Below are 41,074 nucleotides of genomic sequence, written 5' to 3'. Positions count from 1 at the left end.
CCATCACATCTGGCAATTAGAAATAACCTTTTCCGAGTGGTAGGCGCGCCAAAGTCACAGGCCCGAAGTTCTTTCCAGGCGATTTCATATCCGTGTTTCCTAAACTGTTTCACGAATGACTTGAATGTGTATCCTTTTCGATCTGGATCTGGCTTACCATCTTTAAGTGGTCCCCACGTTTTAAACTCTTCTACGTTTTCCAAAATGATGACTCTTGGCTTGACGGTGGCCGCCCACCTGAGCGCCACCCAAGCAAGCCCTCTGATTGTCTTATCAACAGGCTTTCCGCCCTTCGCTTTAGAAAAGTGTTTGCAGTCAGGAGAGAGCCAGCACAAGCCGACCTTCCTACCCTTCACCACCTCAACTGGATCAACGTCCCATACTGACTCACAATAATGTTCGGTATGCGGGTGATTAGCCTTGTGCATGGCAATGGCGGTCGGATCGTGATTAATTGCTACATCGACATTTAACCCGGTAGCCATCTCAATCCCCGTACTGGCACCGCCACCTCCTGCAAAGTTGTCTACTATGATCTCTCTGAATAAATCCAACTGCATGTTTCAGGCTCCTCTCTACGACGTGGAATTTTTTCGAGATCTGACTTAAATAGAATCTTTTATGGCATCAATTTCAGCCTCTGCATCATCATCTGAATAATCTTTTATTTGTTCCAGTGAGTAACCTGCCGCTAATAAATCATGGTGGTATGAGGAAAAGGTTTCGGGTACTGGTGAAACGTTTTGAATTTCAAATTCAGTGGTTTCATGTTCCCAATGCTCATGATTCATATTGTCTGCAGCGAGTTTTGCTAATTTATCAATAGCAGGGTCTTTTTTATCTTCGAATTCTCCATCGACAACAACCTGTACCGTATGCGTTTGAGTAATAGATAGTTCAACAACCATTTTAGCCATTTTCATTCTCCTTTTGATGCATATTATTTTTGGAGTGCTGCATTAATCTGGTAATCGACCTGTTTCAGCAAATGTTTGTAAGATTGGTAACAAATCTTTAACTTGGTCTTGTGTTAAGTGCATTCTTGTAGTAAGTAATACTTCTTTTGGAATGTCGTGAGTTACCCAGCCAGTTCCACCTTCTTTGGTTTTAGACGCCAATATTTTAGGATCCGCGTCATTTACACCAAACCAAATTGCATCCTCTGTCGCTAAAGAAGATTTTTGAATGCTACAGCTCACACTATTTATATCTCTAAATTCAATATCTTGAAATCCTCTATTTGTGTATCCTTTTTTAATGTCCAATATTTCCCCTCCTTTGGTTCACATCTTGTTCGGTATGTGCATTTAAACGAATTATTTGTTGTTTAGAATTGAAAATCTTCGAACTTGGGATACTAGAGATAAAAGAGAAGGAGGCCACATCATGTTAACCAATGTTTTAATCGGCCTAGTACTTCCTGGAATCTTAACGCTGTATTTATTTAAACAAAATCCGAAAATCATCATTCTCATGTATCCTTTAGGTATAGCAATTGCTTTCACAAGTAACGATTGGGGCTCCGGACTTTATTGGACAGTTTCCCCGGTGTATGAGAAAAATGGTTCCTTGTCAGCATTCCCCTACAATGTTGGATATTTTCCTTTTATAGCATCACTATTTGGATATCTAAATATAAAAAATTTAATCAATTCACATTGGCTAATTTTATTATTCAGTATCACGTTTACCTCACTAGAATTGATGGCTGTATTTTTAGATAAGATCAGTTACCATAACGGTTGGAACATCTTTTTTACATTTTTCGTTTATTTAGTCGGGTATACTGGAGCCCATTTATACATGATAATTCTTAAAAAATACAAAGTTCTATAGTCGAGACGCCTCGTGTAATATTTAACCTTTGTGATCTTTAACTAGACCCCATTTCAAACAAAGTTATTTGCCGCATTTGATTAGCAGCTGCAGGATTAATCCAAAGACTTTCTTTTTTTCGCACTCCTGCCTCTGCAGATACCATCCTTTCTTCTGTATGCCAATCTGATAAATACTGCCGATATAGCTCACTGTCGTAGCCTGACAGAATGACCGGTCCCTGATGGTCTCTTAACACTTCAAGTAAATCCATATGACCTTGAAGATCCATTTCATGAGCATAATGCCTGTTGGTTCGAGTGGACCTTACATAAGGAGGATCAGCATATATTAAAACGTTCTCGCGGTTATAGCGTTGAATCAGTTGCAGTGCATCTTGATTTTCTATCTGAGCGTTTTTTAATCGACTGGCCACTTCTGTAATAACCGAAGGAATGGTATCCCACTGTTTAGTGTTATTCGGGCTGTTAGCTGATATGGAAGCTCTCCACCCTGTAATGTCAGATGTCTTTGCACCAATCGCCTGCCAGCACCGGATTAAGAATCGTCGAGCATCTTCCAAGGGATCCGGATGGGCCTCGTAACTGTTCTTGTACTCTTCTCTTGATAATGGGGTAAAGGCTACCAATCTTGAAAGTTCTTCAGGATTGTCCCGTATTACTCTGAAAAGATTGACTATACGGCTATCAAGATCGTTTATTGTTTCGATCTTCACCGGTGCTTTATTGAAAAAGACTGCCCCAGATCCGAAGAATGGTTCCAGATAAACTTCGTGTTGCGGCATGTGATCAATAATCCAACTGGCCATACTCCACTTACTACCTGGATAATTTAAGATCCTTTTCATGTAAGCCCTCCTTTCTGCGACGCATCGTGTGTCAGATATGTCATTTCATCGTGTCCTCATGTACCAGGACATATTTCTTGCCCTCAACTCTGATAACAGTGGGTACCTGCTTTTTCGTTTTTTCAACCGTGACAAGGGCGTGAAACTTATCGCCCTTAGTAGCCATTATCCTGCCGGGCAAAGTTAACTTCGTTTTTCTGAATATAAGCTTCTTCGATTTCTTCCCATTTGAATCCGAGCATTTCGCCAAGTCCAATGAACTCACTTAGCAAAAGACCGAATTCTCCAGGAAAAGCTATTAACTCATAGATCGTTCCTTGAATCTCAATGAATTGAGTCAATAGGTTCTCATGTTTCTTAGAGTAGAATGTAACATTCATATTTTCTAAGGAGTTTCCAATACTAAGAATAAAATGCAGGCAGTCAACGTATTCTTCGAGTAGAGGGTTTTTATAAACGTCAATGAATTTGCCATTCTCAATGCCTGTCGAACGTATCCATTCGCCTTTAGACCTCGGCTCCTGATCATTACTCCAAAACTTAAAACCTCTCCACTCATTCGCAAGTTCCCCCAACTCAACCTGCAAGGCTAATATTTTCTTAGCCATACGATCCTCACCTGGCTGCGGCGGATGTTCACGTCCGATCCTCTCATCAAGTTTCCTTTGCATATCGAATAGTTTTGATAGATTCATCACCTGTCCCCGCTCTCCACTTAAAATTTGTTAACGTCCCATCACTGTCTAAAATCGTTGATCCAGTTGCCTGACAGAGAGTGCATTTGTATTGATAAAAGCAATAGTATTTCAGTTCAATTTGATTCATCTGTGTCATTTCTTGATGACAGCTTACACACTGCATGAATGCTATTCCTCCGTTACTGCCGGCAACCAATCGATGGTTAAACCGCTCCCTGACTTAATCTCAATCCCCTGCTCTTTAAACACTGTGAGCGGGATGTTCTTCACTCCACCGTCTACCGCCGCCTGCCAGCGCTCTCTTAGCACTTCATGGGGTAGCAGGTACGTTTCGTTTAATGCTGTAAAACAGACGATCAAGAATGCCTTGCCACCCTGCGCGGACCACCGGTTAAAGTATTGCACCTGATGATCGTGGATGTTTTTCAGTTCATAGTTCGTTTTGCTTGCTGTTTGTTTGGCATCAAAACAAACTGGCAGGCTGCCGATCAGTCCGATATAATCAGGCGCACCTTTTGATTTGAAAAACCCGCTCCGAATCCGGGCACCATCGGTCATTGTGGCTTTTACTTCCGGATACTGCTTAATGATCTCTGCGCGGCCGCTCTGGCGGTACTTGATGTTAGCCATGTCGATATAGGTTTCAAGCACCTTGCCACGGTTACTGTGACTTCTTGACTTCACTTTTTTCACCATCCTTTTTAAACAGATCGTATAGCGGCCATTCCGGATCATGCTGCTTTTGCTGTTTATACTCATTCAGCAGTTTGTTCATCCGGACCTGATGCTTCGGTAGCATATATCTGTTCAAGTTTCCGACATGATCCTTAAAGCTGAGTGTCTTTTTCTCATTGACCACATAATCAATCATCAGGGCGAGCGCCTTCATCTTTCCTCGGACTGCCGATTCATACAACAGCTTGATCTGCATGGTCCAACCTTCTTTCCAGGTTCACGAATTTATTCATTTCTTTCATAAATGCCAGCTGTACGGTGCCGACCGGGCCATTACGCTGCTTGGCAACGATAAACTCAAGGATGTTTTGATTTTCGCTTTCCTTGTCGTAATAATCGTCGCGGTACAGGAAGGCAATGACATCCGCATTTTGCTCCACCTCTCCTGAGTCACGTAGATCGCTCATCATCGGGCGTTTATCCTGACGGGACTCTACACCTCTGGATAGCTGGGAGAGCAACATGACGTGTACATCAAGGTCTTTGGCAATCATTTTCAGATCTCGTGTAATGGCTCCGACTTCAAGGTTACGGTTCGGTTCCCGGCGATCAGAGCTCATAAGCTGCAGGTGATCAATGATGGCAACAAAGTTACGATCGGGAAACTGTTTCTTCAGTTGCTTCAAGTCACTCCGTATGTAACCTGGTGTGCACCGGGAGAGATCGTGGTAAAACATTTCTTTATTGCTTAACTCACCCATCGCGTATGTGATCCTTCTCCATTCAGCTTCTGCGATATGGCCTGTTCTGACTCTCTGCGCGTCCAAATTACCGGTTGCGACTAACTGACGCTCAACCAGCTTCTCACTCGTTGTTTCTAACGAGTAGATCACTGGGATAGCTCTGCTTGATTTCGTTATGCCTGTGCCAAAGTTAAGAGCAAGGGCTGTTTTACCGATAGACGGTCGGGCGGCAACGATGGACAACTCTGTTTCATGTAAACCATTCAGGATCCGGTCTACATCGGAGAATCCGGTTTTAATGCCAGTCACGTCTTGCAGTTGGCTGGAGCGGGACTCAATGTTGTCGTACACCTTTACCAGCACGTCCTTGATGGATTCACGCTTATTCTGCTCAAATGAGTCAATGTTCGTGAGCTTGTCCGCCACAAGGGCAACCTCAGATAGATCACGCTGCTCCCGGGCGATATCCTGCAGCTCCTTAGAGAGGTCTAGCAAACTACGATACTGATGATTCTCTTTTATGATCTTTTCTTTGTATCTCAGATTCTCGATAGTTGTGGTAAAGGCCATATTCATAAACTCAAGCAGCCCTGTCACATTGCCGGCAGTTTTTAAATGCCCCTCCCGCTTCAGTCGATCCGCCAGCGTTGAGATATCTATTGGTATCTGTTCATCTCTCATGCTGATCATTGTTTTCAGCAAATATCGGTGCTTATGCTGGAAAAAGTGGAGTGGTTTAACTGATAAATCATCAATCAGTTCTGGCTTGATCATGATCGAGCTAATCACATCATCCTCTGATTCCTTGCTGTAAAGCTGTATGTCCATTTTAGTCACGGATCCCCAACCCCTTTCGTATGGTTTCCAGTGCTTTCAGCCGCTCCGGGTGATTTCCGGTAGCTGACTGTGACCCTTCGGCCAGTTTGGTATTGATGTATTGCTTAGTTTCCTGCAGGTCCGGTACGTTGAGTTGTAAGCCTGCTGATTTAACCCTCAGATCAGCGATAGTCGGCGGGAATCGGTTATCTTGCATGTAAGCATCAAGCACCCGCTCCGTTGCTTCGTAATCCTGATCCTTAATCATTCGGTGCCAGACATCGATCTTGCCCTGGTCCCAATCAAATGACGGATACACATGAGCGATTGTCTTAAAGAGTTGTAGCAGCTCTCTTTTAGTCATCGAGGTTCAGATCCTCCTCGCCCGGCCTCTTTCGTTTCGCCTGTTTATTCCCTGCCACTGCGGAGCGGCTGTTTTTAAATTCGATATCCAGGGCCTGTATGTCTTCAATCGTTCGAACGTTTTTATGCACCCATTCCATCAAGATACTTTTGATATAACCCCATGACCGCTTATTCGCTTCAAGTGATCGCTTCATGGCTTCAATGATCAGCGTGTCAGAGTATTCATCAGCCCACTGTAAGATCTCGTTCATCAGGTAAGGGGATGCCGGGCCGATGTTGCGCTCATAAAATCGAATCGGGTTTTGATCTTCGTCTTTCGCTTTTGGTTTTTCAGACTCAGGCTCAGCCTGGTCATTATTATTATTAAAATCTAATGATGTAGTCTTATGGTTATTGGTAGTGACAATCTGTCCCTCTGGACGTGCCATTTTGTCACCATCGACGGGACAATTTGTCACTATGGACGGACCAAAAGCGTCTATCGTGATTTCTTCCAGTTTGTCGTAATCAATGGAGTACCATTTTGTCTTATCAATACTCATTTCGTTGTACTCTGAGGTACTGATCACAAGCTCCATTTTTTCCAGACTGGCAAACACTCGTTTAACCGTTCTCTCTGTCCAGAAGGGAAATTCAAGTTGCCACTCTCGATAAGTCTTAAACACCCATTTGCGACCATCACGAAAATTCTTGGAGTGATTCAGCCAGTAATGCATCTGTTGCAGGATAACCGCTTCATTTAGCCCAATCTTCACGGCAAGTCCGGGGAGGACCTGCAGCGGTGATTCATTGATTAACAGTTTTGACATAGTAGATCCCCCTGTGTTTATTTGATTCTTTTAAGACTCGGCGCCTTCTTGCCAAACAGCTTTTCTTCTGGTATTGCTTTATCAACAATGATTCGATATCTCGGTAAGTCTGGCATAAATTCTTCTACCTTTTCACTCATCATTTTTCTCAGCATTGGTGAGTTGTTAAGCCTTTTCCGAAATGCAGCATGTACCGAATCGATTAATGCTTCATCACCAACCGAACAAATGAAAGGGACACATATTAAGCTTTTATCAATAAATTTTGAAGCATCCCGATATTCCTGCTCCGTTACCGAGAACATAGTCTTGATTTCACTTTTCGAAAATACGATGTTCAGGCTCTCGCACATATGCGACATTTCAAAGATGTTCTCTCCAGCATTAGTAAGATACTTTTTGTAAATTTCTTTCAAACGATTAAAATTTTCAATGACGCGCGTTTTAGAAAAACGATCTAAATTAATATCAGCTAGGATCGCTTGGCGTCCATAAACCTCCGATAACTCTACAAAAGAACGGCACTCCATCTTGTGTAAGATGAGCATGTTAAAGACAAAAGATTTATAGTGTTCTCGATCAAGTGATCGTTCTTCGGTCTGCAATTCATGCAGCTCATGTAAAAAGGATTCGTTTATCTTTCCTTTGATTTCGTTGATTCTTAAAACACGATCAGAATGGCGATCAATGTGCGCCTGAAATCGTTCAAGCGCACTCCCGGTCTTTGATTTAAACACTGGCATGCTCCCCACTCCCCTCATATCATCGGTCTCCAGTTCTTGATCCACGCCACAGCATCATCGAAGTCAATGCGTCTGATATCCCGGTAAGAAGGTACGCGAAATGAGTCTCTTAGATTCCGATGGAGTTGCGGATAAATTTTCTTTTTATCCAACTGATCTGGGTTTAAATTTTCATCACGGTGTACTCTGGCGACGCGGCTGCCGATCTGCTTCTGGATCACGGTTTGTTGAAATGAATCAATGCGGGTATCTTTTTCAAGCTTCTCCAGACGGCTATCCACCTGAACAAACTTTTCCTCATGCTCCAAGGTGGTCTGCAGATGAAGAATTCTTTGCTGGCGATCTGAGAGAGGTTTTGAAACCGCACCCTCTGTTCGAATGGACTCTTCCATCCTGTCAAATTGATCAATGTACTTTTCTTTAAATTTCATGGCTTCGGGACCGGTATATCCCATTGCTAAAAGAGTGAAGCCTTTTTTCGTCATTACAAAGCAAGGCATTTCCTTGTTCTGATTATTCATGTATGAGGACTCCACGAAATTGTGGAGTCTGAATTCATCACTGCAACCTAAAGTTCGGATGTCCTGCAGCACTCGATCATGACGTTTGTTAAATGCCTGAGAAATTATCAATGAATCTGTAGCTGCTTGACCTTGGTTTTCAAATACCAGGTCTAATTGATTTGTCATGTGATACCCTCCCGCAAAAATAGTTGTCAATCATGCGGGTTATCTGCTACCATGAACTTGACAGTTTTGATATGCAGATAACCCTGAGCCTTCCAGTTGCCGCTGGTGGGCTCATTTTTTGTCGTCGAATGTGAACGTGTATGCGAAACGTTTAATTCCGTTATATTCGCACCGGACGGATGCTTCTGCCAGTTCAATTGCAGCCGACATATGATCGCTTTCAGTTACCACATAAATCGGTGGGGTATCTTTGTTTTCCGGAGTGACCTCCCAAATCGTCATAGGTTTCATTTGATTCTCACCCCCTTAAAATGTTTCAGATAGATGATCCGCTCCTGAACGCTCATGCGGTTCCAAACCCTCTCATTAACCACTCTCTTTAATTTATTGATCATCTTGGCTGGCCTCCTTATCCGTATAATAGATCCAAACTAGCAAGCCAAAACTGTAAAGTGAAAAGATGATAAAGGCGATCCCCAATACACTCATTGATCAGCCGCTCCTTTCTTAACCCTGAATCCACTGGCGGTTTGAAGCAGATAAATATTGTGAAAGATCGGGATGATCGTCACCCATTTTCCGTTTTGCATAAACTGGACCTCTTTTCCCTCTGCCACGGCTGCCCCTGCTTCACTATTAGAGATATAGTCATAATCCTCTTTTGGTTGTGGACCTCCAACACCTATTGGCATGGTGCATCCTCCTATCCTTTGTAACGCTCATTAAGAGCAGCCTTATAATTCGTCAACCTGAACATCCGGCGGTAATAGCGTGGTGATCTTTTTACTTCCAATAAGTCAGTTCGCTTTTGATTCAGGAAAACAAAATGTTTCCGCGGTTTTGATAGTTCAAGCGTTCTTATTTTCTCAGAGCAGTTAGTAACGGTACGGATCATTGAAATTCACCTCAGTTCATCGGGATTTCTTTGGTTTGATTAGTAAAGCGGTGGATCAGCAGCATAACTCCTTGTGCTTTTTTAGATACAAGCCAGTTATTTGGATTGCAACCATGGTCAAGCATGTGCTGCCGCTCCGATCTGGTTGGACGTTTACCTGATTTCACTTACTCACCTCCCGTTTAAAGTCCACAACGTTCTGAAGATCAGAAAAGTCTTTACCGTTGTTTCTTTTAAGAAAATCTTCAATTTCATAGGAGGTAACTTTTAACCGCCCTAATTTAAGAGCGGTCAAGTGACCGGAATCGATGAGGCTGTAAATCATGTTCTTGTTAGTTTTGAAAATCTTGGCAACCTCCGAGATGTCATAAAGCTGAGGAATCAATTTACTCCCTCCTTATTAAGGTTACTCACGTCACCATTTTGGTGACTTCGAGGTAAAAAAATTTGGTCAATCTTTTTATCAAAAAAAGTTGCCAAAGTAAACATTTCGTCTTGAGTAAATTCATACTCTCCACGTTCTTTTAAGGTATAAGTCTTAAGCGTTATGCCTAATACCTTAGCCATATGACTTTTGCTAAACCCAGACTTCTCTCTTAAAATCATGAGGTTCTCTTGCATTCTATCACCTCGCTTTTTTCATAGATTATCACCAATTTGGTGACATGTAAAGCGAAATTTGTTTATTTTAAATAAAAAAGTTCCCAAAACGGTGATTTTCGTTATATACTAGTGGAAACAAATTATCGGAGGATTAATCATGGAACTAAAAGAGTATGTTGGTAAACAAATTAAAAAATGGAGAGAAATAAGGGGCTACAGTCAAGAGGAACTTGCAGCCATGATTAATACAACGAAGCAAACTATTTCTCGTTACGAAACGGGAGCTCGTCATGCCAACCAAGATGTACTATTTGATATTGCGAAATCGCTTAAGGTATCCATTAATGTATTTTTTCCAGAGGATCAGGAAGCTAAAGATAGTAAACTCGAGACAATTGCAGCTCATATTGATGAAGATGTAACAGAGGAAGAGTTGGAAGATATTAAGCGTTATATCCAATTTATTAAATCACAGCGAAAGTGAGTAGATTTTATGAGGTTTGAATCTTTAATGCTTGAATATCCGGAATTAACAATTAAGGAGACCAGAAAGCTACCAAAGGGTTTGCCAGGAATTAATAAAGGCCATATGGTACTTATTGATCGTAAACAATCACTTTACAGAAAGCATTTCATACTTGCGGAAGAGATCGGTCATTATGAAACTACTGCTGGCGACATCACAGAATTAGATACAATACCAAAAATTAAAGCTGAGATCGTTGCACGACGATGGGGATACGAAAAAATTATATCGCTTGATGACTTGGTATCATGTTTTGAAAAGAAACATTTAACAGCCGAGGATGTGGCAATAGATTTTGAAATCGAGTTGGATGACCTCAAAGTAATTCTCGACCATTACTTTAATAAGTACGGGCCCTCTGTTCAGCATAAGGGATACATAATCAATTTTGATCCATTCATTGCAATTAACATAAACGACATTGAAAGGGGGTGAATAATTGTGAAAGGCGGAGTAAGAAAAAGAGGCGGGACCTGGTACTATTATTTTGATTTGGGAATGGTTGATGGTAAGCGTAAAAAGATTGAGCGAACTGCTGAAGGTGCTCAGACGAAGGGCGAGGCCGAAAGAGTTTTGCGGAGAAAGATTCTTGAATATGAGAATGCCGGAACTGTATATAAGCCATCTGATATGACGTTGCATGACTTTTTAATGTTTTGGCAGAAAGAATATGTCGAACTGAAGTTAAAGCCTAACACGCAATACAATTATGAAGGCTTGATCAGAATACACGTGCTACCTCACTTGGGGAAATACAAATTGAAATCTTTAACCCCACATGTGATGCAACAATTTGTAAATCTTAAAGTAAGAGAAGGCTTGGCAAGAAAAACAATTGAGATCATCATCGGTGTTTTAAACAAGTCATTAAAACAGGCTGTTTATCCCTACAAGTACATCAACGAGAACCCAATGCAATATGTCGAACTGTTGATTGAAACGCCAAGAAAGGCAACCAGAGAGGATTTGAAGATACAATCCAGAGAAAACCTAAAATTGTTGAGTGAAAACATAACCGAAGGCCATCCTTTTTACATTCCATATGTCATCGGTTTAAATGCAGCTCTACGTGTCGGTGAAACTTGTGGCCTCGAATGGAGACACATTGACTTTGAAGAGGGTGTTATAAACATCGAACAGCAGCTTGTTGGCCGGAAACAAAAAGTGGATGGGAAAGATAAAATATCTTGGGAGATCGGATCCCCAAAGAGCAAAGCCGGGTACCGCTCCATACCAGTAGGAAACAATCTCTTATCGGTACTAAAAAAAGAAAAGCGTAGGCAGCTTGAAAACCGTTTGAAATATGGTGAACACTATGTCACTTACGGCGAACATGATTATGTATGCAGGAAAGAAAACGGTGAGCGTTACACTCCGGCAGTCGTTAAATATCAGACTAGAAAATATGTTAAAGAAAAATTGAACATTGATTTTAATTACCACTCACTTAGACACACACACGCAACGATGCTCATTGAAGCCGGACAGCCGACAAAGACTGTTCAGCGACGCCTGGGTCACAGCCGGGCATCGATCACAGAAGATCGTTACGTGCATTTGACTAAGAAAATGGCGCGAGATGCCGCCGATATTTTCGATACGATCACCAGTCAATTATAAGATGGTGGCATATCGGTGGCAAACTCCACCATATCATTTATTTAAAAAACCCTTACCCCTTGATAATTCTTACTTCTCCCCTTCGTCCATCTGAAGGACAGCCATAAATGCTTCCTGTGGCACTTCAACAGAGCCGACCATTTTCATTCGTTTCTTACCGGCCTTCTGCTTTTCGAGGAGCTTACGTTTACGGGAAATATCTCCCCCGTAACATTTCGCCAGTACATTTTTACGAATGGCTTTAATTGTGGAGCGGGCCACAACTTTATTGCCAACCGCAGCCTGAACCGGAACCTCAAACTGCTGTCTTGGAATCAATTCCTTCAGCTTATCAACAATCAGTTTCCCGCGCTCATAAGCGAAGTCCTTGTGCACGATAAAGCTGAGTGCATCGACTTTTTCACTGTTCAAGAGAATATCCATTTTCACAAGCTTGGATTCGCGGTAGCCAATCAGCTCATAATCGAAAGATGCATATCCTTTCGTACCTGATTTCAGCTGATCGAAAAAGTCATAGACGATTTCAGCAAGCGGAATTTCATAGACGACGTTCACGCGTGAATCGTCCATATACTGCATATCGATGAAGTTACCACGCTTTGCCTGTGACAGCTCCATAACAGCACCGACATAATCATTCGGCACCATAATTGTTGCTTTTACATATGGCTCTTCCACGTGGTGGACAGATTGTGCGTCAGGCATCATGGATGGGTTGTCCACCCGGATTTGAGTGCCATCTTCCTGATACACATCATAAATTACACTTGGTGCCGTTGTGATCAGGTCAATGTTAAATTCACGTTCAATCCGCTCCTGAATAATTTCCATGTGAAGAAGTCCAAGGAAACCACAGCGGAAACCGAATCCAAGCGCCTGTGATGTCTCTGCTTCAAACTGCAAAGCGGAATCATTCAGCTCAAGCTTTTCCAGTGCTTCACGTAAATCAACGTATTTAGCTGTGTCAATTGGATAAAGTCCGCAATATACCATCGGATTAAGTCTTCTGTAACCTGGAAGCGGCGCATCTGTCGGTTTAACAGCACTTGTGATCGTATCACCCACACGGGTATCACTTACGTTTTTGATCGCTGCTGTTAAAAAGCCTACGTCTCCAACCGTTAATTCTTCTCTAGGCGTTGATTTTGGCGTAAACACACCAATTTCATTGACTTCAAACTCTTTCCCTGTTGCCATCATACGGATCTTGTCACCCGGTTTAACGGTACCTTCCATGATACGGATGTAGGCAACGACCCCTCTGTACGGATCATACAAGGAATCAAAGATCAGCGCTTTAAGCGGTGCTTCAGGATCTCCCTGAGGCGCCGGGACTTTCTCTACGATCTGCTCAAGAATGTCCTCTATCCCGATCCCTGCTTTTGCTGAAGCAAGAACGGCTTCTGATGCATCAAGTCCGATGACATCCTCAACCTCCTGCTTAACACGCTCAGGATCCGCGGCCGGAAGATCGATTTTATTAATAACCGGAAGAATCTCAAGGTCGTTATCCAGCGCAAGATAAACGTTGGCAAGCGTCTGAGCTTCAATCCCCTGCGCTGCATCAACAACCAGGATCGCTCCTTCGCAGGCAGCAAGACTTCGTGAAACCTCATAGGTGAAATCCACGTGTCCCGGTGTATCAATCAGGTGAAATGTATAAACTTCACCATCTTTAGCTGTATAGTTAAGCTGAACGGCATTTAACTTAATCGTAATGCCACGCTCTCTCTCAAGATCCATGGAATCAAGCAGCTGCGCTTTCATCTCACGTGAAGTCAGCGCTTTGGTCTGCTCCAGAATACGGTCAGCAAGCGTTGATTTCCCATGATCAATATGGGCTATAATTGAAAAGTTTCGTATGTTTTTCTGTCTCTTTAATCGTTCTTCTCGGTTCATTCAATGTCCACTCCTGTTTTTTCGACACAATACTCTAGCGTAAAGTATAACAGGTTAACAGGCGTGTTTCAATCAGGCATTCTACGGAGTACTGACCGGTTCGGCCTGAAGGATCATTTCACTCAATACTTCTGCAAATATTTCCGCTGAGCGGTTAAGCTCCTCAAACGTATTATCTACACCGCCAAGTTCAAGTAAAACAGACCTTGAAGACAGATCCTGATTGAACTTACCGTTTGTGCCTTCACCCTTTTTCACATAGACTCCCCGTGAAATACCGGGAACCCGCTCATTCATACGCCTGTGAATTTCTTCTGAAAACGCCTGATTCTCTTTACTTCCAGCATGTTCACCGCCTACTACAAAAGCGGTCTTCGCATAGATCGTTCCCTCATGCTCGAGCACGGTCGCCTCTCGTCTCAGTGCATCCCGGTGGACATCAACGAGGTAAGTCAGCTGACCGTTATCACCCATCGCAGCCTCTACCACGTGTCTTGATTCATCATAAGAATTCCAGTAGTCAAGCCCTTTATCTCTCAACGACTGAACAATGTCCGTTTTATTTACGACCGCACCGACCCCTCTTTTTTCCAGCGCCTGCTCAATCACCGGTCCGGTTTGCATAATATTCACCTTTGAGTGATGGGCTTTATTTGGATCCTTCGTTTCAGGAAGATAAGGTAAAAATGATTCCCGCGAATGGGTGAAATAGATCAGAACACGCTCAGGTAGACCTGCAGTCTCCGCAACAGATGTCTCAGCGATCTCTTCAGGTTCAACGGCGTCATCTTCTATACCGGTCAAAAACCATTCTTCAGGCGGTATTGACTCAGATGGTTCGGGAAATGAATCTTCAGAAGACAGCGCAGAGGCAGTGGTAAATGACAGTCCCTCCATCGTCAGCCAGTGTATCGGGTCAGATACGGTTCCTCTCAGATACGACCCGAATTGTTCAGCAATATCTTCATTTGAAAAATGGAAAAACTCCATCTGAAGTAAAAAAGTCATCCACCGATCAGGCAGCTGATCAGGAACAGACCACTTAATGTCAGGTACTCCCGATTTGATAACGGGCAGATAGACAGCTGTCAGCATTACAGAGAGCAGCAGTAAAAAGGTTTTTAAGAACAGGTAGACTGATTCGTGTGATAATGCTTTCCTCATTATGTACCTCCCGCAAAATAGGCTGATCCTAGTGTATGCGGAAGCATGAAGTTCAGAACTGCTCAGTGGGTGAAGCTCTCGCCCGCTCCTCCTGTAAGCGCAGAATGGAGCGCAGAATTCAGGGCAGACGCAACCATATTGGCGGCCTGTTCAATGAAGAGATCCGTTTCCTTTGGCGTGACAATCAGATTCTGTCCGAGAGGAGAGAGTATATCTGAAAACAGCTGCCTTTTTTCATCCTCATCGAGCGTCCCCAGCACACCTAAAAATACTTCTTTTTCTTTATCAGGAACCTCAAGTGTTTGAAGCTCATCTTTCGGAATGGACCCGGTCAGCGCATTTGACGGTCTCATACTCTTCATTCGTTTGCTGCTTAGCGTTTTCTCCGTATAGTCCAACGTATCAAGGGTAATGGATGCTGCATCCACAACCGTTGGAATTCCGATCGAAATAACCGGAACACCTAGCGTTTCAATGCTGATTTCTTTTCTTTTATTGCCAACGCCTGCACCCGGCTGTATACCTGCAGATGAAATTTGAACGGTTGAATGTATTCGCAGCGCAGATTTAGCGGCGAGAGCGTCTACAACGACAACAGCTCCCGGAGAAAACTCCTTGACGACACCACTCAATATGGACCCCGTTTCCATACCTGTTAACCCCATCACCCCTGGCGCAATCGCCGTCACCCTTCTGTAACCGTCCTCTACAGCTTCCGGTTCATAGTCAAATAAATGATTGGTGACATAGATTCTGTGGCAAACCTGTGGCCCGAGTGAATCCGGTGTAATCTGCCAGTTACCAAGACCTGCAATCAAAACCGGCGCATCCCCAGGAATCTTCATTTCATCAAAGAAAAGTCTGATCACTTTCTCCAATCCGCCCGTTGCTTTTTTCACCCAGATTTCATTTTGCGTCCTTAATTGGGGTACCTCAAACGTCCAGTATTCCCCCTCCTTTTTCCCGATTTTCATCCCGGTCTCCTGAGTAATATGAACTTTTTTCAACACAAATGAATCGATTTCTTCTTCTATTAATTCCACCGTCTCCATCTCCTGAAGTTGTTCAGCTGCCTCAAGCGCTTCCAGTGCAAGATCCGTTCGTCCGGACATGATTGTGTCCCCTTTCTCATTTCACAATGTTTGTTAAGTAGGATGAGCGAAATTCCATTTTCCATTCACGATGCCACCAGGAGGATGATCGCCATCACGATTTCAAAAAGTCCTGAACCATTTTCAACAGGAGTATTGCATTCCTTGTCCCCGTTTGATAAAATATCCCTTGTTCTTATGTAAATGAATCTTACCGGTTTAAGTAAACCGGCTGCCGCAATTGTCGGCTGATCTTTTAATCGGGTTTTAACAAAATACCTCGATTCAGTTCGGGAGGTGACATACATGCCAAATATCAAATCTGCTATTAAACGTACTAAAACAAACGCAGTTCGCAACGAAGCAAACGTTCAACAGAAATCTGCTATGCGTACTGCAGTGAAGCGTTTTGAAACAGCTGTTCAAAACAACGCTGAAAACAAAAACGAACTTCTATCTACTGCTGTTAAGCAACTTGATAAAGCTGCTCAAAAGGGTCTTATCCACAAGAACAACGCAGCCCGTCAAAAGTCTCGTCTAATGAGAAAGCTTAACGCATAATAATGAACCCCTATTCCCGAAACGGAATAGGGGTTTTTTAGTGGGCTTAACTCCCGGTATTTGATTTATTTTTCATAATGTCCGGCAGCCTGGTCAGGAATAGCTCAAGCACCATTTCTTTTCTGCCTGAGGATGTTTTAAGCGCAAGATCACTTTGCGCAAGCAGCTGAATGATCTGTGCAAGCTGATCATAAGTAAAGAACCTCGCGTGATTCTGCGCCAGCTTCACGCGGTATGGATGCACCTTTAATCTCGATGCAACCTGTTGCTGACTGAATCCTTTTTCTGTCATACTCTTCACCTGATAAATTAACCGGAACTGCCCTGCGAGTAAAGCGAGTATTTTTAATGGTTCCTCTTTTTGTTTTAACAAGTCATGATACAAATCCAGCGCCTGATCAATTTTTCCTCCAACCGCATATTCAATCAGATCAAAAACATTCTGTTCCACCGACTTCGGTGTTAATGTCAGAACTGTTTTTAACGAAATGACGCCTTCATCCCTTGAAAACAAAGCAAGCTTTTCAATTTCAGCCGACAGCATAAACAGGTTGGCTCCTGTGAGCGAAACAAGCTTCTCTAATGCATCGTCCTCGATTTTCACATGACTCGCAGACGCCCTGCTTTGAATCCAGCCTTTCAGGTCATGTTCAGACAGATTTTTTGCTTCGATGACAACACCTGATTTTTTTAACGCCTTCGTGATCTTCTTTCTTTCATCCAGTTTTGCCACAGGGATATATAACACAAGCACTGTGTAAGGTGCAGGTGATGAAATATATTTTTCAAGCGCCGCTGTTGATTCCTGCCCGTCCTTCTTTTTTTCAGCCGTTAGAAAAACTGGGTGATCGATAAAAACGAGTCTTCTTTCGCCCATAAAAGGAAACGATTCCGCATCCTCTACCGCCGCCTCCAGACTCGCACCATCGCTTAAATCGTGTACGGAAAAATTGAAATCCAGTTCATCTTCATTCACCACATGCTTAATAAGCAGCTGACGTGTTTCCTGCAGGAGATAGTCTTCTTCACCGTAAAGCAGATAAACAGGGGCAAACTGCTTGTTTTTGATTTGATTCCATTCCTTCACTATCAATGTTAACGCCTCAATTCAATGTATTTCCAAGCTTTCAGGATTCGTTTTATGTATATAAGCTGCTTCTCACCAGCGGTCTGATTTGCACCTGCCACTGGAAAAAGCTATTCTTTAACTGAAGATATTCTTATTCTAATGAAATCACGTGCTGATGACAACACAGGAAGCCGCACCGGATAACCGGCGCGGGTATTTAAACTCTGCCAAGAGAAGCCTAGGATATTCTCTAAGCAGTGGTTTACACGGTTAGTATTTTCAACAAATCGTGAAATATTTGTGATAACCGATGGGATAGCAGGAAAAATAATTTGTAAGTATAGATTTTTTTTCTGGCATCCTCTATACTGAAAAAGTATATATAGGAGGGGTAAAAATGAACGAGTTTGAAAAAAATGTTCAGTCGAAGCGTAACGACTTAATTGACTCCGGTGTAGCATTCGTTGTTTCATTCGTATTTTTTGCACTATTATTTACTGTAGGAACCGTTATATCGGTAGTTGGATCTTAAGGATCCTGATGAAGAGCCTGATCGGGCTCTTTTTTATTTTGTATTTCACTTACTCCCATAGCGTATGGAAGCATCCAGTGAAAGGTTCCATTGTTTTTACGATAGCGGAATTCAATCGCGCCGTGTGAATAAGTGCCAAGCACTGCTGTACCCTGATCCTCAAGCCTTTTCAGCACATCAGGATGCGGGTGACCATAACGATTGTTTCTTCCTGCCGAGATGACGGCAATCTCCGGATTAACAGCATTTAGAAATTCGTCTGTCGTGGATGTGTTGCTGCCATGATGGGCTACTTTCAAAACATTAGAACGGATGGGCAGCTTACTTAAACTGCGTTCAGCCTCTGTTTCGATATCTCCGGTAAACAACCAACTCATTCCTCCGATGAGTGCGTGAAGAACTAGAGAGTTATTATTCCCTTCCAGATGATCATCCGGATGAATCAGCTTAAATTCCGCATCTCCAATCTCCCATGTAAATGTTTCATTCTGCTCAAAAACCGGTATCTTCTGTTCGTAAAAGTAGTCAAGAAGCTCCTTCATCTCCTTTTTATCAGGTGATCCTTCACTTGTCCAAACCTCTTTAATATGAATTTCCTCTGCGATATCTTCAGCACCTCCAATGTGATCCCAGTCATGATGAGTCAGTATAAGAAGATCAAGCGATGTGATTCCCCTGCTTTTAAGGAAGGGTACAATGATTTCCTTCCCAACTCTAAACGGCTCATCCTCATCTGAAAAAGCCATTGCTCCTCCTGCGTCAATCAGATACGTCCCCTGATTATAAGGAAGATCAATCAATATGCTGTCACCCTGCCCTACATCAATAAATGTAACTGTACCATTAGGGTTAATCTGATCCCGAGAAAATCCGAAGATACAAAAAAGCATGATCAAACTAAAAACGACACCGTATTTTCTTTTCTCAAGAAAGTAAAAAATGACAATCTGTGATATCACAATCATAAAAAGCATGAATACAGCAGGCTTTCCAGTCACCAGAACGGCATAGGGAAATTCAGAAAAAAATAAAGCAGCATGATCAAATAACCTGACAGCCTGATCCGGAATCACTAGTAGAATTGAGACAGCAGAAGGAAAAACAAAGCTGGCCCCATAAAACAGTAGCAGAACCGGTAATAAAAACAATGTATAAAAAGGAATGTAGATTAAATTAGCAAAAAACGAAGCAATAGAGACCTCGTAAAAGTGCCAAAGCAAAAACGGAAGAGCACCGAGCTGGGCAACACCCGTTACCTTTAAAACGGCGATGATGGAGGATGATTGTTGCAGGATGCGTTTTGAAGAAAGAATGATGGACAGACTTACTGCATAACTCAACTGAAAGCCTGGGGACATCACAGCCGCGGGTATAAGGAAAAGATGAAAACAGATTACAACAGAGAACGCTTCTATCAGGGACATCCTTCCCTTCATGAACCTTACAGCCAATATCGTTAACACAATGCCTGAAGCACGCAGAACCGGTGGAGAAGCACCCGTCATGACAGCATACAGCGGCAGTAGGATAAACAATATTAACGTAATCGATTCACGCGTCAACTGCAGCCGGAGCAGTACTTTCCAGATCAGAACAGAGACCAGCCCGACGTGCATACCGGAAATCGCCAGCAAATGAATGATCCCTAGCTTCTGGTAAGCAATAAGATGCTCTTCCTTCATCAAAGACCGGTCTCCAAACAAAAGAGCATAACTGATACCATGCAGTGATTCCGGAAAACGGGCTTTCATATGGGAGATGCCCCGCTCTCTTATTAAAAGGAGCTTCTCCATAAACGAAGGAGGCAATTGCTCACATTCTGAAAAATCTTCTGCATGAAAAATCCAATGGATATTCTGAAGAGAGAGGTATTGCTGATAATCAAAGCCGTTAAAGTTGACTGCTTCAGATGGTTCATGCCATTCACCTGTCCAGACACACTCTGCCGGGAACAGATCAGCAGCTCCTGTGTAGTTTTTTGAAAGACGAATAATCACTTTTTCTTTTTCAGACGTTTGAGCTTCTGCGGTTAAATAATCACCGGAGTTTTTAAATGGAGAGGTTAATTTAAGCAAAGCGGGTGTTTCTGAAGGATCAAGCGTAGAGGATAATGTGGAATAATAAAAATCCGACCTTATATAAAAAGAGATCATTACTACTGCAACGAGTATGAAGGTTAGCCATCTCATTTTTTTAATAAGCATAAGAATAACCAGAGGAATGACCAGATACAGCCATAAATGAAAGTGCCCCGCCAGAACACCGATCAGCGCGGCGGGGACAGCCGGTAGGAACGGCTTCATTTTATATGCTCATTTTGATCTGAAGATCTGATTAAAGCTTCAATTGAGCTCGGGTCGAACGGAACGTGTTCGATATGTACACCCGCCTGCTCAAATAATTCTTCAGCGTAAGGATGGTTTTTATAATCCGTTGCGTAATAAATCTTCTGAATCCCCGCCTGAATAATCGCTTTTGAACACTGCAGACAAGGGAAATGAGTAACGTACAAATGCGCTCCTTCAGTCGCTGCACCAAACTTTGCACATTGCAGCAAAGCATTGATTTCCGCGTGAATCGTGCGCACACAATGATTATCAATAACATAACACCCCTCATCGATACAATGTGTCCCGCCTTTTATCGAGCCGTTATATCCTCCGGCAATAATCCGGTTTTCCCTGACGATGGTTGCACCAACTGCCAGTCTTGTACAAGTACTCCTTAAAGCAAGCAGATGACTCTGAGCCATAAAATACTGATCCCATGAAATTCTTTCCATTATGAGTACCTCCTGTTACCAGCCGCTGCTGATGATTATTTTACGGTAATTGACTCTTTCAGTTTATCAAAAGTTTTCTCTCCAATGCCTGAAATGTTCATAATTTCTTCGATTTCTTTAAATGCACCATTCGACTCCCTGAACTCAATAATCGCTAAAGCTTTGGCTGGTCCTACTCCGGGAATGGTCTCAAGCTCTGCCTGATCCGCTGTATTCAGATTTACTTTCCCCTGTTCTTTTTCAACAGTATCCGGAATATTGAACTCCTGCTCACCCGGGACCGGGATGTAAATGACCATTTCATCAGAAAGTTTTTGTGCAAGATTCACTGTTATCATATCTGCAGAAGCTGTTTCACCACCTGCCGCAGCGATCAGATCAATGACCCTGTCCCCCTCTTTCATTCGATAAACACCGGGATGTTTGATCTGGCCTTTAACATCAACATGAATTTCATTTGTAACGCTCTCAGTGGCAGTGTCCGTTTCAACCTGTTCAGTTACAGGGTCAGGCTTTTGCTCCATTGTTTGTGTAGTAAGTGGTGAGGGAACGGGTTCCTGATCGGATGGATTGATAAACAAAATAAAAAGGATGATGAGGATAAAAGGAGAAGTATAAAGAAGCTGTTTGCGGTAAGTTAAAATCCAATTTTTCACGATCCATTCCTCCTGAAGCAGCGGCCGATTCAGAAGATTACCTTATGATACCATTTTTAAAAAGGAAACACGAATTTTTAATTATAGTAAGACCGGACCTGCCTCACCTGTCGCTTCACTGCCGCAGGAGTCTCCGGGTGTGGCAGGTCCTCTGATCGATAAAAAGTCCATTTCATACACGCCTGACATTCTTACAATAAAAAAGAACAGCTCCTCAAAAAGGCGCTGTTCGTATTGTTGTTATGGTTTGGTACATACAAAGAAGATGCGTTCGCTTGTTTCTTCCGGTGCATCCATCGTGAAGTCGGCTGAAATGGATTTCACCTGAAAACCGGCTTCTTCAAGCCATTGTTGATACTGCTCAGCAGTAAATGTACGCTGTTTGTGAAGCTCATCATATCGTCTGTACAGACCTGATTCTTCCTCAATGAAAAAGCTCAGTTCATGCTCCACGCTGTTTTCATATTCCCCTTCAAAAGAATCCCAGATGTAAGCTGCTTCACCTGTGTCATCATGATAGGACTGACCGATGAACAAGTGGTTCATTTTATAAATCGAATGGACATCGAACAGTAAATAACCTCCGCTCTTTAACAGAACAGCCATATTGGCAAAAGTTTTTTGAACCTCTTCTTCTGTCTCAAGATAATTGAGTGAATCGCAAAAGATCGTAATGCGGTCAAAAGGTTCAAAACCCTGCACGTCTGTCATATTCATTTCGAAAAAATCAACCTTCAGCCCTGCTTCTTCCGCTTTTTCACGCGCAATGGTGAGCATGGATGAAGATAGATCGATGCCGGTTACGTCATAGCCATATTCTGAAGCCTTTAACGTCCACTCACCTGTTCCACAACCAACATCAAGAAGTCTTTTCGCAGAATGGCCCTGATCCCCTGTTGCTTCAACTAAGAAAGCCATCCAGGAATCGTAAGGTACATCCGCCATCAGCTGGTCATAGACAAGGGCAAATGATTCATAAGACATCAGTTCAGGCTGCTCGTCATATCTTCAATCGGAGCATCTCCCCAAAGTTTCTCGAGCTTGTAGTAATCGCGCTCATCACGATGGAACACGTGTACAACAACGTAGCCAAGATCCACAAGCACCCAGCGCGCTTCGTCATAGCCTTCCATGCGCTTCACTGAAAAACCGGCTTCTTCTGCACGATCCTTTACTTCACGCGCAATCGCCTGTACCTGCTTGTCTGAGTTACCGTGACAGATCATAAAGTAATCTGCAATCAGGGAAATCCCCTGCATGTTTAATGTAATAATATCTTCTGCCCGCTTGTCATCAACCGCGTTGTAGGCAAGGGCTAACAGTTCAGTTTCTTTCATATTTTAACTTCTCCTTTTGCAGCATTAAGTCGTTATAACAATCAAGCGAATCAGGAAAGACACGCTGTTTTTTCTCAATCAGGAATAATATAGATTGTTTTACCGCTTTTCGCATCGCTTTATCAAAATCTGTATAAGCTATCTCTCTTACTTTTTCAACGCCGGGAAACTTTCTCCCGGGTTCTATATAATCTGCCAAATAAACGATTTGTTCAAGCTTCGTCATATTTGCTCTGCCGGTCGTATGGTAACGGATCGCAAGCAGCACTTCTTCTGATTCAATGCCTAGTTCCGTTTTTGCCAGGTGTGCCGCTACCGGACCGTGCCATAGCTCATGATGAAAATCAAGCAGGCGCATGTCCAGTTTCTGATCGACAATGATCCTTTTCAATTCATCCCTGCTCTGATATTTCGCCATATCATGCAGCGCAGCAGCAAGTTCTGCCTTTTCAGCATCCTCCCCGATTGATTCCGCCAGCGCTTTTGCCGTTTCAACTACGCCCAGCGTGTGAATATACCTCTTAGCAGGAAGTATTTCACGGACATAAGAAAGTGCTTCCTCACGATTCATACAACCCCTCCTTACTGATATACGCCTCTACAGAAGACGGAAGAAGAAATTTGCAGTTTTGACCGGATTTAATCCGGTCACGTATAAAGGTTGATGATAAATGAATGGAGGGTCCTTCTATGACCCTGACATCAGTATCATCAGCAGGAGTGATGCCCGGACGATGAAACCCGATAAACTGAACGTGTTTTTTTAAATCGTTTATTCTGTACCAAGATGCTAATGTATCCATCATATCTCCACCAATGATAAAAAACCATTCATGACCAGGTTCGTTTTCTTTTATTTCCATTATTGTATCATACGTGTACGCTTTATTCTTACGATGGACCTCTGCATATTCCATTTTAAAATACGGGATATTCGCAATTGCGAGTTCCACCATTTCGACCCTTTGCATAATTGTTGCCTGTCCGGACAATGACTTATGTGGTGGCGCACCGTTTGGCATAAATCTCACTTCATCGAGTCCAAGAGATTGATAAGCTTCATTCGCCATGATCAAATGGCCAATATGAACAGGATCAAATGAGCCCCCTAGCAGGCCAATCCTCTTTTTTTGCATCAGCCTTTTTTCGGAAGCTCAATCTTCTTATTTTCTCTTGACTCTTTATACACAACAATCGTATTTCCGATAATTTGAACGAGTTCGGCGCGTGCTCCCTTCACAATAACAGCTGCAGCCTCATCCTTATCCTGTTCACAGTTCTGGAGCACACTGATTTTAATAAGTTCTCTTGCTTCTAATGCTTCACCAATCTGTTTTACCATATTATCGTTCACGCCACCTTTCCCAATTTGGAAAATAGGTGATAGGTGATGTGCTTCACCACGTAAAAATCTTTTTTGTTTACCTGTAAGCATTATGATCCTCCTATTGTTTCTGAAATCCTTTTTATCATTTTTTCAGCATCCGGTTTTTTCCCCGTCCACTCTTCAAAAGCGGTTGCGCCTTGATACACAAACATTCCCACTCCGTTCAGCGTATCAGCACCAGCTTCTGATGCCTGTTTTAAAAACGCTGTTTGAAGTGGGTTATAAATAATATCTGCCGCCAGACTTTTTCTTCTGACTCTTGTCATATCGATCGGGGTTTGATCTGTATCCGGGACCATACCGACCGACGTTGTATTGATTACAATATCAAATTTATCTAATTGCACTTCCGCTTCATCTATTGTTAAAGCGTACTTTTCACCATTGATGACCAGACTGTTTAGAAGCCGTTCACCTTTTGAGGGTGTTCTGTTTGCAATTGAGAAAGATTTGGGCTGATAAGGGACAAGCGCTCCTGCAATCCCTTTGGCAGCACCGCCTGCGCCGATCATTAACACCCTGGAACGGGCAATGTCTTCAGCAGTTCTCTTTAATAAAAGAGATTTCATGAAGCCTGTCCCATCAGTGTTTTTACCAATCAGTCTGCCATCCTTTACAATAACAGTGTTAACGGCACCAAGCGCAGATGCTTGTTCATCAACCTCATCCAGTAACGGTATGATGGCTTCTTTATGCGGAATGGTCACGTTCCAGCCGTCATATCCACCCTTCAAAAGCGCTTCAACCTCCCCGGCAAGTGATTCCGGCAGAATGTCCTTCGCTTCATAGCTCCCGGAAATGCCGAGCTCTTCAAGCCAGATCTTATGCATAAAGGGTGATTTTGACTGTTTAATAGGATGTCCGATAACGGCCAGCTTCATGATCATTCAACTCCTGTCAGATTAATGACTTACGCACGATCGCACTTACACCTTCCGGGACATAAGCAGCTACCTTTGCTCCTGCTTCATTAACTGTTATCCAGCCAAGACCTGAGAACACGATATCTGTTTTCGCTTCCTTAATCATAAACTCGTGTCTTTTCAGCTTCGGAAATGCTGCAAGATCCTCACTGCGCGGAGGGGATAACATGTCTCCCACATGCTTTTCGTAAAGATTGTCCGCATTTTCAAGCTTCGTGCGGTGGATATCCAGTTCATTTGAAAAATAGCATGTAAATGAATTTTTCTCTCCACTGATAAAATCAAATCTTGCCAGACCTGCAACAAAAAGTGTCTGCTCTTCTTTTAACTGAAACACTTTAGGTTTTAATTCTTTTCTTGGCATGACAATTTTCAAGTCCTGCTTGTTAATTACATGCGCCATCTGGTCGCGGTTGATAATTCCCGGTGTATCAATAATTGCCTGACCATCGTCAAGAGGAATTTCAATCATATCAAGTGTCGTTCCAGGGAATTGAGAGGTCGTAATCACATCATTTTCCCCCGTCACCTCTTTGATGATCCGGTTAATCAGCGTGGATTTCCCTACATTGGTACAGCCGACAATATATACGTCACGGCCTTTCCGCTCGCGATCAATCGCTTCCAACACTTCCTGAATACGGTGTCCCTTATCGGCACTGCATAAGAGCACGTCCACCGGCTTCAGCCCGAGCTGCTTCGCTTCGTACTTCATCCAGTTAATCAGCTTATTCGGCTTTAGTGACTTAGGAAGAATATCGGATTTGTTTCCAATTAATAATACAGGGTTCTTTCCAACAAAACGGTGCAGGCCTTTCAGGAAACTGCCGTTAAAGTCTACAATATCTACAACTTTAACAATCAGCGCGTCCACTTCACCGAGTCCATTCAGAATCTTAAGGAAATCATCATCTGTTAATGAAACATCCTGCACTTCATTATAGTGCTTTAATTTGAAGCAGCGCTGACAGATGATCTGCTCCCTTTTCAAACTGGATGGTGGTGCATAGCCAATCGCCTCTTTATCCTCTGTCTGGATCTCAACACCACACCCAATACACGTCACGTGTAAATCGCTCACTTTTTATCCTCCCACTGTATCATTTTTTTACGCTTAAAAAAGTTCAAAAGGCGTCTTTCAATCAGACGGTTAATTCTTGTAAAGAATCCGTCTGTTTTGGCAACCGGTACAACAAGAATCGTATACAGCTTATTCAGATTCCCGCCGAGAACATCTGTCAGAAGCTGATCACCAATGACAACCGTTTCTGATTTCTTTACATTCATATCACGCAGCGCACGTCTGAAGGCGCGTCCCATCGGTTTTCTGGCATGATAAATAAACGGTACACCAATCGGATCTGAGAACGCTGCCACTCTCAATTGATTATTATTAGACACAATGGTCACGAGAATATCATGCTTTTGCATATTTTCAAGCCACTCAATCAGTTTTGGAGTAGCGTTCTTACGATCCCATTCAACAAGCGTATTATCAAGATCAGTAATAATTGCTTTAATTCCCTGTTTTTTCAGTTTTTCCGGTGTTATTTCAAATACGCTGTCTACGTATTCATTCGGTAAAAATAGTTTTATCATCATCGTTCACCTCTTCACTTCAAGTCTTTATCATACATGATCTCATGCGTAAGTTCAAAAGCATTCTTCAATTTGAAAATTATCTCAAAATTCGTTCGACAAATAATGCACATCTTTGTTTTGTGGATAACTTTATCAACGGTCATTTACTGATAAACTCTTTATATCAGGATAGTTATCTACACGTTTTACACAGGTTATCCACTTGGAGTTGTGGATAACAGAACGCTTGTTCTTTCAAAAAAATTTTGCTACTATCATTTTAGCGAAAAAACTGAGAGGAGATATTTTTATGAACAACCTTCCACTTCCCCTTCTGATCAAAGCACTTGAAGAAGCAATTCGACTGAACCTCGCTTCTGACTTCATCCAGATGATTGAGCGTGAAATCAGTAAGCGACAGGCAAGCTGAATCTAAAAAACTATCATTATTATACTACCTTACTTTATCCATACCTGCACTTTCAGAATGAAGTAGTGGCAATTTTTCACGGGATCCTATACGATAGAATAAAGAATTCTGAATATTCGGACAGGAGGATCCTTATGAAGGTTGTTAACATTTGTTCTGAATGTCGGGGTAAGGGTTTAATCAGAAGAGCTGGATTTCTCAGCAGAAAATGTCAGACGTGTAAGGGTACCGGCAAAATGACCAGGTCACTGAGAGAATATAAATTGAATGAGTAGGACGGGCAAGTTTCCAGCTTTTTTTCATATCGTAGCAGTAGGGCGAATGGAAAAAGGAGGGATAGCTTGTCTATTTTTTTGATGATGCTTGCTACTGTATGCGATTTGCCTGCACTGACCGGATACTTCAAACAGAATGCTTTCCCCAAGCCGCTTGGTAAAGAGGAAGAAAAAGAGGCCATTGAAAAAGTGTTAGAAGGTGATCAGGAGGCACGAAAGCTTTTGATTGAACACAACCTAAGACTTGTGGCACATATTGTGAAAAAGTTTGAAAATACAGGGGAGTCTCCTGAAGATCTGATCTCGATCGGTACAATCGGACTCATTAAAGCAATTGAAAGTTACTCTTTCGAAAAAGGAACCAAACTGGCCACCTATGCTGCAAGATGTATTGAAAATGAACTTCTTATGTTTTTGCGCTCATTGAAAAAGACGAAAAAGGATGTTTCATTAAATGACCCGATCGGAGAAGATAAAGATGGTAATGCGATCAGTCTGATAGACATTTTGCGGGGTGAAGATGAGGCACTTGATGATCAGCTCGAACAGAAAATGAATGAAGAGAAGGTCCGCGGACTATTACAAACACTTGAAGACAGGGAAATTGAAGTGATCAGTGCACGCTTCGGGCTCAGTGGACAGGATGAAAAGACCCAGCGCGAAATCGCCAAAGAGCTCGGGATCTCCAGAAGCTATGTTTCCCGGATCGAAAAAAGAGCATTAATGAAGCTCTTCCATGCATTCTCACAGGAAGAGCTTCATTAAGATCACTTTATTCTTTTAACGATTCCTAGAATCAGATTGGCTGAATTGACAGCTGCTTTTTTCAAATACTGTTCAAAAGACAGATCTGACTCTTTCCCAGCAATATCAGACAGGGAACGGATAATGACAAAAGGTGTTCCGTACTGATGTGCGACCTGGGCAATCGCCGCTGCCTCCATTTCAAGTGCCTGGAGACCTTCAAATTTATCTTCAAGTGCTTTTACTCTTGCAGGGTCATTCATAAATGAATCTCCTGTCGCGATAAGCCCGTCAACCGTATTAACAGTCCCGATTTCTTCAGCGCTCTCACGTGCAGCCTGTCTGAGTTGATCTTCAGCCTTAAAAGCAACAGGCATACCCGGAACCTGTCCGTACTCATAATTAAAGGCGGTTACATCAACATCATGGTGTCTCACTTCGGTGGAAATCACAACATCACCAACCTCAAGAGTTGGATCAAAACCGCCGGCAGACCCTGTATTTAATATGTAGTCAGGCTGATATCGTTCCTGCAGAATCGTGGTTGTCATTGCCGCATTAACTTTTCCAATCCCGCTTTTTACAAGTACAACTTCTTTACCATCGATCCATCCGGATGTAAATTCACTGTTCGCAATGGTTTCGGTTTTTGCCTGTTCAATATTTGATCTCAGAAGTTCAACTTCCTCTTCCATCGCACCAATAATTCCGATTTTCATACTATCCCTGCTTTCTGAGCAAATGATTCAAAACTTCTTTGAACTTACCATAGCCAGTCGTAAAGTTCAATCACCTCATGTTATACTAATTCCATGCTTTTTCTCAAGCACTATACGTTGTCAGGGGAGATTATCATGAGTTTTCAACTGGACATGATTAAAGATAAAATAGAGTTTTTTGAGGCTTCGAGTCTTAAGGAGCTGGAACGCGCCATTCAGCAGCAGGTTGAAAACAACCAGGCGATTCTGCTCCGGGTTCATTCCGTTGAACATGAAGTAACCAAAATGGGTGATGGACGATTACTCTATACAGCCTGCGTTCATTTCAAGGCCGAATAACACTAAACAATTTCAATATTCAGTTGTATGAATTGCTTTTTTTGGTTTTAGATGGACGGATTATTCATTCAATTGGCAGCATACTTTTCAAAAAGTGCCGGGCCATTCCGTAGACTCCTGCGGCATAGAAGCGACAGGTGAGACAGCGTAGTGCGGAGCACTAGCTGGCTCATCGCGCGGCCTTAGAAAAGCGGAGGTGACTCGTCCAGCCCCGACAAACATAAGGCGAAGATGAAAAGAGGGCTGTCTTTTGCCCTCGTTCAGCTTTGACTTATGACCTCGAGGGGCTAGTCGCCGCAGCTAGACAAAGGAAAGCGAAGAAATGCCCGGCACGGTTATTATATGTCCATAAAACAAATCCCCGTTCACTAATGAACGGGGATTTGTTTTATAGTTCGTCAACTTTAACCGGCTTCCAACCTTCACCATCAATCCACTCAAGGTGGACGCGGTATTCTTCTGAAGAGGCATCAGGACCTGATACGTCAGCATATGAAAGGTTTGGTCCTCCATTGTTACCCATCCACCATACTGTCATGGTAGAAGCGTCTAGACCGGTTGCATAAGCAGCTGCTTTTACCTTCTCATTCCAGTCTACAGTGCCTTCTTCATAGGAAGATACATGTTCGCCTGTCTGCTCAGTACCGATTGGCTTAAATTCACCTTCTTCAGGCTTTTCATCTTTTTTCTTTTTCTTTTCTTCTTTTTCTTTCTTTTCCTTTTCTTCAACCGCTGCAGCCTGCTCTTCAGTCTGCTCATCTTCAGAAGCGTTGTCCTCCTGCTCCTGTGATTCAGCAGCGGTTAATGATGCTGATTCTGATTCTTCCTGCTGCTCTTCATTGTCATTTGAATCCTGTTCATCAGCTACTCCGTTGTTTTCCTGAACCTGTTCAGCGATGGTTTTTTCCTCGTCTTCAGATGCAGCCTGATTCTCGTTGCCCCCAAAGAATATAATGGAACCTACAATCAGAATAAGTCCGAATACAATCGCAATCGAGGTATTATATATGATATTTGTTTTCCTCTTTTTACTTTGAATCGTTGATCTGGAATTTTTGTTCATGATTTCTTCACTCCTCACTCACACTTTTTTCCCTGCTTAAAAGAATCTAAACTACTATAACACGGATTCTTATCATTCCGGCAAGTGACAAGAAGACCGTTTTTAGCGTCAGTGATTCAATACCTACACAGATAAGACGTTTGATCATAAATTTGGTTACAGCATAAGCAGGTTTTTATATGAATGACCGGTAAGAAAAAAGCACCAGAACTGTTGGTCCCGGTGCTTTCATTACCATTTTAGCTGATTGATGTAATACGGACATCCATGTCTCCGCCTGGTGTCTGCACTTTCACTTCATCGCCGACCACTTTACCAATCAGGCTTTTAGCAATCGGTGAGTCATTTGAAATGCGTCCCTCAAACGGATCTGCTTCCGCACTTCCGACGATTGTGTACGACTCTTCGTCACCATCCGGAAGTTCAATAAAAGTCACTGTTTTCCCTAGGGAAACAACGCCATCAAGTGCTCCATCATCTTCAATGATTTTCGCATTGCGGATCATGGATTCAAGTGTGGAAATACGGCCTTCTACAAAAGCCTGTTCTTCTTTAGCTGAGTCATACTCAGAGTTCTCCGAAAGGTCTCCGAAGCTGCGAGCGATTTTAATACGTTCTACAACTTCTTTTCTTTTGACTGATTTTAAATGCTCAAGCTCCTGTTCAAGCTTTTGCTTTCCTTCCTGAGTCATTGGATAAACTTTTTCATTTGGCAAAGCCCTTCACTCCTTTAACATACATGTCAACTATTTTTCTATTCCATGCTATGAATTCATACCCTCAATTATGAAGTATGTTAAAAAGAGGATTTTTTAACCCTCTTTTACATTCTTTGCTATCATATTACACAATTGACTTTTGTTCAAGAATCGTTTGAATTTTCGTTACCATTAAATCAATGGCAACATGGTTCTGTCCGCCTTCCGGAATAATAATATCCGCATAGCGCTTAGTCGGCTCAATAAACTGATTATGCATCGGACGGACCACGTTAATATACTGGTCCACGACAGAATCAATCGTGCGGCCCCGCTCGTTGATATCACGAAGCATACGTCTGATAATGCGCAGATCTGAATCTGTATCCACATATAATTTGATATCCATCAGATCGCGAAGTCTTTCATCTTCAAGCACGAGGATGCCTTCCACGATGATCACATCTTTCGGCTCTACCGGGATCGTTCTTTCAGATCGTGTATGAACCGTATAATCGTAAACCGGCTTCTCTACAGCTTCTCTTTTAAGCAGCTGACTGATGTGTTCGATTAATAAATCGTTATCAAAAGCAAGCGGATGATCATAGTTTGTTTTTAATCGTTCTTCGTAAGGAATATTACTTTGATCCTTATAATAATAATCCTGTTCAATGATTGCAATCGACTGATCTTTAAAATAGTCATAGATCGCTTTTGTAACAGACGTTTTTCCTGATCCGGAACCGCCTGTTACACCTATAATTACGGGTTTATTTTCCATCATTTAGCCGAGAGCTCCTTTCGCATCATGTTGAGCGGACGTAAAGGCTGATCCACCTTAAAACGGACAATTTGCAGCGGATGTCTCGCTGCGTCCAGCTCATTTCCTCTTTCATCCCAGATCTTTTCGACAACCTGTGTGAAGTTATCCATATCTGGGCCAAAGAATTCAATTTCCTGCCCCGGCTTAAAATAGTTTCTTTGTTGTAAGGTAACCATTTTAGATTCTTCGTTATAATCCAGCACCAGACCTGCAAAATCGAACTTTGTATTTTTTCCGTGTTCACCAAACATCTGCTCTTCATAACCCGGAACGCCTTCGAAAAAGGCTGTTGCCGTATCACGATTCGCACATTTATCAAGCTCTTCCAGCCATTCTTTTTTAATCTTGAAGTTCTCAGGATCTGCACAGTAAGCGTCAATGACTTTCCGGTACACACTGACAACCGTTGCCACGTAGTGAATGGATTTCATCCGGCCTTCTATTTTTAAGCTGTCAATGCCAAGCTCGATCATTCTCGGAATGGATTCGATCAGCTTCAGATCCTTCGGACTCATGGCAAACGGAGCATCATCTTCTCCATAAAGTGCCTTTTCCTGACCATCTTCAACTGCATATAAGTCATAATCCCAGCGGCACGACTGACAGCAGCCGCCACGGTTTGAATCCCGTGCTGTCATATGGTTACTCAGGACGCAGCGACCGCTGTAGGCAATACACATCGCTCCGTGAATAAAGGTTTCAATTTCAATATCGACCTTTTCTTTCATTTCCTGAATTTCATCGCCGCTTGTTTCACGGGCGAGTACAACACGGTGCAGTCCTTCCTCTTTCCAGAATTGAACTGCTTTCCAGTTTGAAAGGGACTGCTGGGTACTCAGATGCACCTCAACCTCCGGCGCAACACGCTTACACGTTTCGATAATAAGCGGATCTGCCACGATGATTCCTGCCACTCCGGCTGAAGCGATACCACGCAAATAGTCTTCAAGGCCATCAATGTTTTCATTGTGAGCAAAAATATTCGTTGTTACATAGATTTTAGCGCCATATTTTTTGGCAAATTCGACGCCTTCTTTCATTTCCTCAATCGTGAAATTTCCGGCATTAGACCGTAATCCGTATTCCTGACCGCCGATAAAGACAGCGTCAGCCCCATAATGCACTGCTACCTTCAGCTTTTCAAGGTTTCCTGCAGGCGCAAGTAACTCAGGTTTCTTCACAATTACTCGTTTGCCATCTTTGATTGTGGAAATCTTATCAATCACCTTGGTCATTCCCTTGTCCCCTCCTGCTTAGTAAACCGTTTCTTTAAAGAAGAATCCAGTATCAAGTGGCCGGTGAGGCTGCTGCATGTTTTCAATCTGCTCAAGCCACTCATCTTTTTGTGCCTCATACGCTTCCGGCTGATCGGCTGCAAGGTCAATCGCTTTGCGGTATAAAGCTGTGACGGCAGTGACATAGTCCGGCTCCTGCAGAATTCCATCAATTTTAAAGGAATCCACACCTGCTTCCATCATCTCACTCAACTCATCAATGATACACATATCATTAGGACTCATAATATGCGTGCCATTTTCATCTTCAAAAATAGGATATTTATTGTTTCGCTCATCGTCATGTAAAAGCATGTTTTTATTCTGCTTCCTGTTTTCAATCTCCATCGCTTTGCCCTGATAAAGAAAATAATTACCAAGCAGTGAACGCTTTGACTGGAACATGCAGGTCATGCCGTGGACCTGCACTTCAATTTCCACGTTGGCATTTTCCTTAATTTCAACAATTGCATCCATTGATAGTTCTCTTGCAAGGACTGACCTTTTGGCTCCTTTTTCACCCCAGTAGTTGCAGGTAAAATAATTGGTCGCGGTTGTCTCGGTATTCCAGTGAAGAGGCATCTCCGGCGCGGATTCTCTTGCCGCCATCAATACGGCAGGGTCTCCGAAAATAACACCATCTGCCTGTATTTCCTGACAGAATGAAAGGTAATCATTCAATTCTTCCACTTTATCATTATGAAAAATCCCGTTCATGGCTACGTACACTTTTTTCTGATGCTGATGGGCCAGACTGACAGCTTTTGCTACATCCTCTCTGGAAAATTCAGCAGCAAGTCTTAAGCCGTAGCGCTGTTCGCCGACCACAAAAGCATCAGCGCCAGCTTCAATCAGCTGTTCCATATGCAAAACAGACATCGGGGTCACTAATAATTCCGGTTTGTGCATTTCGTTCACCTCTTCTTACTGATTGCCAGACCATCACCAACCGGGATAATGACGGTGTGGTAATCATCCCTGGACATGATCCATTCGTTAAACCGGTTAATTTTACGAAGCATCTGTCTGACATTTCTACTTTCATCACCTGTCTGATGTGCAACAAGTCCTTTAAATAAGACGTTATCTGTATAAACGACCGGATTTTCTGCAAATAATGGTTCATAACTTGCAAAGAAACGGTCAGACTGACTTTTGGCTGCATCAATAAAGACTGCATCAAAAGGACCGTAAGCCGCCACCTCATAAATTAGATCAAATGCGTCTCCATACAATAGCGTGATACGGTCGCCTACACCGGATTGCTGAACAAATTGCTGTGCCTTTTCATAGCGCTCCTGATCCCGTTCAATAGAGACGATTTTCACCTGACTGATCTCGGTCGCCATCCTGAGTGCGGAATAGCCGATTGCAGTACCGATCTCAAGCAATTTTTTCGGCTGTTGAAGGCGTAAAAACTGCAGAAGGGTTTCCATTCCGGCCAGTTCCATAATCGGTACACCATTTTCTTTCGCATAGTTCTCCATATTCATGAAAAAGTCAGAACGGTCAGCTGTTAAATTTTCAATGTATTGATGGACTTTTTCATCCATTTCGATCACGCCTTTACAAGTCTGCTTCCATAAAAAAGAGCGCTCACAAAACAGTCTCCGGACATGAAAAGAAGAAAGCAAGATGCTTTCTGCCATCGGACTTTGTGATAGACGCCTGAAAATACTTTATCTATTCTACCATAAAAACAGGAGGAAAGTGAATCATCTTTATGAAAGCTGAAAAACTGTCACGTTTTAATCAGCTGCAGATGATCACACATTCCTCCATTCGATTTAAGAGCCTTCCTCTTCAGAAGCCTGCTCTTCATTTACACTGTAAATGTATTGTTCAGCTTTCCGCTCATGCTCTTCAAGTGTTTCAGAATAATACATAGCCCCATCTTCAGCAGAAGTCAGGAAATACAGGTAATCACTTGCTTCCGGATTCAGTGCAGCTTCAATGGATGCAAGACCTGGTGCTGCAATCGGTCCGGGAGGAAGCCCCTGATTCTGATACGTATTGTAAGGGTCCTGAATTTCCAGATCCTCAAACAATACTCTATCGTTCCATTCTCCTTTTGCATAGAGAACAGTAGGATCGGTCTGAAGCGGCATGCCCTCTTCAAGGCGGTTATAAAAAATACCCGCAATCATGCTGCGGTCTGTAGAAGCAGTTGCTTCTCTCTCAAGCAAAGAAGCCATTGTAAGAACGTCGTGAACGTCCATGACTTTCTCTCCCTCGCCACTTTCAGTTGCTCCGGTATAATCACCTGCTGTAAACTCAGGCAGTGTGGCAAGATATGGAGACACATTGTTATACATCGCATCCACCATTTGAGTAATGATACTCTCAAGTGAAGGATTTTCTTCGTAAAACGGATAAGTAGCAGGAAATAAGTATCCTTCCAGTGTCACCTTAATATTTTCATTATCCAAATCTGACGTAATCAGTTCAGGATATTGGCTTTTTAATGATTCGATAAAGACCGGATCAGTTACTTTTTCCATAAACCCTTCTTGAGTGTAATCAGTATTTTCCTCAATCACACCTGCGATCTGTTCAAGGGTAAGTCCTTCCGGAATCGTTACATTAAAAATAGGTTCATGATAAATCTTTCCGGTTTTTAAACTTTCTGTAATTTCATCAAGCGTCATGGCCTGTGTAAATTCATAGGTTCCCGCCTGAAATTCCGATTCATTATTAAATTTAAGATAATACTTGTACACCTGTGCATCCCTGATAACTCCGCTCTCCTCGAGTGTAGACGTGATGCTGTCAACAGACGATCCAATCGGAATTTCTACCGGGATGGCTTCTTCACTTTCCGGATTAACCGGCTCGAGTGCTGCACTCACGTACGAATATCCCCCAAGAACTAAACCGGCTGTTAAAAACAGCAGAATGACAGACAGAATAAAAACGATTTTCCTTACTTTTTTTGCTTCCTTTTTTCGTTCCTGCAAGTTCAGTTTCCACTGATCGATTAAAGATTTTTTATCGCTCAATCAATTTCCCTCCAAAAAGCACGCTCTTTTTTTCAATTACCCCCATTATACCTTAAAAATATGTCCGGGCAACCTTGAGCATTTTACAGTATTCATCCTTTTTAAAAGGATAAAGGTCTGAACGATTAATGTTTTTAGAGTCGAGCTGTCCTTTACTCATAAAAAAACAAAAGGATGGAACGACTCATTTTCAGAGTCTTCCCATCCTTCATTAGTGCTATTATTCCTCTTCTTCCTCATCCAGGAATGTGTTGAGCATTTCTTCGATCATATCCCATTCTGCTTCTGTTTCGATTGGCTTCAGTTCACCTTCAGCATTTTCATCGTCAGGCTCGAAAGAAGAAGCGTGAATCTCGATCTCTTCCTCGTCTGTATCTCCTACCGGGTAGTACAATACATATGATTTTTTGAATTCATCAGAGTCAAATGTAAAAAGGACTTCACATAGAACCTCGTTACCCTGCTCATCAATGACTGTAATATTTTTTTCACCATGCTCCATTATGGTCACCTCATTTTGACGCGCTGTCAAGATATCCCTGAAGGATCATGACAGCCGCCATTTTATCAATTACTTTTTTTCTTTTACTGCGACTGACATCCGCTTCCAGCAGTACACGTTCAGCTGCCATCGTGCTTAACCGTTCATCCCAGAAAATGATGTCCACATCCAGACGGCTTTTCAGCATATCACCATACTTTTGGCTGGCTTCTGCTCTAGGACCAAGCGTATTGTTCATGTTTTTCGGTAAGCCGATGACAATTTTGGAGATTTCATGCTCCTGAACGAGCTCTTTTATGCGCTTCAGGCCGAAATGCCCTGCGGCTTCATCAATCTTAATGGTCTCGATGCCCTGGGCCGTCCAGCCAAGAGCATCACTAACCGCTACTCCAACGGTTTTAGAGCCTACGTCCAGACCCATCGTACGCATGATATCATCCTTCTTTATGCTGCTGAAGATAAAACTTCACCAGTTCTTCAATAATCTCATCCCGTTCCAGTTTACGGATGATATTCCTCGCATCCTGGTGGCGTGGAATATAGGCGGGGTCACCCGATAAAAGATACCCTACTATCTGGTTAATCGGATTGTATCCTTTCTCTTCAAGAGCTTTGAATACCTGTACCAGGACTCGTTGTACCTCCCTGTCAGCCGATTCATCCCCAAAATCGAACCGCATCGTTTTATCAAATGAGCTCATCTTCTACACCTCACTACGGAATCAACCTGCATTCCTATTATCCAACTACTGTTCATTGTACACCAGAATGGATCAGAATCAAACGGATTTCACCCATTCAGGAACAAATAGAAGGGCCTCTTCCACTTTCGATGGATCCTTACCGCCTGCTTGTGCCATATCAGGACGGCCACCGCCGCCTCCGCCACAGATGCCGGCTACTTCTTTAATCAGTTTTCCAGCATGATAGCCTTTTTCGATTAAATCTTTTGTGACGCCTGCAATGATCTGAACCTTGTCTCCCTGTACAGAAATCAACACGAGTACGCCGGATCCAAGCTTGTTTTTCACGTCATCTGCCATCGTTCTCAATGCGTTCATATCTGCAGCTTGAACCTTTTGTGCCAATACGGATACACCGTCAACATCTTCGATTTTATCGAGAATGCTTTTCGCTTCGATATTTGACAGCTTGGCATTTAAAGATTCATTTTCACGCTGCAGGACCTTTACATCAGACTGGAGACCTTCAAGACGTGTTTCCAGATCACGCGGGTTGGCTTTCAGCTTTTTCGCAGAACGATTCAGAATGTTGATCTGATCGTTCATATGACGGTAAGCAGCTTCTCCTGTTACCGCCTCAATACGACGGGTACCTGCACCGATTCCACCTTCAGATACAATACGGAATAAGCCGATTTCAGCTGTGTTGCCAACATGGCAGCCTCCGCAAAGCTCAAGACTGTAATCGCCGATCGATACGACGCGGACTTCAGAGCCGTACTTTTCACCGAATAATGCCATCGCACCCATCGCTTTTGCTTCATCCAATGATTTAATGGCTGTGTCTACCTCATAGCTTGTCCAAATTTTTGCGTTTACAATCTCTTCGATTTGTTCAAGCTCTTCCTGTGTCACCTGGCCAAAGTGAGAGAAGTCAAAACGCAGACGATCCGGCTCAACAAGAGATCCCGCCTGATTGACATGATCGCCTAATACATCCTTCAATGCCTGGTGCAGCAGGTGTGTTGCCGTATGATTTTTTGTAATGCGGTTACGGGAATCTGTTTTCACTTCCGCCGTCACAGCATCACCTTTAGTCACTGTTCCTGCTGTGACAATACCTGTGTGAAGGTTCTGCCCATTCGGCGCTTTCTTAACGTCCTTCACCTCAATGGTCACCAGATCGTTAGAAACAATCCCTTTATCACCAATCTGACCTCCACTTTCAGCATAGAATGGAGTCTCAGCGAGAATGAACTGAACTTCCTGGCCTTCTGATGCTTCAGAGGCAAATTCCTGATTGATGACAAGCTCTTCAATGACGGAATCATGCTTCAGTCTGCTATAGCCGACAAATTCACTATTCACTTTAATATCGCCCAGAACGCCACCCTGAACCTGCATCGAGCCGCTTTCCTGACGTGCAGCGCGGGCACGGGAGCGCTGTGCTTCCATTTCTGCTCGGAAACCGTCCTGATCAATTTGAAGACCATTTTCCTCTGCATACTCTTCTGTCAGTTCAACAGGGAAACCGAATGTATCATAAAGACGGAATACGTCCTTACCCTGAATCAGATTTGAGCCATTTTCTTTTGCTGCTTTCATCAGCTCATTTAAAATAGCAAGGCCTTCATTCAGCGTTTCATGGAAGCGTTCCTCTTCGTTTTTAATAACTTTTTGGATAAATTCCTGCTTCTGCTTCACTTCCGGATAGAAGTCAAACATGATATCCGCTACAACCGGTACCAGTTCAAACATAAATGGTCGGTTGATGCCCAGCTGTTTGGCAAAGCGGACCGCTCTTCTCAGCAGTCGTCTCAGCACATAGCCACGTCCTTCATTCGAAGGAAGTGCACCATCCCCTACTGCAAACGAAACGGTTCTGATATGGTCGGCAATCACTTTAAATGCCATATCATTTTCACTCTGTCCATAGCGCACTTTTGAAACAAGCTCGGTTGCTTCAATGATTGGCATAAACAGATCCGTTTCAAAGTTGGTCGGAACGTCCTGAACAACACACGCCATACGCTCAAGACCCATACCTGTATCAATGTTTTTCTTTGGCAGCGGCGTGTACGTGTCGTCAGCATTATGATTAAACTGTGAAAATACAAGATTCCAGATTTCAAGATAACGGTCATTTTCTCCGCCAGGATACAATTCAGGATCCGCCGGGTCATTGCCGTACTCTTCACCGCGGTCAAAGAAGATTTCAGAGTTAGGACCACTTGGGCCTTCCCCGATATCCCAGAAGTTTCCTTCAAGACGGATGATGCGGTGCTCCGGCACGCCTACTTTGTCCTTCCAGATCTCAAATGCTTCATCGTCCTCAGGGTGAATCGTGACAGAAAGCTTCTCTGGATCAAAGCCGATCCACTTATCAGAAGTGAGGAATTCCCATGCCCATTCAATCGCTTCTTCTTTAAAATATTCTCCGATTGAGAAGTTACCAAGCATTTCGAAGAATGTATGGTGACGGGCTGTTTTTCCGACGTTTTCAATATCATTCGTACGAATCGATTTCTGCGCATTGGTAATACGCGGATTAGCCGGAATCACACGACCGTCAAAATACTTCTTCAGCGTCGCAACACCGCTGTTGATCCAGAGTAAAGAAGGATCTTCGTGTGGAACGAGTGATGCACTCGGCTCAATATCATGTCCTTTTTCCTTAAAGAAATCCAAATACATTTGTCTGATTTCTGCACCTGTCCATTTTTTCATCTGGCTGTTCCTCCTTTATAATTCCCGAAGCGTCCAAAAAACAGAAAAAGGCCTCCAATCCGACACAGGGACGAGCTTACACTCGCGGTACCACCCTGGTTATGGATTGAAAACCCACCACTTTCATCGCTTTAACGCAGCATACGGCAGTGATTACCTGCACTCCGGACCAGCTTTCCACATTTCAGTTCATTAAGCCCCTTTCAGCCCAGGGAGCCCTCTCTTTTAATGAACAATGGTAAATGTGTACTCATTCCATCTTCGAGATGATCATTTATTCTTCATATACACGCGATTGCAAACAGAGCAACCGGTAACGTGACAGAACAATTCTACTTGAAATTATAGAAATCTCTCAGCCCTTTGTCAATTCATGATCGTATTTATTTAATCGGATTGTTTTCCATAAGAGCCGGATCAGCATGGCAGCAGGGATGATCACGATGAGTCCGATGACCCCGCCGATCTCTCCTCCTGCGAGTAAAAGCACCATCATAACGATTGGATGAAAGTGCACGCTGTTCCCGATAATCCAGGGAGACAGAAGGTGACTTTCAAGCATTTGAATGACAAAAACACCTGCTACAATCCATAAAACGGCCGGAAGTGAAATCGTCGAAGCGATCAGGACAGCAGGTATCGAGCCGATGATCGGACCAACATATGGGATGACATTAAATATACCCATGATAATCGCCAGAAAAGGCGCGTAAGGAACTGAAAGAATCAACAACAGCACATACGTTAACACTGCAATGGCCATTGACAGCAGCACCTGTCCCCGAATATATCCACCGAGACTTTTATCCGTCTCTTTAAAAAAGAATCTTACTCTTTCTTTTTTTTCGTCAGGGATTAAACCATAAACCCAATGTTTGATCAACATTCTGTCCTTTAAAAGATAAAACGTCATAAACGGGACAAGCGTTAAAATGACAATCCATTTTATC

Annotated in this window: 54 protein-coding genes (1 of these 54 running past the window's edge); 9 read left to right on the top strand and 45 right to left on the bottom strand. The window is 42.9% G+C overall.

The features are described 5' to 3' along the window. From H7968_RS14535 to H7968_RS14525, 3 genes are all read right to left on the bottom strand, one after another. Positions 1-560 (bottom strand): DNA cytosine methyltransferase (locus H7968_RS14535; RefSeq protein ID WP_227396815.1); only part of this gene is annotated, 560 nt, incomplete at its 3' end. Positions 561-605: 45 nt separating this feature from the next. Continuing rightward, the gene (locus H7968_RS14530; protein ID WP_227396814.1) at positions 606-917 is read right to left on the bottom strand and encodes a hypothetical protein; all 312 of its coding nucleotides are present in this window, start codon (positions 915-917) and stop codon (positions 606-608) included. Between the two features lie 42 nt (positions 918-959). Beyond that, the gene (locus H7968_RS14525; protein ID WP_227396813.1) at positions 960-1,265 is read right to left on the bottom strand and encodes a hypothetical protein; all 306 of its coding nucleotides are present in this window, start codon (positions 1,263-1,265) and stop codon (positions 960-962) included. Between the two features lie 121 nt (positions 1,266-1,386). Between H7968_RS14525 and H7968_RS14520 the strand changes: the two genes are divergently transcribed. Continuing rightward, positions 1,387-1,836: a hypothetical protein gene (locus tag H7968_RS14520; protein WP_227396812.1), complete on the top strand. Its 450-nt coding sequence runs from the start codon at positions 1,387-1,389 to the stop codon at positions 1,834-1,836. 37 nt (positions 1,837-1,873) lie between these two features. On the opposite strand, the gene H7968_RS14515 is transcribed toward H7968_RS14520, so the two are convergent. From H7968_RS14515 to H7968_RS14450, 14 genes are all read right to left on the bottom strand, one after another. Next, complete coding sequence (locus tag H7968_RS14515) at positions 1,874-2,683, bottom strand: DNA adenine methylase (protein WP_227396811.1); 810 nt, start codon at positions 2,681-2,683, stop codon at positions 1,874-1,876. Positions 2,684-2,838: 155 nt separating this feature from the next. After that, positions 2,839-3,378, bottom strand: coding sequence for a dUTP diphosphatase (locus H7968_RS14510; RefSeq protein ID WP_227396810.1), 540 nt, complete (start codon positions 3,376-3,378; stop codon positions 2,839-2,841). A gap of 171 nt (positions 3,379-3,549) precedes the next feature. Next, positions 3,550-4,065 carry a Holliday junction resolvase RecU gene (locus tag H7968_RS14505; RefSeq protein WP_227396809.1) on the bottom strand — a complete coding sequence of 172 codons (516 nt, stop codon included), beginning with the start codon at positions 4,063-4,065 and terminating at the stop codon, positions 3,550-3,552. Next, positions 4,043-4,312 carry a hypothetical protein gene (locus H7968_RS14500; RefSeq protein ID WP_227396808.1) on the bottom strand — a complete coding sequence of 90 codons (270 nt, stop codon included), beginning with the start codon at positions 4,310-4,312 and terminating at the stop codon, positions 4,043-4,045. Before H7968_RS14500 ends, H7968_RS14505 begins: the two co-directional genes overlap by 23 nt. After that, the gene (dnaB, locus tag H7968_RS14495; RefSeq protein WP_227396827.1) at positions 4,290-5,627 is read right to left on the bottom strand and encodes a replicative DNA helicase; all 1,338 of its coding nucleotides are present in this window, start codon (positions 5,625-5,627) and stop codon (positions 4,290-4,292) included. The genes H7968_RS14500 and dnaB overlap by 23 nt, the downstream gene beginning before the upstream one ends. A 1-nt stretch (position 5,628) precedes the next feature. Continuing rightward, positions 5,629-5,979 (bottom strand): replicative helicase loader/inhibitor, encoded by a 351-nt coding sequence (locus H7968_RS14490; protein ID WP_227396807.1) that lies wholly within the window; start codon positions 5,977-5,979, stop codon positions 5,629-5,631. Next, positions 5,972-6,790 carry a DnaD domain-containing protein gene (locus H7968_RS14485; RefSeq protein ID WP_227396806.1) on the bottom strand — a complete coding sequence of 273 codons (819 nt, stop codon included), beginning with the start codon at positions 6,788-6,790 and terminating at the stop codon, positions 5,972-5,974. Before H7968_RS14485 ends, H7968_RS14490 begins: the two co-directional genes overlap by 8 nt. Positions 6,791-6,807: 17 nt before the next feature. After that, entirely contained in the window at positions 6,808-7,533 is a 726-nt protein-coding gene (locus H7968_RS14480; protein WP_227396805.1) for a hypothetical protein, read from the bottom strand. Positions 7,534-7,547: 14 nt separating this feature from the next. Then, entirely contained in the window at positions 7,548-8,222 is a 675-nt protein-coding gene (locus H7968_RS14475) for a Rha family transcriptional regulator (protein WP_227396804.1), read from the bottom strand. A 111-nt stretch (positions 8,223-8,333) separates the two neighbouring features. Next, a complete protein-coding gene (locus H7968_RS14470) occupies positions 8,334-8,513 on the bottom strand; it encodes a hypothetical protein (protein WP_227396803.1) in 180 nt (59 codons plus the stop codon). 194 nt (positions 8,514-8,707) lie between these two features. Further along, positions 8,708-8,914 carry a hypothetical protein gene (locus H7968_RS14465; RefSeq protein WP_227396802.1) on the bottom strand — a complete coding sequence of 69 codons (207 nt, stop codon included), beginning with the start codon at positions 8,912-8,914 and terminating at the stop codon, positions 8,708-8,710. 214 nt (positions 8,915-9,128) lie between these two features. Further along, positions 9,129-9,284 carry a DUF6906 family protein gene (locus tag H7968_RS14460; protein WP_227396801.1) on the bottom strand — a complete coding sequence of 52 codons (156 nt, stop codon included), beginning with the start codon at positions 9,282-9,284 and terminating at the stop codon, positions 9,129-9,131. Continuing rightward, positions 9,281-9,502: a helix-turn-helix domain-containing protein gene (locus H7968_RS14455; RefSeq protein WP_227396800.1), complete on the bottom strand. Its 222-nt coding sequence runs from the start codon at positions 9,500-9,502 to the stop codon at positions 9,281-9,283. Before H7968_RS14455 ends, H7968_RS14460 begins: the two co-directional genes overlap by 4 nt. Continuing rightward, positions 9,499-9,723: a helix-turn-helix transcriptional regulator gene (locus H7968_RS14450; RefSeq protein WP_227396826.1), complete on the bottom strand. Its 225-nt coding sequence runs from the start codon at positions 9,721-9,723 to the stop codon at positions 9,499-9,501. The genes H7968_RS14455 and H7968_RS14450 overlap by 4 nt, the downstream gene beginning before the upstream one ends. 154 nt (positions 9,724-9,877) lie before the next feature. Here H7968_RS14450 and H7968_RS14445 point away from each other — a divergent pair, with 154 nt between their 5' ends. The 3 genes from H7968_RS14445 to H7968_RS14435 are packed head-to-tail and all read left to right on the top strand — an operon-like array spanning position 9,878 to position 11,866. Further along, the gene (locus H7968_RS14445; RefSeq protein ID WP_227396799.1) at positions 9,878-10,204 is read left to right on the top strand and encodes a helix-turn-helix domain-containing protein; all 327 of its coding nucleotides are present in this window, start codon (positions 9,878-9,880) and stop codon (positions 10,202-10,204) included. 9 nt (positions 10,205-10,213) lie between these two features. Continuing rightward, positions 10,214-10,681: an ImmA/IrrE family metallo-endopeptidase gene (locus H7968_RS14440; protein WP_227396798.1), complete on the top strand. Its 468-nt coding sequence runs from the start codon at positions 10,214-10,216 to the stop codon at positions 10,679-10,681. 6 nt (positions 10,682-10,687) lie between these two features. Beyond that, complete coding sequence (locus H7968_RS14435) at positions 10,688-11,866, top strand: tyrosine-type recombinase/integrase (protein ID WP_227396797.1); 1,179 nt, start codon at positions 10,688-10,690, stop codon at positions 11,864-11,866. Between the two features lie 69 nt (positions 11,867-11,935). Here H7968_RS14435 and lepA read toward each other — a convergent pair whose 3' ends face one another. The 3 genes from lepA to gpr all read right to left on the bottom strand — a co-directional run bounded on the left by lepA (position 11,936) and on the right by gpr (position 16,041). After that, on the bottom strand, positions 11,936-13,765 hold the full coding sequence (gene lepA / locus H7968_RS14430; protein WP_227396796.1) for a translation elongation factor 4: 1,830 nt from the start codon (positions 13,763-13,765) through the stop codon (positions 11,936-11,938). Between the two features lie 81 nt (positions 13,766-13,846). Next, complete coding sequence (spoIIP, locus tag H7968_RS14425; RefSeq protein WP_227396795.1) at positions 13,847-14,929, bottom strand: stage II sporulation protein P; 1,083 nt, start codon at positions 14,927-14,929, stop codon at positions 13,847-13,849. Positions 14,930-14,991: 62 nt separating this feature from the next. After that, positions 14,992-16,041 carry a GPR endopeptidase gene (gene gpr, locus H7968_RS14420; RefSeq protein ID WP_227396794.1) on the bottom strand — a complete coding sequence of 350 codons (1,050 nt, stop codon included), beginning with the start codon at positions 16,039-16,041 and terminating at the stop codon, positions 14,992-14,994. A gap of 285 nt (positions 16,042-16,326) precedes the next feature. On the opposite strand from gpr, the gene rpsT reads away from it, so the two are divergent. Next, positions 16,327-16,581, top strand: a complete 255-nt coding sequence (rpsT, locus tag H7968_RS14415) for a 30S ribosomal protein S20 (protein ID WP_134376683.1) — start codon at positions 16,327-16,329, stop codon at positions 16,579-16,581. 46 nt (positions 16,582-16,627) lie between these two features. Here the strand turns inward: rpsT and holA are convergent, their stop codons facing one another. Next, entirely contained in the window at positions 16,628-17,668 is a 1,041-nt protein-coding gene (holA, locus tag H7968_RS14410; protein ID WP_319799504.1) for a DNA polymerase III subunit delta, read from the bottom strand. Between the two features lie 379 nt (positions 17,669-18,047). Here holA and H7968_RS14405 point away from each other — a divergent pair, with 379 nt between their 5' ends. Then, on the top strand, positions 18,048-18,182 hold the full coding sequence (locus H7968_RS14405) for a YqzM family protein (protein ID WP_134376685.1): 135 nt from the start codon (positions 18,048-18,050) through the stop codon (positions 18,180-18,182). On the opposite strand, the gene H7968_RS14400 is transcribed toward H7968_RS14405, so the two are convergent. The 11 genes from H7968_RS14400 to H7968_RS14350 form a co-directional block, all read right to left on the bottom strand. Continuing rightward, positions 18,179-20,485 carry a DNA internalization-related competence protein ComEC/Rec2 gene (locus H7968_RS14400; protein ID WP_227396792.1) on the bottom strand — a complete coding sequence of 769 codons (2,307 nt, stop codon included), beginning with the start codon at positions 20,483-20,485 and terminating at the stop codon, positions 18,179-18,181. The genes H7968_RS14405 and H7968_RS14400 overlap by 4 nt on opposite strands. Further along, the gene (locus tag H7968_RS14395; RefSeq protein WP_227396791.1) at positions 20,482-20,964 is read right to left on the bottom strand and encodes a ComE operon protein 2; all 483 of its coding nucleotides are present in this window, start codon (positions 20,962-20,964) and stop codon (positions 20,482-20,484) included. The genes H7968_RS14400 and H7968_RS14395 overlap by 4 nt, the downstream gene beginning before the upstream one ends. A 35-nt stretch (positions 20,965-20,999) precedes the next feature. Then, the gene (locus H7968_RS14390; protein WP_227396790.1) at positions 21,000-21,620 is read right to left on the bottom strand and encodes a helix-hairpin-helix domain-containing protein; all 621 of its coding nucleotides are present in this window, start codon (positions 21,618-21,620) and stop codon (positions 21,000-21,002) included. A 240-nt stretch (positions 21,621-21,860) separates the two neighbouring features. Further along, the gene (locus H7968_RS14385; RefSeq protein ID WP_227396789.1) at positions 21,861-22,604 is read right to left on the bottom strand and encodes a class I SAM-dependent methyltransferase; all 744 of its coding nucleotides are present in this window, start codon (positions 22,602-22,604) and stop codon (positions 21,861-21,863) included. After that, positions 22,604-22,957 (bottom strand): ribosome silencing factor, encoded by a 354-nt coding sequence (gene rsfS, locus H7968_RS14380; RefSeq protein ID WP_134376690.1) that lies wholly within the window; start codon positions 22,955-22,957, stop codon positions 22,604-22,606. The genes H7968_RS14385 and rsfS overlap by 1 nt, the downstream gene beginning before the upstream one ends. Next, positions 22,944-23,528 carry a bis(5'-nucleosyl)-tetraphosphatase (symmetrical) YqeK gene (yqeK, locus tag H7968_RS14375; RefSeq protein WP_227396788.1) on the bottom strand — a complete coding sequence of 195 codons (585 nt, stop codon included), beginning with the start codon at positions 23,526-23,528 and terminating at the stop codon, positions 22,944-22,946. The genes rsfS and yqeK overlap by 14 nt, the downstream gene beginning before the upstream one ends. Further along, positions 23,518-24,093, bottom strand: a complete 576-nt coding sequence (locus tag H7968_RS14370) for a nicotinate-nucleotide adenylyltransferase (protein ID WP_227396787.1) — start codon at positions 24,091-24,093, stop codon at positions 23,518-23,520. Before H7968_RS14370 ends, yqeK begins: the two co-directional genes overlap by 11 nt. Continuing rightward, positions 24,093-24,392: a ribosome assembly RNA-binding protein YhbY gene (gene yhbY, locus H7968_RS14365; protein ID WP_134376693.1), complete on the bottom strand. Its 300-nt coding sequence runs from the start codon at positions 24,390-24,392 to the stop codon at positions 24,093-24,095. The genes H7968_RS14370 and yhbY overlap by 1 nt, the downstream gene beginning before the upstream one ends. Next, positions 24,392-25,225, bottom strand: coding sequence for a shikimate dehydrogenase (gene aroE / locus H7968_RS14360; RefSeq protein WP_227396786.1), 834 nt, complete (start codon positions 25,223-25,225; stop codon positions 24,392-24,394). Before aroE ends, yhbY begins: the two co-directional genes overlap by 1 nt. A 16-nt stretch (positions 25,226-25,241) precedes the next feature. Then, positions 25,242-26,348 (bottom strand): ribosome biogenesis GTPase YqeH, encoded by a 1,107-nt coding sequence (yqeH, locus tag H7968_RS14355; protein WP_227396785.1) that lies wholly within the window; start codon positions 26,346-26,348, stop codon positions 25,242-25,244. Further along, entirely contained in the window at positions 26,345-26,869 is a 525-nt protein-coding gene (locus H7968_RS14350) for a YqeG family HAD IIIA-type phosphatase (protein ID WP_227396784.1), read from the bottom strand. The genes yqeH and H7968_RS14350 overlap by 4 nt, the downstream gene beginning before the upstream one ends. A gap of 289 nt (positions 26,870-27,158) precedes the next feature. Here H7968_RS14350 and sda point away from each other — a divergent pair, with 289 nt between their 5' ends. Further along, entirely contained in the window at positions 27,159-27,278 is a 120-nt protein-coding gene (sda, locus tag H7968_RS14345) for a sporulation histidine kinase inhibitor Sda (protein WP_134376696.1), read from the top strand. Positions 27,279-27,634: 356 nt separating this feature from the next. Continuing rightward, positions 27,635-28,318, top strand: a complete 684-nt coding sequence (sigK, locus tag H7968_RS14340) for an RNA polymerase sporulation sigma factor SigK (protein WP_227396825.1) — start codon at positions 27,635-27,637, stop codon at positions 28,316-28,318. A gap of 2 nt (positions 28,319-28,320) precedes the next feature. On the opposite strand, the gene mtnN is transcribed toward sigK, so the two are convergent. Then, on the bottom strand, positions 28,321-29,016 hold the full coding sequence (gene mtnN, locus H7968_RS14335) for a 5'-methylthioadenosine/S-adenosylhomocysteine nucleosidase (protein WP_227396783.1): 696 nt from the start codon (positions 29,014-29,016) through the stop codon (positions 28,321-28,323). A gap of 135 nt (positions 29,017-29,151) precedes the next feature. Here mtnN and H7968_RS14330 point away from each other — a divergent pair, with 135 nt between their 5' ends. Next, the gene (locus H7968_RS14330) at positions 29,152-29,355 is read left to right on the top strand and encodes a DUF2536 family protein (protein WP_227396782.1); all 204 of its coding nucleotides are present in this window, start codon (positions 29,152-29,154) and stop codon (positions 29,353-29,355) included. A 388-nt stretch (positions 29,356-29,743) separates the two neighbouring features. Here H7968_RS14330 and H7968_RS14325 read toward each other — a convergent pair whose 3' ends face one another. The 12 genes from H7968_RS14325 to H7968_RS14270 all read right to left on the bottom strand — a co-directional run. After that, a complete protein-coding gene (locus tag H7968_RS14325) occupies positions 29,744-30,418 on the bottom strand; it encodes a YrrS family protein (RefSeq protein WP_227396781.1) in 675 nt (224 codons plus the stop codon). A 239-nt stretch (positions 30,419-30,657) separates the two neighbouring features. Then, a complete protein-coding gene (greA, locus tag H7968_RS14320) occupies positions 30,658-31,134 on the bottom strand; it encodes a transcription elongation factor GreA (protein WP_134376700.1) in 477 nt (158 codons plus the stop codon). 127 nt (positions 31,135-31,261) lie between these two features. After that, positions 31,262-31,897 carry a uridine kinase gene (gene udk / locus H7968_RS14315; protein ID WP_227396824.1) on the bottom strand — a complete coding sequence of 212 codons (636 nt, stop codon included), beginning with the start codon at positions 31,895-31,897 and terminating at the stop codon, positions 31,262-31,264. Further along, positions 31,897-33,174 carry a peptidase U32 family protein gene (locus H7968_RS14310; protein ID WP_227396780.1) on the bottom strand — a complete coding sequence of 426 codons (1,278 nt, stop codon included), beginning with the start codon at positions 33,172-33,174 and terminating at the stop codon, positions 31,897-31,899. The genes udk and H7968_RS14310 overlap by 1 nt, the downstream gene beginning before the upstream one ends. An 18-nt stretch (positions 33,175-33,192) precedes the next feature. Continuing rightward, positions 33,193-34,122, bottom strand: a complete 930-nt coding sequence (locus H7968_RS14305; protein WP_227396779.1) for a peptidase U32 family protein — start codon at positions 34,120-34,122, stop codon at positions 33,193-33,195. Positions 34,123-34,127: 5 nt separating this feature from the next. Further along, positions 34,128-34,766, bottom strand: a complete 639-nt coding sequence (locus tag H7968_RS14300; protein ID WP_227396778.1) for an O-methyltransferase — start codon at positions 34,764-34,766, stop codon at positions 34,128-34,130. A 234-nt stretch (positions 34,767-35,000) separates the two neighbouring features. Then, positions 35,001-36,212: an endolytic transglycosylase MltG gene (mltG, locus tag H7968_RS14295; RefSeq protein WP_227396777.1), complete on the bottom strand. Its 1,212-nt coding sequence runs from the start codon at positions 36,210-36,212 to the stop codon at positions 35,001-35,003. A gap of 220 nt (positions 36,213-36,432) precedes the next feature. After that, a complete protein-coding gene (locus H7968_RS14290; protein WP_134376705.1) occupies positions 36,433-36,714 on the bottom strand; it encodes a DUF1292 domain-containing protein in 282 nt (93 codons plus the stop codon). 10 nt (positions 36,715-36,724) lie between these two features. Continuing rightward, complete coding sequence (ruvX, locus tag H7968_RS14285) at positions 36,725-37,144, bottom strand: Holliday junction resolvase RuvX (RefSeq protein WP_134376706.1); 420 nt, start codon at positions 37,142-37,144, stop codon at positions 36,725-36,727. A gap of 4 nt (positions 37,145-37,148) precedes the next feature. Next, entirely contained in the window at positions 37,149-37,415 is a 267-nt protein-coding gene (locus H7968_RS14280; RefSeq protein ID WP_134376707.1) for an IreB family regulatory phosphoprotein, read from the bottom strand. Positions 37,416-37,493: 78 nt separating this feature from the next. Then, positions 37,494-40,124 (bottom strand): alanine--tRNA ligase, encoded by a 2,631-nt coding sequence (gene alaS, locus H7968_RS14275; protein WP_227396776.1) that lies wholly within the window; start codon positions 40,122-40,124, stop codon positions 37,494-37,496. Between the two features lie 355 nt (positions 40,125-40,479). Next, positions 40,480-41,074, bottom strand: the 3' portion of a protein-coding gene (locus tag H7968_RS14270) for an AI-2E family transporter (protein ID WP_227396775.1). The gene runs 473 nt beyond the window's last position; only the last 595 of its 1,068 coding nucleotides appear in the window; its start codon lies beyond the right edge, outside the window — the gene reads right to left on this strand; it ends in the stop codon at positions 40,480-40,482.

The organism is Jeotgalibacillus aurantiacus, from assembly GCF_020595125.1.
GTDB lineage: Bacteria > Bacillota > Bacilli > Bacillales > Jeotgalibacillaceae > Jeotgalibacillus > Jeotgalibacillus aurantiacus.
This window is presented reverse-complemented; position numbering and strand designations above follow the sequence as displayed.

Excerpts from the sequence above, each read along its gene's own strand:
- H7968_RS14510 (WP_227396810.1), bottom strand. The coding sequence starts at position 3,378 with ATGAATCTATCAAAACTATTCGATATGCAAAGGAAACTTGATGAGAGG.
- H7968_RS14490 (WP_227396807.1), bottom strand. The coding sequence starts at position 5,979 with ATGACTAAAAGAGAGCTGCTACAACTCTTTAAGACAATCGCTCATGTG.
- H7968_RS14485 (WP_227396806.1), bottom strand. The coding sequence starts at position 6,790 with ATGTCAAAACTGTTAATCAATGAATCACCGCTGCAGGTCCTCCCCGGA.
- H7968_RS14520 (WP_227396812.1), top strand. The coding sequence starts at position 1,387 with ATGTTAACCAATGTTTTAATCGGCCTAGTACTTCCTGGAATCTTAACG.
- H7968_RS14515 (WP_227396811.1), bottom strand. The coding sequence starts at position 2,683 with ATGAAAAGGATCTTAAATTATCCAGGTAGTAAGTGGAGTATGGCCAGT.
- H7968_RS14445 (WP_227396799.1), top strand. The coding sequence starts at position 9,878 with ATGGAACTAAAAGAGTATGTTGGTAAACAAATTAAAAAATGGAGAGAA.
- H7968_RS14300 (WP_227396778.1), bottom strand. The coding sequence starts at position 34,766 with ATGGATGAAAAAGTCCATCAATACATTGAAAATTTAACAGCTGACCGT.
- H7968_RS14440 (WP_227396798.1), top strand. The coding sequence starts at position 10,214 with ATGAGGTTTGAATCTTTAATGCTTGAATATCCGGAATTAACAATTAAG.
- H7968_RS14400 (WP_227396792.1), bottom strand. The coding sequence starts at position 20,485 with ATGAAGCCGTTCCTACCGGCTGTCCCCGCCGCGCTGATCGGTGTTCTG.
- sda (WP_134376696.1), top strand. The coding sequence starts at position 27,159 with ATGAACAACCTTCCACTTCCCCTTCTGATCAAAGCACTTGAAGAAGCA.
- yqeK (WP_227396788.1), bottom strand. The coding sequence starts at position 23,528 with ATGAATCGTGAGGAAGCACTTTCTTATGTCCGTGAAATACTTCCTGCT.
- H7968_RS14405 (WP_134376685.1), top strand. The coding sequence starts at position 18,048 with ATGAACGAGTTTGAAAAAAATGTTCAGTCGAAGCGTAACGACTTAATT.
- gpr (WP_227396794.1), bottom strand. The coding sequence starts at position 16,041 with ATGTCCGGACGAACGGATCTTGCACTGGAAGCGCTTGAGGCAGCTGAA.
- lepA (WP_227396796.1), bottom strand. The coding sequence starts at position 13,765 with ATGAACCGAGAAGAACGATTAAAGAGACAGAAAAACATACGAAACTTT.
- ruvX (WP_134376706.1), bottom strand. The coding sequence starts at position 37,144 with ATGCGTACGATGGGTCTGGACGTAGGCTCTAAAACCGTTGGAGTAGCG.
- H7968_RS14450 (WP_227396826.1), bottom strand. The coding sequence starts at position 9,723 with ATGATTTTAAGAGAGAAGTCTGGGTTTAGCAAAAGTCATATGGCTAAG.
- mtnN (WP_227396783.1), bottom strand. The coding sequence starts at position 29,016 with ATGAAAATCGGAATTATTGGTGCGATGGAAGAGGAAGTTGAACTTCTG.
- H7968_RS14465 (WP_227396802.1), bottom strand. The coding sequence starts at position 8,914 with ATGCCAATAGGTGTTGGAGGTCCACAACCAAAAGAGGATTATGACTAT.
- H7968_RS14395 (WP_227396791.1), bottom strand. The coding sequence starts at position 20,964 with ATGGAAAGAATTTCATGGGATCAGTATTTTATGGCTCAGAGTCATCTG.
- H7968_RS14330 (WP_227396782.1), top strand. The coding sequence starts at position 29,152 with ATGAGTTTTCAACTGGACATGATTAAAGATAAAATAGAGTTTTTTGAG.
- sigK (WP_227396825.1), top strand. The coding sequence starts at position 27,635 with ATGATGCTTGCTACTGTATGCGATTTGCCTGCACTGACCGGATACTTC.
- H7968_RS14305 (WP_227396779.1), bottom strand. The coding sequence starts at position 34,122 with ATGCACAAACCGGAATTATTAGTGACCCCGATGTCTGTTTTGCATATG.
- dnaB (WP_227396827.1), bottom strand. The coding sequence starts at position 5,627 with ATGGACATACAGCTTTACAGCAAGGAATCAGAGGATGATGTGATTAGC.
- H7968_RS14530 (WP_227396814.1), bottom strand. The coding sequence starts at position 917 with ATGGCTAAAATGGTTGTTGAACTATCTATTACTCAAACGCATACGGTA.
- rsfS (WP_134376690.1), bottom strand. The coding sequence starts at position 22,957 with ATGAAAGAAACTGAACTGTTAGCCCTTGCCTACAACGCGGTTGATGAC.
- H7968_RS14480 (WP_227396805.1), bottom strand. The coding sequence starts at position 7,533 with ATGCCAGTGTTTAAATCAAAGACCGGGAGTGCGCTTGAACGATTTCAG.
- rpsT (WP_134376683.1), top strand. The coding sequence starts at position 16,327 with ATGCCAAATATCAAATCTGCTATTAAACGTACTAAAACAAACGCAGTT.
- spoIIP (WP_227396795.1), bottom strand. The coding sequence starts at position 14,929 with ATGAGGAAAGCATTATCACACGAATCAGTCTACCTGTTCTTAAAAACC.
- H7968_RS14500 (WP_227396808.1), bottom strand. The coding sequence starts at position 4,312 with ATGCAGATCAAGCTGTTGTATGAATCGGCAGTCCGAGGAAAGATGAAG.
- H7968_RS14370 (WP_227396787.1), bottom strand. The coding sequence starts at position 24,093 with ATGCAAAAAAAGAGGATTGGCCTGCTAGGGGGCTCATTTGATCCTGTT.
- yhbY (WP_134376693.1), bottom strand. The coding sequence starts at position 24,392 with ATGCTTACAGGTAAACAAAAAAGATTTTTACGTGGTGAAGCACATCAC.
- H7968_RS14475 (WP_227396804.1), bottom strand. The coding sequence starts at position 8,222 with ATGACAAATCAATTAGACCTGGTATTTGAAAACCAAGGTCAAGCAGCT.
- H7968_RS14280 (WP_134376707.1), bottom strand. The coding sequence starts at position 37,415 with ATGAGCTCATTTGATAAAACGATGCGGTTCGATTTTGGGGATGAATCG.
- H7968_RS14385 (WP_227396789.1), bottom strand. The coding sequence starts at position 22,604 with ATGTCTTATGAATCATTTGCCCTTGTCTATGACCAGCTGATGGCGGAT.
- H7968_RS14290 (WP_134376705.1), bottom strand. The coding sequence starts at position 36,714 with ATGGAGCATGGTGAAAAAAATATTACAGTCATTGATGAGCAGGGTAAC.
- alaS (WP_227396776.1), bottom strand. The coding sequence starts at position 40,124 with ATGAAAAAATGGACAGGTGCAGAAATCAGACAAATGTATTTGGATTTC.
- H7968_RS14470 (WP_227396803.1), bottom strand. The coding sequence starts at position 8,513 with ATGAAACCTATGACGATTTGGGAGGTCACTCCGGAAAACAAAGATACC.
- aroE (WP_227396786.1), bottom strand. The coding sequence starts at position 25,225 with ATGAAGCTGGCCGTTATCGGACATCCTATTAAACAGTCAAAATCACCC.
- H7968_RS14350 (WP_227396784.1), bottom strand. The coding sequence starts at position 26,869 with ATGATGATAAAACTATTTTTACCGAATGAATACGTAGACAGCGTATTT.
- udk (WP_227396824.1), bottom strand. The coding sequence starts at position 31,897 with ATGGAAAATAAACCCGTAATTATAGGTGTAACAGGCGGTTCCGGATCA.
- H7968_RS14325 (WP_227396781.1), bottom strand. The coding sequence starts at position 30,418 with ATGAACAAAAATTCCAGATCAACGATTCAAAGTAAAAAGAGGAAAACA.
- H7968_RS14310 (WP_227396780.1), bottom strand. The coding sequence starts at position 33,174 with ATGACCAAGGTGATTGATAAGATTTCCACAATCAAAGATGGCAAACGA.